We start from the raw sequence: 51,275 nt of genomic DNA, 5'->3' as shown, positions 1-51,275 counted from the left end.
ACCCCCCCGGGGGGGGGCGCCCTCGCGCCGTTAAACCCCGGGGGGGTTTTGGGGGGGGGGGGGGCCGCCCCCCCCGCGGCGGGGGTTTTTTTTGGGGGGGCCCCCCCCCCCCCCCCGCCACCCGACAAAACAGACCGCAGAAAACTAAACCAGACTCTTCAGCCGATAAATCCACTCCAGCGCCTGTCGCGGCGTCAGGGAATCCGGGTCGAGGTTCTCCAGCGCTTCCACCGCCGGCGATGTCTCTTCCGCAGGTGCCAGCAGCGACATCTGCGTACCGTCAATCTGCGTCGCGGCCGCATTCGGCGACAGGCTTTCCAGCTCGCGCAGTTTCTGACGCGCGCGCTTGATCACCTCTTTAGGAACACCCGCCAGCGCCGCGACGGCCAGACCATAGCTCTTGCTCGCCGCGCCATCCTGCACCGTGTGCATGAAGGCAATGGTATCGCCGTGTTCCAGCGCATCAAGATGGACGTTAGCCACCCCTTCCATTTTTTCCGGTAGCTGCGTCAGCTCGAAATAGTGGGTGGCGAACAGCGTCATGGCCTTGATTTTATTCGCGAGGCTTTCGGCACATGCCCAGGCCAGCGACAGGCCATCATAGGTTGACGTACCGCGTCCGACTTCGTCCATCAGCACCAGGCTATGCTCCGTCGCGTTATGCAGAATGTTAGCCGTTTCGGTCATTTCGACCATAAAGGTTGAGCGGCCGCTTGCCAGATCGTCCGCAGCTCCGACGCGGGTAAAGATACGGTCGATAGGGCCAATCTCCACTTTTTGCGCCGGGACGTAGCTGCCGATATACGCGAGCAGGGCGATCAGCGCCGTCTGACGCATATAGGTACTTTTACCGCCCATGTTCGGACCGGTAATGATCAACATTCTTCTCTGCGGTGACAGGCTCAGTGGGTTGGCAATGAACGGTTCGTTCAGCACCTGCTCAACCACCGGGTGACGGCCTTCAGTGATGCGAATGCCGGGCTTGTCGGTAAAGGTCGGGCAGGTATAGTTCAGCGTTTCAGCGCGTTCTGCAAGATTCACCAGCACGTCCAGTTCCGCCAGCGCGCTGGCGCTCAGCTGCAGGTCGGCAAGATGCGGCATCAGCATGTCAAACAGCTCTTCATACAGCTGTTTTTCCAGCGCCAGCGCTTTGCCTTTCGAGGTGAGAACTTTGTCCTCGTACTCTTTCAGCTCGGGGATAATATAGCGTTCAGCATTTTTCAACGTCTGGCGACGCACGTAGTGAATCGGTGCCAGATGGCTCTGCCCGCGGCTGATCTGAATGTAATAACCGTGTACCGCGTTATAGCCCACTTTCAGGGTGTCCAGCCCAAGACGCTCACGCTCGCGGATTTCCAGTTTATCAAGGTAGTCCGTCGCGCCGTCGGCCAGCGCGCGCCACTCGTCCAGCTCCTCGTTGTAGCCTGGGGCAATCACTCCGCCATCACGCACCAGAACCGGAGGCGCATCGATAATGGCGCGTTCGAGCAGCTCGCGAAGCTCGGTAAATTCGCCCATGGTTTCGCGGAGTTTCTGTACCGGCGCGCTGTCAACGTCACTCAGCTGAGCACGGAGTTCCGGCAGTTGCTGGAAAGCATGACGCATCCTCGCGAGATCGCGTGGTCGCGCTGTTCGCAGAGCCAGACGGGCCAGGATACGCTCCATGTCGCCTACCTGGCGCAGCACCGGCTGCAGTTCGGTATAGCGGTCCTGCAAGGCGGCAATCGTCTGCTGACGGCAAACAAGCGTTTCGGTATCTCGAACCGGCATGTGCAGCCAGCGTTTCAGCATGCGGCTGCCCATTGGCGTTACCGTACTGTCGAGAACCGACGCGAGCGTATTTTCTACGCCCCCCGCCAGGTTCTGGGTTATCTCCAGGTTACGGCGCGTTGCTGCATCCATGATGATGCTGTCCTGCTGGCGCTCCATGGTGATAGAGCGGATATGCGGCAGGGCGGTGCGCTGGGTATCTTTTACGTACTGCAGGAGGCAACCTGCCGCACACAGCCCACGTGGGGCATTTTCCACACCAAAGCCAATCAGATCGCGGGTGCCAAACTGCAGATTCAACTGCTGGCGCGCGGTATCAATTTCGAATTCCCACAGCGGACGGCGGCGCAACCCGCGACGGCCTTCAATGAGCGCCGTCTCGGCGAAATCTTCGGCATAGAGCAATTCTGCCGGGTTGGTGCGCTGCAGTTCGGCTGCCATCGTTTCACGGTCAGCCGGTTCACTCAGACGAAAACGTCCGGAGCTGATGTCCAGCGTCGCGTAGCCAAACCCTTTCCCGTCCTGCCACAGCGCGGCCAGCAGGTTATCCTGGCGCTCCTGCAGCAGGGCTTCATCGCTGATGGTGCCGGGCGTGACGATGCGCACGACTTTACGTTCAACCGGACCTTTAGAGGTTGCCGGATCGCCGATCTGTTCGCAGATGGCGACGGACTCACCCTGATTCACCAGCTTCGCCAGGTAATTTTCTACCGCGTGATGCGGGATGCCAGCCATGGGAATGGGCTCGCCTGCCGATGCGCCACGTTTGGTCAGCGAGATGTCGAGCAGCTGCGATGCACGTTTGGCATCGTCATAAAACAGCTCGTAAAAATCGCCCATACGGTAAAACAGCAGAATTTCAGGATGCTGTGCTTTCAGCTTCAGATACTGCTGCATCATCGGCGTATGTGCGTCGAAATTGTCGATTGTGCTCATGGAGTTATGATGTCCATTTCTTTGAAAATAAACCGTTTTGAGCGGCTCAGTGGCCGTTTGTTCCCTCTATTGTCGCATGAAAAAAAGGTACGGCGCAGAAAAATGTCGTCGCTTTACGAGGTGCCTTCCGACATAAGCTCGATGATGATTTTACCGTGCTCCACGCCCACTCTGACCCGGGAATGAGTGGTAAACCCCGCCTGTTCAAGCCAGTCACCTTTTAAGCTCAGCGCCGCATGCACGCTATAACGCTTCGGTATCTTGGTATTGCGGTCTTCATGGCGCTTTCTAAAATATCCCACTTTTAAATGGCGATAGGGTTTGCTGATCGCTCTCTCTTGCATAGGGTCTCCCGACAACACGGACAAAGGTCATTTTGATGCCTGTATAAAATACCAGTGATTGTCGGGCGGTGCAGGGCAAAAACTGGAATCAGGCTTCAGAAAATGGCATGCAACAACTGAAATCCGGTGCTTAAAAATGTATTATTAATGCACTTTATTATTCGGTGAACCGTTATGTCAGGTAAACGCATATCACGAGAAAAAGAGACCATCGCGAAGATGATCGCGTTGTATGAAAAGCGCTGCCCGCAGGCTTCTCAGGACGAAGGGCATTATCAGGCGCTCAACGCGTATGCGGATAAGCGACTGGATAGATGCATTTTTGGCGAGGAAAAGCCGGCCTGCAAACAGTGTCCGGTACACTGCTACCAGCCTGCCAGACGTGAAGAGATGAAGCAGATTATGCGCTGGGCAGGCCCGCGTATGCTATGGCGTCATCCCATCCTGACCGTTCGTCATCTGATTGATGATCGTCGTCCCGTGCCGGAACTGCCGGAGAAGTACCGTCCGAAAAAGTGACCGCTTCAGCGTCTCAGCGGGCGGCAAATCACGTTTAGGGCCAGCGCGCTGCAGAGTGGGAAAAGGGCCAGCAGCAGCCAGGGGTATATCGCCTGCATTGAAGGCACCAGCGCGCGATCCAGCAGACTGCCAAACAACAAATTTCCGGCCAGTACCGCGATGCCTCCGGCGGTGGAGAGTGCGCCGTAGTGCGCCCCCAGCGTTGATTCCTCGGCGAAGCGCGGGATGAGATCTTTTGCCGATGGCACCAGCAGCATCTGTCCCAGCGTCAACAGCGTCACAAAACATACCGACGGCATAAGCCGCAGCCAGCCCTCCGGCGGTTCTGTCGCCGCAAACATCGCCACGCTCGCAAAGGCGGCGGAGAGCAGCAGGAAGCCTACCGGCAGAACTCTCACCGCCCCCACGCGTCGGGCAAAACGCGCCAGAGGAAGCTGCAAAGTGATGATCAGCACCGAGGCCAGCATAAACAGGGGGCCAAGATCTTTCTCGTTACCGCCAGAGCGCTGGATCTCCACCGGCAGCGCCAGATAGAGCTGGTTATAGCTTAACAGCCACGAGCTGTAGGCAATGATAAAGGCGACAAAGCGCGGCTGGCGGAACGTCGTCCACCAGGGCTGTATGTTTAGCGTCTGTGAACGGTGGGGGGAAGCAGGAAGAAAGAAGTAAAGCACCAGTAAGGCAATAATAAAGACCCCTGCACCCGCCAGCGCCACCTGGCGGAACCCAAGCCCCGTCAGCAGTGCTCCGGCAACCGGGCCCAGTACCGCGCCGAGTTCACCGCAGACGGCAAAGAGGGCAAACCATTCCGCCCGGCTGCGCTTTCCTTTCGCCTCGCTGTGCGTCCCTGCTTTTGCCAGGAGTGCCTCAATCGAGGGGGAGAACAATGCGCCGCCGATGCCGGTCAGGCACGCCCCAAGAATGATGGGCCAGAGTGTGTGCCCGAACGCCAGCAGCAGATAACCCGCGACGCGAATCATGCACCCGCTCAGGATAACGACTTTCGCGCCAAACCGGTCCGAGAGCGCACCGCCGATGATAAACATCCCCTGCTGGGAGAATGTGCGAAGGCCCAGGATCAGACCGATAAGCCCGCCGGAGAGCAGCATATCGTCGCGCAGGAATATCGCCAGGAAGGGGACAACGGCGTAAAAGCCAATGTTAAAAACAAACTGGCTACCCAGTAAAACGGGCGGCCAGAGCGTGGTGGCAGGGCGAAGGGGCATCGTCGTTCACTCGCCCCTAAACGATAAAGTGAATGTGCTTTTTGCCATGGAACGGCGAGATCTCAATTTTGGTTTTGACTCTGAAGACATCCCACAGCAACGACTCGGATAAAATGTCCTGCGGTGTTCCCGTCGCCACAATTTGCCCTTTCTGCATTACAATCAGCGAGTCACAGAACATTGAGGCGTGATTGAGATCGTGGATTGCCACAACGCTGGTGACCGGTAATTCGCTGATCAAATGCATCAGCTGCATCTGATGATGAATGTCCAGGTGGTTGGTCGGTTCATCCAGCAGGATTTCAGTCGGGGTCTGGGCCAGCGCGCGGGCAATGTGTACGCGCTGGCGTTCACCGCCTGAAAGGCTCAGCCAGCCCTGGTCACTTTTATCCAGCATATCAACGCGTTGCAGGGCCGCGGTGACGGTCTCGTCATCGTGCGTGCTCCAGTTGGAAAAAGGAGAGTGATGCGGAATACGCCCGAGCTTCACCACGTCACGCACGCGCATATTGGCGTCGGTCATCCCGTGCTGTTCAACGAAGGCGACCCGGCGGGCAAGCTGTTTTTTGGCGATGCGGGCGATGTCCTGCCCGTCCAGAGTGACGTTGCCGTTGTCCGGGCGACGCAGCCCCGCGAGGATACGTAAAAGCGAAGACTTACCGCAGCCGTTTGGGCCAAGCAATCCTACCGTTTCCCCCCGGGAAACCTTCAGCGAGACGTCATCAACGATGACTTTTTTACCCACCTTCCAGGTAATATTTTCAGCGCAGATACTCATCACTTATTCCTTGAGCGGTAGATAATCACGGCAAAGAAGGGCACGCCCACCAGCGCGGTCACCACGCCGACGGGCAGGCTTTGCGGGGCAATCAGCATGCGCGAGGCGATATCTGCCAGCACCATCAGGATCGCGCCTGCCAGCGCGCTGGCAACCAGCAACGTACGGTGCAGAGGGCCGAACAGGAAACGCATGACGTGCGGCACCACCAGTCCGACAAAGCCGATTGAGCCCGCCATGCTAACGATGGTCGCGGTAATCAGGGCGGTGGTGGTAAACAGCGCCAGACGCACCCAGGGGACGGCAATGCCCAGCGATGCCGCGGCGTCATCACCAAACGTAAAGGCATCCAGCGCCCGGGAATAGTAGAGGCAAACGGCTAAGCCAATCAGCACCACCACCAGCGCCAGCTGGAATTCAGGCCAGCGTACGCCGCTGAAACTGCCCAGCAGCCAGAACATCACGTCGCGCGCCTGTTGGGCGCTGGCGGAGGTGCTGATGGTATAGGCGGTAATGGCATTGAAAAGCTGGGAGGCAGCTACGCCTGCCAGAATAGTTCGTTCATTCCCTCCGCGTGCGCCGTTCGTCAGGAACGCGACAAACGCAAAGGCGGCGAACGCCCCGGCAAAAGCACCTGCGGAGAGCGACACTGCGCCGGTGCCGATCCCCAACACCACGACGGATACCGCCCCGGTCGAGGCACCTGCGGACACGCCAAGCACATACGGCTCCGCCAGGGCATTCTTCAGCAGGCTCTGCAATACGGCACCGCAGATGGCCAGCCCCGCACCACAGCAGGCTGCCACCAGCGCGCGGCTCAGGCGAAAGTCCCAGATAACGCTCTCATAGATGCGGTTGAGCGGAACCCCGGCGAACCCCATTTTATTACTGATGGCATAAAAGACATTCTGCAGCGGGATAGACAGTTCGCCGACGCTGACGCTCAGTGCGATAACCAGAAATAACAGGACAAAGGCGAGCAGGCACGAGCTCGTCAGAACCAGACTCTGCCGGGCCTGAAGAACAGCGGTTGTCATCAGTTCAGCCCCAGTTTTCTGAGCTGTTCGCCGACCTGCTCAGCTCCGTAAATCGTGCGGATCGTCGGGTTCATCGCCTGACCGTCCATCACCACGATATGGCCTTTTTTCACCGCGTCCAGCTGGCTGACAGCCGGATCGCTCTTCAGGAATTTGATTTTTTCTTCCGCGTTATCCAGCGCCCAGCGGTTGCGGTCGAGGCTGGATACCACGATGACATCCGGATTTGCGGCAATAATGCTTTCCCAACCTACGGTTGGCCATTCGGTCTCGGAGGTGATGGCGTTATGGCCGCCCATCAGGCTGGCGATAAATCCGGAGGGGCTATTTTTTCCGCCTACGTAGGCATCTGCAGAAGGGGATGAACTGGAGAACCAGAAGACAAACGAAAGGTCTTTTTTATTCTTGCTGAATTCCTTACGCAGGTCGGCCTCGCGTTTTTTGAAATCGGCAATAACGGCCTGACCGCGATCTTCAACGTTAAAGATTTTGGCAAAATCCTCAATCTCTTTATAGAGATACGTCATGTCCCACAGTTTCTGGCGGCTGCCGTACATATCGCCGGTGGCTTTTTTGGTCGCGCACATGCCCGGGGACACGTAGCTGTTCACGCCCAGAGTCATCAGATCGTCGCGTTTTGCGACCTTACTTTCAGGCCCCAGAAGCAGCGGGGACTGCGCGGGAACAAAGTCAGGATTTTGCGCAAGAACGGATTCAAGGGTCGGGATTTCAACCGTCAGGGTTTTGATTTTTGCATTCTGTTCCGCCAGCTGCGGCAGCACTTTGGTTGGCCAGAAGGCGCTGGCCTTCACCTTATCTTCCAGGCCCAGCAGGAGCAATATTTCGACGGTGTTCTGACCCAGGGCCACGACGCGTTCCGGCGCTTTGGTGAAAGTCTCTTTATAGCCACAGTTTTCAATCGTCAGGGGATATGTGGTTGCCAGAGCAGAACCGACCGACGCAATCGCCAGGCCTAACGCGCAGATGACCTTTTTCATTAAACACGACCCTTCATTAACATTATTGTTGTTGCAAATGAAACTCATTATTAAGGCGGAATTTTATACAGAGGAAACGATTTGGTGTCAATGAGGGACAATTGCGCAGGGTAACGAAAGGCGGTGTCAGAAAACACCGCCGGAATGAGGCCTAAACCAGGCTCTCTTTATCAATCCCAAGCCGCTTCATGCGCGACAGCAGGGTGGTGCGTTTTAACCCCAGGCGCTGGGCGGCACCTTTAGGCCCGGCGACCACGCCGTTGGTCTCTTTCAGCACGCGCATAATGAGCTGATATTCATCTTCTCCCTCTTTTGCTGTCTCGGCGGCGGGCGCGGTCACGTCAGGAAGCGTAACCTCAGGCAGGGAGAGTTGCAGCACGCTACCGCGCGTGAGCAGCACCGCGCGCTCAATGACGTTTTCCAGCTCGCGCACGTTGCCGGGCCATTCCATCGATGAAAGGGTGCGTAACGTCTCGGCAGGAATACTGTCGATGTTGCGCCCCATCCGGCGCGCAATCTTCGCGGTAAACGCTTTGACCAGCAGGGGGATATCTTCCGGGCGTTCGCGCAGCGGCGGCAGGAAGATCGGGAACACGTTCAGGCGATAGTAAAGATCGCTGCGAAACTCGCGGTCGGAGACCATTTTTTTCAGGTCGCGGTTGGTGGCGGCAATCAGCCGCACGTCGGTCTGGATAAGCTTGTTGCTGCCCAGGCGCTCAAACTCCTGCTCTTGCAGAACGCGCAGCAGTTTCGGCTGTAGCTCCAGCGGCATATCGCCCACTTCGTCGAGGAACAGCGAGCTTTTGTCCGCCAGTTCAAAACGGCCCAGCCGCTGGCTGCTGGCCCCGGTAAACGCGCCGCGCTCGTGGCCGAACAGGTCACTTTCCAGCAGACCCGCTGGCATCGCGGCGCAGTTCATCTTCACCATCCGGCGGCTGTTGCGGTTGCTCAGGTTGTGGATGGCGCGGGCAATCAGCTCTTTACCCGTGCCGGTTTCGCCCAGGATTAGCACCGTGCTGTCGCTTTGCGCCACCATCTCGACCTGCTTGAGCACGCTGTACATGGCATCGCTGCGCCCGATGATTTCACCAAACTCGCTGTCCACGTTGTTGAGCTGTTCGGTCAGGGCCAGGTTCTCATCCACCAGCCGCTCTTTCAGACGATGAATTTCCTGATAGGCGAGGGCGTTATCCAGGGCGATGGAAATGCGCTCGGCGATCTGGCGCAGCAGCTTCAGGTTGGCGGTGGTGAACACGCCTTCCTCGCACTGCGCCAGCTTCAGCACGCCCAGCATGGTATTGCCGGACATGAGCGGCAGCAGACACAGGGTCTGAATTTTGTTGCCCCAGGTGTTGAACAGCATCCGCTCATACGGCGCGACCGGGTCCTGCTCGTTCAGGTTGAGCAGGAGGATCTCTTTGCTTTTGAAGACCCGCTCAGAAAGGGTGCCCGCTTCATCCACTTCACTCTGCTCATGGGCAGGGTTGGCCTCATCAAGATAGTGGGTGGAGTAGATATTCAGCTTGCCCTTGCGATGACCCCGCAGCGCGATGCTGATAGCGTCAATTTTGAAATAGTGGTGGATCTCTTTTGAAACTTCGCTGACCAGCTCATCCATGTCGAGCCGTGACAGCACGGCGTTAGTGATGGCGACCAGTATGCGGAAGTTGTCGCGCTCGCGGCTCAGCAGGTCGTAATCGACGTTATTGGTGACGCGGCTTTGGATCTGTTCCGCGACGACGGCCACAATCTGGGTAAAAGTGTGCAGGCGTTCGTATTCCGCCTCGCTCCAGGGCTGGTCGGTGGTGCGGATAAATTCGCAGCCGCCAAAAATCTGGCCCTCTGCCGCCAGCGGCAACATGCAATAATGCCCGAAAGGCTGATAAAGGTTGCTCTCCGCCAGCCTCGGCCACGCCTGCCGGAACTCCTCAAAATTGCAGTGCAGCACTTCAGGCCGGGAGAGAATGCGGCGCACCGGGCCATGCGCCAGGTACGTTTCGTCTTCGTATTCAAACGTTTTGCCATTATCACGCGTTGAGTAGTAGCTCGCACGCTGCGTTCCGCTATGCCAGAGCACAATCGCGGCGCTGTCGGCCAGCGCCGATTGCCTGACCAGCCGCGTCAGGGCATCGCTTAGCGCGCCGAGATCGGGCTGCTGTAAAAGTGTGCGCGTGATGTCAAACAGGCCCTGCTGGCCAAGATCGCTCATCGGTGTATACGGCATATTGCTTTCCAATAGAAACTGGCAAAAAAGAGACATTCAATGCTGACCGCTTTTGGCGCGGTTCTAGCAAATACGGGGTAAGGGTTCAGCGTGCGGCAGATCCAGCGTTCGTTTCACGCCATAAAGCCCGGCCAGGCGCACCCCTTTGCGCTCAACCACTTCACCAATTATTGCCGCCTCGTGTCCTGACGGATGCGCCCGCAGCTGTTCAAGCACGGCTTGTGCCGCGGCGCGTTCAACACCAACCACCAGCTTGCCCTCGTTGGCAAAGTTGAGCGGATCAAGCCCCAGCAGTTCGCAAAGGCCGCGAACGGCGGGCTTCACGGGCAGGCTGCGCTCGGTGAGTTCAATCCCGCATCCGCAGCTTGCCGCAAACTCATGGACCACGGCATTTACGCCGCCTCGCGTGGCGTCACGCAGGGCTTTCACGCCGGGGATCGCGCGCAGCGTCTGAATCAGCGGGGTGAGTACCGCGCAGTCGCTGCGCAGTTCGCCGTCCAGCCCCAGACCTTCGCGCAGGTTCAGGATGGTCGCTCCGTGGCAGCCCAGCGTTCCGGTCACGATCAGCACGTCGCCCACGCTGAGGCGCTGCGCGCCCCAGTGAATATCGGCGGGGATCGCCCCCATGCCGGCGGTGTTGATAAACAGCTTGTCGGCCGCGCCGCGCTGTACCACTTTGGTATCGCCGGTGACGATAGCAATCCCTGCCTCGCGTGCGGTCTGCGCCATGCTGTTGACCACCGCCGTGAGCGTCTCCATCGGTAACCCCTCTTCGAGAATAAACCCGCAGGAGAGGTAGCGCGGAATGGCTCCGCTGACGGCGACGTCGTTTGCCGTGCCGCAGACGGCGAGCTTGCCGATGTCACCGCCCGGGAAGAACAGCGGGTCGATCACATAGCTGTCGGTGGAGAAGGCCAGCCTGTCACCCTGCGCGGTGAGGGTCGCGAGGTCAATGCGCGCCTGGTCTTCCTGCTCGGCGAGCCAGGGGTTGTTAAAGGCTTCCAAAAAGAGCTGGTTAATCAGCTGCTGCATCGCCTGGCCACCACTCCCGTGCGCCATTTCAACCGTCTTCATGCTTCACACTCCTGATTACGGAACTGGTACCACGCGGCGCACGCCCCTTCGGAGGAGACCATGAGCGCGCCAAACGCCGTTTGCGGGTTACAAATGTTGCCGTATAGCGGGCAATGATGAGGCTTGCATTTACCGGTGAGCACCTCGCCACAGCGGGCGCGCGGGTCGTCGAAAACCTGCTGCGGCTGCGGGCGAAAATGCGCTTCGGCGTCGAACGCGCGATAGGCCGGCGTCAGGCGTACGCCGGATTCGGCAATCAGCCCCAGGCCACGCCATTCGCTGTCGCCTTCAACGCTAAACACGTCTGCTATCGCCTGCTGTGCCCGTTCATTTCCCGCATCCGGTACCACGCGGCGATATTGGTTTTCCACTGCACTCAGGGCCGCTATTTTCTGCTCAACCAGCATGGTGACACCTTGCAGTAGATCAAGTGGTTCGAAACCAGCGACCACTAACGGACGATTGTACTGTTCAGCGATAAAACCGTAGGCATCTGTGCCAATCACCATGCTGACATGCCCCGGTGCCAGAAAGGCGTCAATTCCGTTTTGTGGCTCTTCCAGCAGGCTGCGCAACGTGGGGATGAGCGTAATATGCTGGCAGAAAAAGAAAAAGTTATCGACGCTGCGCGCTTTCGCCTGCTGCAGCGTGATGGCGGTGGCGGGCATGGTGGTTTCAAACCCCAGGCCAAAAAACACCACCTTGCGCGCAGGGTTATCCGCGGCCAGCGTCAGGGCATCCATCGGCGAATAGACGATCCGGATGTCGGCCCCGCGCGCTTTTGCCTGCAGCAGCGAGCCATTTTTCCCGGGCACGCGCATCGCGTCGCCAAAGGTGCAGAAAATAACGTCGGGCTGGCTGGCAATCTCAATACAGCTGTCGATGCGCCCCATCGGCAGAACGCAGACCGGGCAGCCGGGGCCGTGAATAAACTCGATGTTGTCCGGCAGCAGCTGGTCGAGGCCAAATTTGAAAATGGCGTGCGTGTGCCCGCCGCACACCTCCATGATCCGCAGCGGGTTTTCCGCCGTGTACTCCAGCAGCGCTGCGCGCGTTTTCAGATGCCCGATAAGCTGTAACACCTGCTCGGGCGCGCGGTATTCATCAACGTAACGCATATGCTACCGCTCCTCGCCGTACAGCAGCGCGCCCACGTCCGGCTCTACGTCGAACATATTCTGTAGCGCATCCAGTGTGTCGCGGGCTTCTGCTTCGTTAATCACGCTCATGGCGAACCCCACATGCACTAGCACCCACTGGCCAAGACGCGAGGCGCCGCTTTCATTGGTGCTGCCCACCAGCGTCAGGTCAACGTCGCGCAGGATACCGCAGACCTCGACTTTGGCCTGATTACCGTCGATGGAGTGAATCTGTCCCGGTACGCCTATGCACATCGTTCGTTCTCCAGCCAGTGTAGCCAGCTGTCCATGCCGTCGCCGCGCGTGGCGGAGACCAGCAGGATCTCAATCTCCGGATTCACCTCGCGGGCGTAGGCCAGACACTTATCCACGTCGAAATTCAGGTACGGCAGCAGGTCGACTTTGTTCAGCAGCATGATGGACGCGGCGGCAAACATATGCGGGTACTTCAGCGGCTTGTCTTCGCCTTCGGTCACCGAAAGCACCGCGACTTTATGCCGTTCACCCAGGTCGAAGCTCGCCGGGCAGACCAGGTTACCGACGTTTTCAATAAACAGGATGCCGTTATCCGCCAGCGGCAGACGCGGGGCGGCGTCGGCAATCATCTGCGCATCCAGGTGGCAGCCTTTGCCGGTGTTGACCTGAATCGCCGGGGTGCCGGTTTCGCGAATGCGCGCCGCGTCGTTAACGGTTTGCTGGTCGCCTTCGATCACCGCGCAGGAGACGCGTTCGTTCAGGCGTTTGAGCGTTTCCGTAAGCAGCGTGGTTTTGCCGGAACCGGGGCTGGAGACCAGGTTCAGCACCAGCTGCTTGCGGGTGGCAAAGCGGGCGCGGTTGCGGGCGGCGATCTGGTTATTTTTGTCCAGCACGTTGATTTCCACCTCCAGCATCTGGCGCTGGCTGATGCCCGGCGCGTGGGTACCCGCTTCGCCGTGGCCGTAGTGGAGATCGCCCGCAGCGGACTGTTGCACAGAGAAAGTGATCCCGGTCAGTGCCGCAGAAGGACGTGGGGCAGGTGAAAAGGGCGCGGAGCGAAACGCGGAGTGAGGACGGTGTTCATCCCCTTCTATATACAGGTTGCCTTCGGCGCAACCGCAGGTACTACACATACTTTACTCCTTCTCGATTTCGAGGCGTTGGATCTGCATGCCGTCATCCGCCACGATGCGCAGCCCGGTACTCTGGCACCGCGGACAGCGCTGAACCTTCGATGACAGCAGGGTGACGTACTGCTGGCACTGCTCGCACCAGCACTCCGCCTGCTGCTCTTCAATATGCAGTTCGCAACCTTCCGCCAGCGTGCCGCGGCACACCAGCTCAAAACAGAAATTCAGGGCGCTGGTCTCGACGCAGGAAAACGCCCCGACTTTCAGCCAGACGCCGGTGACGCGTTTCGCGTGGTTTTGCATTGCCTGCTGTTCGATAAGCTCCAGAGCCCGCTGGCAGAGGGTGATTTCGTGCATGACGCCTCCTCAATGAATTGCCCCGGTAATGCAATAACAGTGCCAGCTTGATTTTTGTTAAGGCGTGACGATGTCAACGCTGTCGAAATGACACGTCGACACCGCGGCGTTGACAGCGGTTTTGTAATTAAATCTCTTTAAAATCAGCAAAATAAAAACTGGCATGGAATCTGCTTAACAGCCGCTATCTCCATTAAACGGAAACCTTCTATGACTATTTGGGAAATCAGCGAAAAAGCGGATTACATCGCGCAGCGTCATCAGCAGTTACAGGATCAGTGGCACCTCTACTGCAACTCTCTGGTTCAGGGCATCACCCTCTCGAAAGCGCGTCTACACCACGCGATGAGCTGCGCGGCGCAGGGCGACATGCGCTTTGTCCTCTTTGGGCATTTCATCATCAACGTTACCCTGGCGGATAACTTCAACAGCCACACTATTGAGTACCTCCTCGAGACAAAAGACGGTGAAAAACAGTGTATTGCGAAGGCGCAGCTGATGGCCGATGGCATGGTGGACGGCCACGTCAGCAACCGCGATCGCCAGCAGGTGCTGGAGCACTATCTGGAAAAAATCGCGCCGGTTTATAACGGCCTGTACGCCGCCGTTGAGCACGATCTCCCGGTCAACCTGAAGCAGCTGATGGATGGAAATGCCTCAGCGAACGTGGCCTGACCCATGCGTGTCGAGAAGTGTCGACTAGACAGTTTTTCGTCAAAAATGACTATCACCAGAGGATGACCCGGTGAACCGTTTTGTAATTGCTGACTCGACGGTCTGCATTGGCTGTCGAACCTGTGAGGCGGCGTGTTCGGAAACGCATCGCCTGCATGGGCTGCAGTCCATGCCGCGTCTGCACGTCATGCGTGATGAAAAAGAGTCTGCCCCGCAGCTCTGCCATCACTGTGAAGATGCCCCCTGTGCGGGCGTCTGTCCTGTCAATGCCATCACCCGCGTTGATGGCGCTGTCCAGCTGAACGAAAGCCTGTGCGTAAGCTGCAAGCTGTGCGGCATTGCCTGCCCGTTCGGCGCGATTGAATTTTCCGGCAGCCGCCCGCTGCATATTCCGGCGAATGCCAACTCGCCAAAAGCCCCTCCCGCGCCGCCGGCGCCTGCACGCGTAAGCACGCTGCTGGACTGGGTGCCTGGCATCCGCGCCGTTGCGGTGAAGTGCGACCTGTGCAGCTTCGATGAGCAGGGACCGGCCTGCGTACGCACCTGCCCAACCAAAGCATTGATTCTGGTTAACATTCGCGACATCGCACGTACCAGCAAGCGTAAACGCGAGCTGACCATCAACAGTGATTTTGGTGACCTTTCTCTGCTACAGGCGCTTAACGAGGGGGCGAAATGAACGCGGCGATGATGATTACCAGCGCGGTTGCCTATTTTGCTGCCGCTGCTGTTCTGGCGCAGCTCTTCTCTTTCCATAAAGCCCTCAGCGGCTGGATCGCCGGGATCGGCGGGGCGGTAGGTAGCCTGATGACGCTGGCCGCTGGCGGTGTTGTTCTGCTCGGCGGGCAATCCGTTGACGCACTCATGCCGCTGATTCGCCACACCGTTGAGATCACGCCGTTGAACGCCATCTGGCTGGTGACGTTTGGCCTGTGCGGGCTGTTTATCAGCCTGTTCAATATTGACTGGCACCGCCACCCGCACGCTAAAGCCAACGGCCTGCTGGTCAACCTTTTAATGGCGACGGCGGTCTGCACCGTTATCGCCAGCAACCTCGGCGCGCTGGTGGTAATGGCTGAGATCATGGCGCTCTGCGCCGTGTTCCTGACGGGCTGCAGCGCCTCCGGCAAACTGTGGTTTGCGCTGGGACGCCTCGGGACGCTGCTGCTGGCGCTGGCCTGCTGGCTGGTGTGGCAACGCTTCGGCACGCTGGACTTCGCTGCGCTCAACGGCCATCCGCTGGGGAATGATGTCTGGCTGCTGAGCGTGATCGGCTTTGGCCTGCTCGCCGGAATCATCCCGCTGCACGGCTGGGTGCCGCAGGCGCATGCAAATGCCTCCGCGCCCGCCGCCGCGCTGTTTTCTGTGGTGGTCATGAAAGTGGGTCTGTTCGGGATTCTGGCGATTACGCTGACCGGCGGACAACCGCCGCTGTGGTGGGGCGTCGTGCTGCTGGTCGCCGGAATGATTACCGCGTTCGTCGGCGGCCTGTACGCGCTGATGGAGCACAATATCCAGCGTCTTCTGGCGTACCACACGCTGGAAAATATCGGCATCATTCTGCTCGGTATTGGCGCGGGCGTGACCGGGCTGGCGCTGAATCAACCGGCGCTGATTGCCGCCGGTTTTATCGGCGGTCTCTATCACCTCGTCAACCACAGCCTGTTTAAAAGTACCCTGTTCCTGGGCGCGGGAAGCGTCTGGTTCCGCACCGGCCATCGGGATATTGAAAAGCTCGGCGGGATTGGCAAAAAGATGCCGGTGATTTCACTGGCGATGCTGGTCGGGCTGATGGCGATGGCCGCGCTGCCGCCGCTGAACGGTTTTGCCGGGGAGTGGGTGATCTATCAGTCCTTCTTCGCGCTCGGCCAGAGCGACGCGTTTATCGCCCGTCTGCTGGGGCCGCTGCTGGCGGTCGGGCTGGCGATTACCGGGGCGCTGGCGGTGATGTGTATGGCGAAAGTCTACGGCGTCACCTTCCTCGGCGCGCCGCGCACCCGCGAAGCTGAAAATGCCTGCTGTGCACCGGTGTTGATGGGGGGGAGCGTGGTTGCGCTGGCGCTGTGCTGCATCGCGGGCGGCGTGGCTGCACCGTGGCTGCTGCCGCTGCTGGGAAGCGCTATTCCGCTGCCGCTGACCGTCGCGAATACCACCGTCTCTCAGCCCACGATCGCGCTGCTGCTGATTGGCGCACCGCTGCTGCCGCTCATCCTGATGCTGTTCTTCAAACGCGACCGGCTTACCTCCCGCTCGCGCGGTGCGGCGTGGGCCTGCGGCTACGAGCACGAACAGTCGATGGTCATCACCGCCCACGGTTTCGCCATGCCGGTGAAAGAGAACTTTGCCGCCGTGCTGAAGCTGCGCCACTGGCTGAACCCGGTGGCGTGGGTGCCGGGATGGCAGAGCGCCGCCGCGCCTGCGCTGTTCCGCCGTCTGGCGGTCTTCGAGCTGGCGGTGCTGGTAGTGATTGTGTTTTCACGAGGAGCCTGACATGAGTCTGTTACTGGCAATACTTCAGGCGCTGGTGCTGTTCGCCGTTGCGCCGCTGCTCTCCGGGGTGAGCCGCGTGGCGCGTGCCCGGATGCACAACCGTCGCGGGCCTGGCGTGCTTCAGGAGTACCGCGATCTCTTCAAACTGCTTTCTCGTCAGAGCGTGGCACCGGACGCCGCCGGCTGGGTCTTCCGCCTGACGCCGTTTGTGATGGTGGGCGTGATGCTGACCATCGCCACCGCGCTGCCGGTGGTGACGGTGGGCTCGCCGCTGCCGGCGCTCGGGGATCTGATTACGCTGATTTACCTCTTCGCCATTGCCCGTTTCTTCTTTGCTATTGCGGGCCTGGACACCGGGAGCCCGTTTACCGGTATCGGTGCCAGCCGCGAGGCGATGCTGGGCGTGCTGGTTGAGCCCATCCTGCTGCTGGGGCTGTGGGTTGCCGCGCAGGTCGCGGGCTCAACCCATATCAGCTTTATCACCCACACCGTTTACCACTGGCCGGTTGCCCGCTCCATTCCGCTGGTGCTGGCGCTGTGCGCCTGCGCGTTTGCCACGTTTATCGAGATGGGCAAACTGCCGTTTGACCTTGCTGAAGCCGAGCAGGAGCTGCAGGAAGGGCCGCTCACCGAATACAGCGGCTACGGCTTTGCGGTACTGAAGTGGGGCATCAGCCTCAAACAGCTGGTAGTACTGCAGATGTTTGTCGGCGTCTTTTTCCCGTGGGGGCAGATGACGCACTTCTCCGCTGGCGGTCTGGTGCTGGCCGTGGTGGTTGCCGCCCTCAAGCTGCTGGTCGGCGTGCTGGTGATTGCCCTGTTTGAAAACAGCATGGCGCGCCTGCGTTTTGTGGAAACGTCACGCATCACCTGGGCCGGTTTTGGTTTTGCATTTTTAGCGTTCGTCTCCTTGCTGGTGGCGTGATTAAAGAGAGTTTTTATGTCTGAAGAAAAGAAAGGTCAGCAGTATCTCGCCGCGTTGCATCAGGCTTTCCCCGGCGTGGTGCTGGAGGAGTCCTGGCAAACCAAAGACCAGATAACCGTCACCGTAAAGGTGAACTATCTGCCGGAAGTGGTGGAGTTTCTCTACTACCAGCAGGGTGGCTGGCTGTCGGTGCTGTTCGGTAACGACGAGCGCCAGTTGTGCGGCAATTACGCCGTGTACTACGTGATGTCGATGGAGCAGGGCGAGAAGTGCTGGCTCACCGTGCGCGTCGAAGTCGATCCGAATAAGCCGGAATACCCGTCCGTCACGCCGCGCGTGCCCGCCGCCGTCTGGGGCGAACGCGAAGTGCGCGACATGTACGGCCTGGTGCCGGTCGGCCTGCCGGACGAGCGCCGTCTGGTGCTGCCGGACGACTGGCCGGATGAACTCTACCCGCTGCGCAAAGACAGCATGGACTACCGTCAGCGCCCGGCACCGACCACCGACAGCGAAACCTACGAGTTCATCAACGAGCTGGGCAGCAAGAAGAACAACGTGGTGCCGATTGGCCCGCTGCACGTCACCTCCGACGAACCGGGCCACTTCCGCCTGTTCGTCGACGGCGAAAACATTATCGACGCCGACTACCGCCTGTTCTACGTCCATCGCGGCATGGAAAAGCTGGCGGAAACCCGCATGGGCTACAACGAAGTCACGTTTCTTTCCGATCGCGTGTGCGGCATCTGCGGCTTCGCCCACAGCACCGCCTACACCACCTCGGTGGAGAACGGCATGGGGATTGTGGTGCCGGAACGCGCGCAGATGATCCGCGCCATTCTGCTGGAGGTGGAACGCCTGCACTCGCACCTGCTGAACCTCGGCCTGGCCTGCCACTTCGTCGGTTTTGACTCCGGATTTATGCAGTTCTTCCGCGTGCGCGAAGCGTCGATGAAGATGGCGGAGATCCTCACCGGGGCGCGTAAAACCTACGGCCTGAACCTGATCGGCGGGATCCGCCGCGACCTGCTGAAAGACGACATGATCCAGACGCGTCAGCTTGCCCAGCAGATGCGCCGCGACGTGCAGGAGCTGGTGGACATGCTGCTCAGCACGCCAAACATCGAGCAGCGTACCGTAGGCATCGGCCGTCTTGACCCGCAAATTGCCCGCGACTTCAGCAATGTCGGCCCGATGGTGCGCGCCAGCGGCCACGCCCGCGATACCCGCGCCGATCATCCGTTCGTCGGCTACGGCCTGCTGCCGATGACCGTGCACAGCGAGCAGGGCTGCGACGTCATCTCTCGCCTGAAGGTGCGCATCAACGAGGTGTTCACCGCGCTGAATATGATCGACTTCGGTCTGGACAACCTGCCGGGCGGCCCGCTGATGGTGGAGGGCTTCACCTACATTCCGAACCGCTTCGCTCTCGGCTTTGCCGAAGCGCCGCGCGGGGACGATATCCACTGGAGCATGACCGGTGACAACCAGAAACTCTACCGCTGGCGCTGCCGTGCGGCCACTTACGCCAACTGGCCAACCCTGCGCTATATGCTGCGCGGCAACACCGTTTCTGACGCCCCGCTGATCATCGGCAGCCTTGACCCGTGCTACTCCTGCACCGACCGCATGACCGTCGTGGACGTTCGCAAGAAGAAAAGCCAGGTGGTGCCGTACAAAGAGCTTGAGCGCTACAGCATCGAGCGTAAGAACTCGCCGCTGAAATAAGGACTCGTCATGTTTACCTTTATCAAAAAAGTGATCAAAACCGGCACGCCCACCAGCCGCTATCCGCTGGAGCCGATGCCGGTCGATAAAAACTTTCGCGGCAAGCCGGAGCACAACCCGCAGCAGTGCATCGGCTGTGCGGCCTGCGTCAACGCCTGTCCGTCGAATGCGCTGACGGTGGAAACGGATCTCAAAACCGGCGAACTGGCCTGGCAGTTTAACCTCGGGCGCTGCATCTTCTGCGGCCGTTGCGAAGAGGTCTGCCCGACGGTCGCCATTCGCCTGTCTCAGGAGTACGAGCTGGCGGTGTGGAAAAAAGAGGATTTCCTCCAGCAGTCGCGCTTTGACCTGTGCAACTGCCGCGTCTGCCGGCGTCCGTTCGCGGTGCAAAAAGAGATCGACTACGCCATCGCCCTGCTGCAGCACAACGGTGACGCCCGCGCGGAACACCATCGTGAAAGCTTCGAAACCTGTCCGGAGTGCAAGCGTCAGAAGTGCCTGCTGCCGTCCGACCGTATTGATATTACCCGCCATATGAGAGAGGCCAGCTGATGGAAAACCTACTGGGCCCGCGCGACGCCAACGGCATTCCGGTGCCGATGACGGTAGACGAATCTATCGCCAGCATGAAGGCGTCGCTGCTGAAAAAAATCAAACGCTCGGCCTACGTCTACCGCGTGGACTGCGGCGGTTGCAACGGCTGCGAGATTGAGATCTTCGCCACGCTGTCGCCGCTGTTTGACGCCGAGCGCTTCGGCATCAAAGTGGTACCGTCACCGCGTCATGCGGATATCCTGCTGTTCACCGGGGCGATGACCCGCGCCATGCGCTCGCCGGCGCTGCGGGCCTGGCAGTCCGCACCCGACCCGAAAATCTGCATCTCCTACGGCGCCTGCGGCAACAGCGGCGGCATCTTCCACGACCTTTACTGCGTTTGGGGCGGCACCGACAAAATTGTGCCGGTGGATGTCTACATTCCGGGCTGTCCGCCGACGCCTGCCGCGACGCTGTATGGCTTTGCCATGGCGCTCGGCCTGCTGGAGCAGAAAATCCACGCCCGCGAGCCGGGCGAGCTCGACAACCAGCCTGCGGCCATCCTGCACCCGGACATGGTGCAGCCGCTGCGGGTGAAAGTGGACCGCACGGCGCGCAGGCTGGCAGGTTATCGCTATGGCCGCCAGATTGCCGACGATTATCTGCGCCTGCTGAGCCAGGGCGAGCATCAGGTGGCGCGCTGGCTGGAGGCGGAAAACGATCCGCGTCTCAATGAGATTGTGGCGAACCTGAACAGCGTAGTGGATGAGGCGCGTATCCGATGAGTGAAACGGTGGTGTTCAGCCAGCTGAGCCGTAAGTTTATTGATGAGAACGATGCCACGCCGGATGCGGCGCAGCAGGTGGTCTATTACAGCCTGGCGATTGGGCATCACCTCGGGGTGATTGACTGCCTGGAGGCGGCGCTGAGCTGCCCGTGGCCCGAGTACCTGGCGTGGATTGCCACGCTGGAGGAGGGCAGTACGGCGCGGCGCAAAATGGAGGGCGTGCCGAAGTACGGTGAGATCGTTATCGACGCCAACCACATTGCCATGCTCGCCAACGCCTTTGACGCGGCGCTGAGCAGGCAAACCCCCGAGCAGCAGGCGTGGAGCAAAACGCTGCTCGGCATGCTGCATGATATTCATCAGGAGAGCGCCATCTACCTGATGGTGAGGAGATTACGTGACTGACGTTTTACTGTGCGTGGGCAACAGCATGATGGGCGACGACGGCGCGGGCCCGCTGCTCGCAGAGATGTGCGCCGCGAACCCGCAGGGCAGCTGGGTAGTGATTGACGGCGGCAGCGCGCCGGAAAACGACGTGGTCGCCATTCGCGAGCTGCACCCGGAAAGACTGCTGATTGTCGATGCCACCGATATGGGGCTCAACCCCGGCGAGATCCGTCTGATTGACCCGGACGACATCGCCGAGATGTTTATGATGACCACCCACAATATGCCGCTCAACTACCTCGTGGATCAGATCAAGGACGACGTGGGTGAGGTGCTGTTTTTGGGCATTCAGCCGGACATTGTCGGGTTTTATTACCCGATGACGCCGCCGGTGAAAGAGGCAGTGGAGAGGGTGTATTCACGGCTTTCCGGGTGGGTTGGGGACGGGGGATTTTCCCGGCTCTGAACAGCGCCCGGTGGCGGCTTCGCCTTACCCGGCCTACCAAACCCATCTCCCTCTCCCAGTGGGAGAGGGCTGGGGTGAGGGCAACAGGCTACTCCAGATCCGCCCCGTTACTCGCAATCACCTTCTTATACCACCCGAACGATTTCTTGCGTTTGCGGTCCAGCGTGCCGTTGCCCGCGTCGTCGCGGTCAACGTAGACAAAGCCGTAGCGCTTGCTCATCTCCCCCGTTGAGGCTGCCACCAGGTCGATACAGCCCCAGGTGGTGTAGCCCATCAGCGGCACGCCGTCCTCGATGGCGTCGCCCATCGCGCGGATATGCTCGCGCAGATAGCTGATGCGATAGTCGTCGTTAATCTCGCCGTTTTCATCAATGACATCTTTCGCCCCGAGGCCGTTTTCCACCAGGAACAGCGGCTTCTGGTAGCGGTCGTACATCATGTTCATGGTGATGCGCAGGCCGAGCGGGTCAATGCCCCAGCCCCACTCGCTCACCTGTATGTGCGGGTTACGCAGGGATTTCACAATGTTCGCCGCGCTGGTGTTGCCCGCGTTCATGTCCGCCGACGCGCAGCGCGAGGCGTAGTAGCTGAACGAAACGAAATCGACGGTGTTTTTAAGCAGTTCGTCATCGCCCGGGTCTTTGACAATCACCACCCCTTTCTCGCGGAACACGCGGGCAGAGTAGGCCGGATAGCGGCCGCGGGCCTGCACGTCGATAAAGAACAGGTTCTCGCGGTCTTTCTCCAGCGCCATCCACACGTCTTCCGGCTTGCAGGAGTACGGGTAGAAATTGCCGCCCGCCAGCATGCAGCCCACCTGGTTTTCCGGGTTCACCTCGTGGGCGATTTTGGTTGCCAGCGCGCTTGCCACCAGTTCGTGGTGCGCGGCCTGGTACTTCACCTGATCTTCATTTTCACCTTCCTCAAACACCAGCCCCGCGCCGGAGAACGGGCTGTGCAGCATGATGTTGATTTCGTTGAAGGTCAGCCAGTATTTCACCAGCCCGTTAAATTCCTCAAAGCAGGTGCGGGCGTAGCGGGCGAAGAAGTCGACCATCTTGCGGTTGCGCCAGGAGCCGTACTCCGTCACCAGATGCATCGGGACGTCGAAGTGGCAGAGCGTGACCAGCGGCTCGATGTTGTACTTTCTGCACTCTTCAAATACCGCGCGGTAGAAGGCAATGCCCTCTTTATTCGGCAGCGGTTCGTCGCCGTTCGGGTAGAGGCGGCTCCAGGCAATCGAGGTGCGGAACACCGTAAAGCCCATCTCCGCCATCAGGGCGATGTCTTCTTTATAGCGATGGTAAAAATCAATCGCCTCGTGGCTTGGGTAGAACTCGTCGTCACGCAGCGAAAAACGCTTTTCCTTACCGAGCTTCACCGCCAGGCGATTCGCCCCGTGAGGGATCATATCGACCGTGGTTAGCCCTTTGCCGCCTTCACGGTAAGCCCCTTCACTCTGGTTGGCGGCAAGCGCGCCGCCCCATAAAAATCCTTGTGGAAAAACAGACATTCTTACCTCGCTTTCAATTTATGCTTGTGCCGCTTTGCTCTGGGCAGGAGCGGTCTGCAGGGCGCGCGCTTTTTCGGCGTCGTCTTCGACCGGGATATCCTCAAAGCCGAGTATCAGGGTCAGAACAAACGACAGCACCACTGCCAGCCCCATCACGCCAAACACCCAGACGATGGTCATTGGATTGGCAGGGTCGAAGAACTGCACGCTGGTAAACAGCCCCGGCGCCGCCATTGAGTGGCTGGCAAGGCCCGCGATGCCGGCCACCGCGCCGCAGATAAAGCCGCTGATCAGGCTCGCAATCAGCGGACGCTTCAGGCGTACCGCCACGCCGTACAGCGCCGGTTCAGAGATCCCCGCCATAATGGCGGAGGCCGCTGCCGCCAGCGCCGTCTGACGCAGCTCCGGGTTTTTGGTTTTCCACGCCACCGCCAGCGACGAGCCGCCGAGCGACAGGTTGGCGCCGATTTCCGACGGCATCACCATCCCCTCTTTGCCCGTTTCGGCAATGGTCTGAATGATGGTTGGCGTAAACACGCGGTGCATCCCGGTCATGACCAGCAGCGGCCACAGCGCGCCCATGATGGCGACGGAGAGCCAGCCCAGATAGCCGTGAATGGTGTACACCAGCGCGGAGATGGCGCTACCGATCCAGATGCCCAGCGGGCCAATCAGCACGATGGCAAGCGGGGCGGCAATCAGCACGATCAGCATTGGCTTGAGGAAGTTTTTCGTCACTGCCGGGGTAATGCGATCGACCCAGCGTTCGATGTAAGACAGGCACCAGGTCATCACCAGCGCGGGGATGACGGTGTAGGTGTATTTCACCGCCGTCACCGGGATAAAGGCGAACTCAACGTGCTCGCCCTGCGCGGCTTTCGCCATCAGCTCGATAAAGCTCGGGTGGACCAGCACGCCCGCAATGGCTATCGCCAGCGACATGTTGGTTTTGAATTTCACCGCCGCCGAGGCCGCCACCATCAGCGGCAGGAAGAAGAACGCGCCGTCGCCGATGACGGTCAAAATGGTGAGCGTCGGCGCGCCTTTTGGCAGCACGCCGGTCATCTCAAGGATCATCGCCAGCAGCTTGACCATCGAGCCGCCGATGATCGCCGGGATCAGCGGCGACATGGTGCCGATCAGCGCATCGAGGATCCCGGCGCCAATGCGGCGTAACGTCATCTTCTGCGGCCCTTCCGGCACCGCGGGCTGCAGGTCCGTGGGCAGCAGGCTCACCACTTCGCGGTACGCCTGAGAAACGGTGTTGCCAATAATCACCTGGCACTGGTTGTCGTTGCGCACCACGCCGAGCACGCCGCTGATGCTTTTCAGGCGTGCAGCGTCGGTAAGGCTTTCGTCTTTCAGAACGAAGCGTAAACGCGTCATGCAGTGGGTGACGGCGACGATGTTCTCTTTGCCGCCCAGCGCGCTGACAACGTCGTTCGCCAGCGCGGCGTAATTTTTGGCCATCGGATGTGATCCTGTTATCGTTGTGAGAAATGTAGGAAACCGGTTCCACATAATCATCATGAGTTTCTTTGAATGAAACAAGATCGCTTTTTAACCATTTTTTCGTTTCGTGATGCAGATCGCAATGGGGCACCAAAAGCGTGATTTCGCCGCTACGACAATTTCCCTGCGGTGCAGTACACTGCGCTCCATCAGATTCAGACGGAATAACAACATGACCACGATGCTTGAAGTGGCGAAGCGGGCAGGCGTTTCGAAAGCCACGGTGTCCCGGGTGCTGTCGGGAAATGGCTATGTCAGCCAGGAGACCAAAGACCGGGTGTTTCAGGCCATTGAAGAGAGCGGCTATCGCCCGAATTTACTGGCGCGCAACCTGGCGACCAAACGTACCCAGACGCTGGGGCTGGTGGTGACGAACACCCTTTATCACGGCGTTTACTTTAGCGAACTGCTGTTTCACGCCGCGCGCATGACCGAAGAGAAAGGGCGGCAGCTGATCCTCGCGGACGGCAAGCACAGCGCGGATGAAGAGCGCGAAGCGATCCAGTATCTGCTCGATATGCGCTGCGACGCGGTGATCATCTATCCGCGTTTCCTGAGCGTGGAAGAGATGGATGAGATCGTCGAGAAGTGCGAGCAGCCCATTATGGTGCTCAACCGCCGCCTGCGGAAAAACAGCAGCCACAGCGTCTGGTCCGATCATAAAGCCTCCAGCCAGGACGCGGTGGCACAGCTGATTGCGAAAGGGCACCGGGAGATCGCGTTTATTACCGGCTCGCTGGATTCCCCCACCGGGGTTGAGCGTCTCTCCGGCTACAAAGACGCGCTGGCACAGCACGGTATTCCGCTGCGCGAGGAGCTGATTGCGCAGGGGAAGTGGAACCCCGCCAGCGGTGCGGCGGCGGTGTCCGAACTGCTTGCTCGCGGTGAACGCTTTACGGCGCTGGTGGCGAGTAATGACGACATGGCAATCGGCGCCATGAAGCAGCTGCACGACAGCGGCGTTGCCACTCCTGACGCGGTATCGGTGATCGGTTTCGACGACGTGGCCATCGCGCCTTATATCGTGCCGTCGCTCTCCAGCGTTCGCATCCCGGTGACGGAGATGATCAAAGAAACCATCAGCCGCCTGATCTTCATGCTCGACGGCGGTGAGTTTAAATATCAGCAAACCTTCTCAGGCGAGCTTATCCTGCGCGACTCGGTTATTGACGGCCCGCACCGCTGATGTCGACAGCTGTCATCGTCATAAGTGACGATGACAGCGCCAGTGTGATTTATAAAATATCATTAAATCAACAGGTTAATAATTGGCACGGTTTATGAATATCTCCGCGCATAACTGTAATGCTGGAGAAGCAGATGAACCGTTTTATTATGGCCGATGCCAGTAAGTGTATTGGTTGCCGTACCTGTGAAGTAGCGTGCGTGGTTTCCCATCAGGCGGAGCAGGATTGCGCGTCGCTTACCCCTGACACCTTCCTGCCGCGGATTCACGTCATCAAAGGCGTGAATATTTCCACCGCCGCTATCTGTCGTCAGTGCGAAGACGCCCCGTGCGCGAACGTCTGCCCGAACGGGGCGATCAAACGCGAGAAAGGCTTTGTGCACGTGATGCAGGAGCGCTGCATTGGCTGCAAAACCTGCGTGGTCGCCTGCCCGTACGGCGCGATGGAGGTGGTGGTCCGTCCGGTGGTCCGCAACAGCGGAATGGGGCTGAGCGTGCGCGCGGACAAAGCCGAAGCTAACAAATGCGACCTCTGCTACCACCGCGACGCCGGCCCGGCCTGCATGGAAGCTTGTCCGACGCACGCGCTGGTCTGCGTGGATCGCGACAAGCTGGAACAGATGAGCGCCGAAAAGCGCCGTCGCGCGGCATTCGACACCTCCTCATCGCTGCTGTTCTGAGCCGTCATGTGCAGTAACGGCATACAGTTGCGCGTGCGCGGTAAAGTGCAGGGCGTGGGGTTTCGTCCCTTCGTCTGGCAGCTGGCGCAGGCGCTTCAGTTGACCGGTGACGTCTGCAATGACGGAGAGGGCGTGCTGGTGCGCCTCGCGGGTAATGGGGGGGCCTTTACCGCGAGGCTGTGCCAGGACTGTCCACCGCTGGCGCGTATTGACGCCATCGACGCGCAGCCCTTCACCTGGACGCGTGTGCCGACGGAGTTTACCATCCGCCACAGCGCGGGCGGGGCGATGGACACCCAGATTGTGCCGGATGCCGCGACCTGTCCGGCGTGTCTGGCTGAAATGCGCGATCCGCGCGAGCGTCGCTATCGCTACCCGTTTATCAACTGCACCCACTGCGGGCCGCGGTTTACCATTATTCGCGCCATGCCCTATGACCGCCCGGCGACGTCGATGGCGGCATTCCCGCTCTGCGCGCCGTGTGAAGCGGAGTACCGCAATCCTGCCGACCGACGTTTTCACGCCCAGCCGGTGGCCTGCCCGGACTGCGGGCCCGCGCTTGAGTGGCGGGCGGGCGATGTTACTGCTGCCCGCGAGGCTGCGCTGAGCGCGGCGGTGAAGGCGCTGAAAAACGGCGGTATTGTTGCCATCAAAGGGCTGGGGGGCTTTCACCTCACCTGTGATGCACTGAATCCCCAGGCTGTCGCGACGCTTCGCTCACGCAAGCTGCGTCCGGGTAAACCGCTGGCGGTGATGATCCCAAATGCCGACGCGTTACCCGAGTCGATCCAGAGGCTGCTCGGCTCACCCGCCGCACCCATCGTGCTCATGCCGAAAGCGTGGCTGCCTGACTTCCCTGAGGCTATCGCACCGGGTCTGGATAGCGTGGGCATCATGCTGCCCGCCAATCCGCTGCAGCATCTTCTGATGATGGACTGCCAGCGCCCGCTGGTGATGACCTCCGGCAACCTCAGCGGCAGACCGCCTGCCATCAGTAATCAACAGGCGCTGGATGAACTTGGCGACATTGCGGACGGCTTCCTGCTGCACAACCGCGACATCCTGCAGAGAATGGATGATTCGGTGATGGATCGGGATGGGGCAGTATTGCGCCGCGCGCGCGGTTTTGTGCCCGATGCCATCACGTTGCCTGCGGGTTTTGACAATATCCCCGCCATATTGTCTACCGGTGCCGAAATGAAGAATACATTTTGTCTGGTGCGGGGGAACCTGGCGGTGCTGAGCCAGCATTTTGGCGATCTCAGTGACGAAGGTGTCGAAGCGCAGTGGTGCGGTGCGCTCTCGACGATGCAGGACATCTACGCCTTTCAGCCGGAGCGTGTGGTGTGCGATGCCCATCCGGGCTATCACACACAACAATGGGCGCAAGCGCAGGCGCTGCCGGTCGAAACCGTACTGCACCATCACGCCCACGCGGCGGCGTGCCTGGCGGAAAACGGCTGGCCGCGTGAGGGCGGAGACGTTATCGCCCTCACGCTGGACGGGATCGGCATGGGCGAGAACGGCGCGCTGTGGGGTGGGGAGTGCCTGCGGGTGAACTATCTCGAGTGCGAACGTCTGGGAGGGCTGCCAGCCGTTGCGCTGCCGGGGGGCGATCTCGCGGCGCGGCAGCCGTGGCGCAATCTGCTCGCCCACTGTCTGGAGTTTGTCCCTGACTGGCAGCGATACCCGGAAACGCGAGCGGTACAGCGCCAGAACTGGCCGCTGCTGGCGACGGCTATCCAGCGCGGCGTCAACGCGCCGCGGGCCTCCTCGTGCGGTCGCCTGTTTGATGCGGTCGCCTGTGCGCTGGGTATCGACTCGCAAACCTGGGAAGGTGAAGCGGCCTGCCGGCTGGAAGCGCTGGCGGCACAGTGCAACGGAGTGGAACACCCGGTTACGCTTGCGGTGGATAACCTCGCGCGCTTCTGGCAGCAGTGGCTGAACTGGCAGGCGGAGCCGCGCGAGCGCGCGTGGGCGTTTCACGATGCGCTGGCAAAAGGGCTGGCGGATCTCGCCGCGTTCCATGCCCGACGCTTGTCGCTATCGACAATCTGCCTCAGCGGCGGCGTGTTGCACAACCGTTTGCTGCGCGCGCGCCTGCGTCATTATCTTTCTGACTTTACGCTTCTTTTTCCTTCGCGCTTGCCTGCAGGCGACGGAGCGATCTCCTTCGGGCAGGCGGCGATCGCCGCCGCCCGGTCATGTTCACAAAGGACTTAAAATGTTACGACTCTTACGCAATGAACCTCGCGCCGCGCTTCTGCTGCTGGCTCTGGTAATGGCAAACCTGCTGGCCTGGGGATGGGCATGGCACACCTTCAGCGACAGCACGGCGCTGATGGCGGCCAGCCTGCTGGCCTGGTGCTACGGGCTGCGTCATGCGGTGGATGCCGACCACATTGCAGCCATTGATACCGTGACGCGTAAGATGATGCAGCAGGGGAAACGCCCGTCCGGCGTGGGGGCGTGGTTCTCGCTGGGGCACTCTACCATCGTGGTGCTGGCCTCGATTGCCATCGCTGCGACCGCCACGGCGTTTCAGAAAAACATGGAATGGTTCCACGAAACCGGCAGCCTGATCGGCACGGCGGTGTCGGCGACCTTCCTGCTGGCGATGGCGCTGGTGAATATGGTGATCCTGCGCGGCGTCTGGCGCAGTTTCCAGGCGCTGAAAAACGGCAGGCCGGTGCAGGGGGACGTCACGCTCCCGGCGCAGGGCGGGGTGATGAACTGGCTGTTTGGCGCGACGTTCCGCCTGGTGAATAAAAGCTGGCAGATGTACCTGGTCGGTTTTCTGTTTGGCCTGGGGTTTGATACCGCGACCGAAATTGGCGTGTTGGGCATTTCTGCCGCCAGCGCCTCTCACGGGATGTCGGTCTGGGCAATCATGATCTTCCCGGCGCTCTTCGCGAGCGGCATGGCACTGGTGGATACCCTCGACAATTTGCTGATGGTGGGCGCCTACGGCTGGGCGTTTGACAAGCCGCAGCGCAAGCTCTACTACAACATGACCATTACCGGCACCTCCGTGGTGGTGGCGCTGTTTATCGGCGGGCTGGAAGCGCTGGGTCTGCTGATGGATAAATTCGCCCTCAGCGGCGGCGTCTGGGATGTGATTGGCGCGGTAAACGACAACCTGGGCAACGCCGGGTTTGTGGTGGTCGGGCTGTTTGTTGCCTGCTGGCTGATCTCCATGGTCAACTACCGCTGGCGCGGCTACGACGCGCTGGTGGTACGTTCCTGAGCGGGCGGCAGCCAGGCGCGGGTAAAATCAAGCCAGCCGCTGGCGGTCAGCACAATGCCCTGCACGTTTTCCAGGGTATTAAGACGATAGCGGTAGTGGAACAGCGGCGTGCAGGCGCCGCTTTCGAGCAGGCGCTGAAAGAAGATGGGGAGATGCGTTTGCAGGCTTTCTTCGCTTTCGCAATAGGTCATCAGCGTCTGCTTCGCCTTTTGCCACGGGACCTGCCCCAGCGCGGTGGCCCACGCGGGCTCCTCCGTAAACCACTCTGCCAGCGCAAACTCCGGCACCTCGCCCGCCAGATAATCCCCCAGTAAGATATCCGCCTGCGCCAGCGCGTCGGGGGCATGCCACGCCTCACGGTCTTTCCAGCGGATGGTGACGTCGCAGCCGCGCTTTTTCAGGCGCGTTTGCAGCATGCTGGCCAGATCGCACAGTCCCGGCGCGCGGTAGCAGACCAGCGACAGGGTAGCGGGAAGGGGGACGTCGGACGTCTCCGCAAACGCGGGCGTCGCGATGCCGGGCAAAATTTCCGTACGGGTGTCGATATCATCCCGGCGGATGTACTCCTGATTAATATGCTGAATTTCCTGACGCAGCCAGGCAGCCAGCGGCTGTGGTAGCCCGGCATTCAGCATCAGCCAGGCGAATCCTCCGCTGGTGGAGGTGACGGACTCCCGGGCGTTTTCTCCTTTACCTACGGTTATCCACGCAGGTTTTTCCGTCTCGCTGCGGGTTCGCCAGAACTCTATTGCATGCAGCAGCGGGTGCGCCGCAAAGTACCACGGCTGGCGCTCAAGGCGCAGGTAGTGCGAGTGGTGATGGGCGATAGCAAAAGGACCTGCGCCAATAGTCGGCTGCTGCGGATGCGGCAGGCGACAGGCGTGATGCGCGAGACGATGCGCCAGCATAGCATCGGGGGCGTTGAGTGCGATCTCCAGACACCAGGGGGCGACAAGCGACACCTGCTGAACGTGCGCGAGCCCCGCGTTGCGCGCCGGGTCGGCCAGCAGCTGGTGCAGCGCGGCGAGAATATCTTCATCGCTGATGGCTTGCCCGTTGTGCCAGTGCGCGCCGCTGCGCAGATAAAAACGCCAGCAGCGCATGTCGTCGCGGGTATCCCAGTGATGGGCTAAATCCGCAACCGGCTGCGGGTTGCCTGGCGCGTAGCGCGTCAGCCCCGCGTGGACCGCGCAGATAATATGCTGTTCGGCGCGGCGGCGCTGGAGCGCCGGATGCAGCGACGTGAGCGGGCGATACCACGGAATGCGCAGCGTCGGCTGGTGTTTAAGCCATTTACCGCCTAAAAACGGGGTGATGATGTGGTGCAGGCTGGCGGGGTCGCCATCGGCCAGCTGCAGCGCGCTCTGGTAATCTCCTTTCTCCAGGCAGGCGTGCATCAGCGGCGCGCTCAGCTCGCTGGTGGTCGTCAGGCAGTGCAGGATGGCGCGATGCCCGCGTCCCGGCTGCGCGTTCCAGCTCAGCCAGCCGCTTTGCGCGAGCTGGCGCAACAGGGTGCGCGCATGGCGTTCGCTGCACAGCGCAACCTCCGCGACTTCCGCGATGGTCGTGGGCATTGGCACAGCGCCGTAGTGCTGATAAAGCCGTTGATACTGACGGATTTTCTGAAGCTGACGCATAGCGGCATACCGAAAAAGAAAGATGCTGAGAGTGTAGGGCTTTTTGCGGAATAAATAAGGCCGGGATGAATAAAGTGTTCCGGTTTTTTGCCCGGCAGCGCTACGCTTGCGCGGGCCTACGGGCTTTGTAGGCAGGGTAAGCGTAGCGCCACCCGGCAATTACTGCTCAGGTTTACTTACTGGTTCTATCAACTCGCGCAGACGCTCAATGCGGGCTTCCGGGCTCAGATAAAGCCAGCGGAATAAAATATGTTCCGCATTCTTCGTTTGCTGAAAATAACGAGAAAGATAATTGAGTTCTTTATTAAAAGTCGCCATGATTCGCCTCCGGCTGATTAATACCTTTTCAGCGTAAGCCGGATGCGAATAATAAAACAGGGTGATGTTTTTCAGCTGTTCCGCATTTAAGTATTAATGGAAATAATAAATTAGGGATGAATAGCGATGATTTATCTGTTTTGTATTTATTTGGTGAATAGAATGCGCAAAAAAAAGCCCCGGGACAGCGGGGCGGCGGACAATAAAATCCAAAGGTTAAGTAAGCGTGGCCGTGCTGTAGGCCCGGTAAACGAAGCGTCACCCGGCAAAGCGAGGGTTAAGAAGGTAACAATTTCAGCAGAGCGAAAGCCTCCTTCATCCGGTCTTCACTGACGACAAAGGCGCGCATCTGGCCCTCGTTATCCGCGCCTCGCGCGACCATTCCTTCTGGCTCGAGGGTTATTTGCCAGTTCAGATCCTGACGCTGTGTTTCACCGGCAAGATGCAGCGGTAATTCCGGCGTTTTGACTTTAACCAGCATGGCGGGTAATTTCAGCGGCGCGCTGCCGCCGAGCAGGTTTTTCGCCAGATACATCGCACTTAATTGAATTGGCTGTAAAAAGGGCAGCACCTGACCGTTAATTTCAGCGCAGTCGCCTAACGCGTAAACATCGGGCTGCGTGGTTTGCAGGTAGCTATCTACCTTCACGCCGCGCTGTGTTTCCGCGCCGGCACGGTGAGCCAGCCCGGTTTCCGGGCGTAGTCCCGTCGCGGCAACCACGACATCCACCTCAACGCTGCGGCCGCCGTCAAGCGATGCGCGAATGCCGCCTTCGGTTTTAGTGAGGCCCTGCAGCTGCGATTTGAGCAGCAGATGGACGCCCATGTCGGTCAAACGATGCTGTAAGCGGCTGCTAACCTCTGCGGGCATCAGCGCCGACAGAATGCTCGCCGCGTGGTCAACCAGGGTAACGGCTTTACCTGCCCGGCAGAAATCCATCGCCAGTTCGGTGCCAATCAGGCCGCCGCCGACAATCATTACGCGCTTCGCGTCGCGAAGCCCCGTTTCGCTGGCCTGATACTCCTGCTGGCTGTTGAGCGTGATCATCAGCTCGCGGCCTGCAACCGGCGGTACGAAAGCAGAGGCCCCCGTGGCCAGCACCAGCTTGTCGTACTGCCAGGTTTTCTCTTTCGCTTTCACTACGTGGGCATCGGCGTCGATTTCGGTGACCCAGGTGTACGGAAACAGACGCAGGTTAAACTGCTCCGCGAACTCCCCCGCCGTCTGGCGGGTGAGGTCTTCGGCGCGCTGATTCTGGCTGATGACGTGGCTTAAATCAGGCTTGTTGTATTCATCCATGCTGTCGGCGGCAATCACCGTCAGCGGTACGTTAGCATCCTGTTTACGGATATTTTTCACCAGCTGGCGGGCGGCAAAGCCCGAGCCGATGATGACGATGCCGTTGCTCATTTTGCCTCCGTACCCAGTTCATCAAAGACGTCTTTACCGAGGGAGCATTCCGGGCAGAGGAAGTTGTCCGGCACGTCACTCCACGGCGTGCCCGGTGCGACGTCCTGCAGCGGCTCGCCCAGCTCTGGATCGTAGATCCACTGGCAGACGCTGCACTGCATGCGTGGGCCGAGATCGGCGGCCGCGGCACAGGCCTCCTGCTGTTCGGTCGGTTTCGCAGCTTGTGGAAGCGGTGCGAGCGCCCACTGTCGGGCAATATCGCGGCCGTGCTGGCGGCAGATCTCCAGGGCATCGATATCCGGGCGCCACTTGGCCTTCAGGCTCATGGACATCTCAAAGCCCGCATCCTGTAAACGGGTGGAGAGACGGTCTACCGCGCCGCCGCTCCAGCCGTGGGAGCCAAAGGCGCTGGCGCGTTTGTTACGAAAGCGCAGGCCGGTCATCTCTTCCACAAGGCCGGCAATTTTCGGCATCATTACGTTGTTCATGGTGGAGGTACCCACCAGCACGCCTTTAGAGCGGAAGACGTTAGTGAGGATGTCGTTTTTATCGCTGCGCGCCACGTTGAAGATCTTCACCGCCACGTTCGGATCCACCTCGTTAATGCCCTGTGCAATGGCGTCCGCCATCATGCGGGTGTTGTTGGACATGGTGTCGTAGAAAATCGTGATGCGGTCTTCCTGATAATCCGCCGCCCATTTCAGGTACAGCTCCACAATCTGGGTTGGGTTTTCACGCCACACCACGCCGTGGGAGGTGGCAATCATATCCACCGGCAGGTTAAAGCCGAGGATCTCGGTGATTTTTGGCGTGACCAGACGGCTGAACGGGGTCAGGATGTTGGCGTAGTAGCGCTGGCACTGCTCGAACAGTTCGGTCTGATCCACTTCGTCGTTGAACAGGCGCTCGTCACAGTAGTGCTGGCCGAAGGCGTCGTTGCTGAACAGCACCGCGTCGCCGGTCATGTAGGTCATCATGCTGTCCGGCCAGTGCAGCATCGGGGTTTCTACGAAGATCAGCTGTTTGCCGTTACCGATATCCAGGGTGTCACCGGTTTTCACGGTGTGGAAATTCCACTCAGGATGGTGGTGGTGACCGTTGATCGAGTCGATAGCGTTGGTGGTGCAGTAGATCGGGGTGTTCGGAATGTAAGACATCAGCTCGGTCAGCGCGCCGGCGTGGTCCTCTTCCGCGTGGTTGATGATGATGTAGTCGATGGCGTCGAGATCGATTTCGCTGCGCAGGTTCTGCACGAACTCGCGGCTGAATTTGTGATCGACGGTATCGATCAGCACGTTTTTACCTTCCCGGATGAGATAGCTGTTGTAGCTGCTGCCGCGCAGCGTTTTGTACTCCGTCCCGTGGAAATCGCGCACTTCCCAGTCACGTTGCCCCACCCAATGAATGTTATTTTTAACCAGAATAGACATAGCAACCTCAGCGTAATATCGCGTTTTTCAAATAAGATGGCTTGCTTATATCAAGTTGCGTGCCAACTTTTATTCTATTGATTTTAATAGGTTATTATTTTCATGACTCTTAATGGGTAGTCATTATGACTATCAAGATTGCGGTCAATATGACAATATGGATTGTCAAAATGACAGCGAGGTAGACATGAGCTTTTCCGTAGAGGTGCTGGCGAAGATCGCCATTGAACTGCAAACCGGTATTGGGCATCAGGACCGCTTTCAGCGGCTGATCTCCACGCTGCGCCACGTGCTGGCGTGCGATGCCTCGGCGCTGCTGCGCTACGAGGGGCGGCAGTTTATTCCGCTGGCTATCGACGGGCTGTCCAGGGACGTTCTCGGGCGGCGTTTTACTCTTGAAGGTCATCCGCGGCTGGAGACCATCGCCCGGGCGGGTGACGTGGTGCGTTTCCCGGCGGACAGCGATCTGCCCGACCCGTACGACGGCCTCATTCCAGGCCAGGAGAGCCTGAAGGTGCACGCCTGCATCGGCCTGCCGCTGTTTGCCGGGCAAAACCTGATTGGGGCACTGACGCTCGACGGTATGTCGCCGGACCAGTTCGATACCTTCAGCGACGAAGAGCTGCGCCTGATTGCCGCGCTGGCCGCCGGGGCGCTGAACAACGCCCTGCTGATTGAACAGCTTGAGAGCCAGAACATTCTTCCCGGCAGCCCGGCGGCGTTTGAGCAGGTGGCGCACACGGAGATGATCGGCCTTTCGCCGGGCATGACGCAGCTCAAAAAGGAGATTGAGATTGTCGCCGCCTCCGATTTGAACGTGCTGATCTTCGGGGAAACGGGTACCGGTAAAGAGCTGGTGGCGAAATCCATTCACGAAGCCTCGCCGCGCGCGGTGAACCCGCTGGTGTACCTCAACTGCGCCGCGCTGCCGGAGAGCGTGGCGGAAAGCGAGCTGTTTGGTCACGTCAAAGGGGCGTTTACCGGGGCCATCAGCAACCGCAGCGGCAAGTTTGAAATGGCTGATAACGGCACGCTATTTCTGGATGAAATTGGTGAGCTCTCCCTGTCGTTACAGGCCAAACTCCTGCGCGTGTTGCAGTACGGCGATATCCAGCGCGTGGGGGATGACCGCAGCCACAGAGTGGACGTGCGCGTGCTGGCGGCGACGAACCGCGACCTGCGTGAAGCGGTGCTGGCCGGGAACTTCCGCGCTGACCTGTTCCACCGCCTGAGCGTGTTCCCGCTAACCGTGCCGCCGCTGCGCGAACGCGGGGACGACGTGCTGCTGCTGGCGGGCTTTTTCTGCGAGCAGTGCCGTCTAAGGATGGGGTTGTCTCGCGTGGTGCTAAGCCCGGGGGCGAGAGCGCATCTTCTGAGCTACGGCTGGCCGGGCAACGTGCGCGAGCTGGAGCATGCGTTTCACCGTGCGGTGGTGCTGGCGCGGGCGGCGCGTTCGGGTGATGAGGTGGTGATCCACGCGCGTCATTTTGCGTTGCACGATGACGCCGTACAGACGGTGGCCCAGCGTGTGCCAGAGAGTGTAAATGAGAACCTGCGCGAGGCGACGGAAGCGTTCCAGCGCCAAATGATTACCCGCGCGCTGGAGCAGAACAACCGCAGCTGGGCGGCGTGCGCGCGGGCGCTGGAGATGGACGTCGCCAACCTGCACCGGCTGGCGAAGCGTCTCGGACTGAAGGGTTAGATAATCCCGGCCTGGTAGAAATCCTGCAGGTTAATGGCACCGCACAGCCTGCCGGTGTCATCCACCACCGGCGCGGCGGTGATCTTGCGCTTCATCAGCACCTCTTTGGCCTCAATGGCGCGGCTCTCGGCGCTCAGCGTCAGCCCGCCCTGGGTCATCGCTTCCGAAACCCGCGCTTCCAGCCTGCCGCCGCCCACCAGCCAGCGGCGGAGGTCTCCATCGGTAAAGACGCCCTTCACGAAGCCGTCATTGTCACATACCGCCACCAGGCCCAGGCCGGTGCGGCTGAGCTCCAGCATCGCGTCCATGACGCTGGTATCGAGTTTGACCTGCGGAATGGCATCGTCAGTTCGCATCAGGTGGTGAACCCTATTGAGCAGGCGTGCCCCAAGCGCTCCGGCCGGATGCGAACGGGCAAAATCTTCTTCGTTAAAGCCGCGCGCCTGCATCACCGCCATCGCCAGCGCGTCGCCCATCATCAGCGTGTTGACGGTGCTGGAGGTGGGGGCGAGGTGCATCGGACAGGCTTCGCGCTCAACGGAAATATCCAGCGTCGCTTTGGCGGCCAGCGCAAGGGGCGAGCGGGACTTCCCGGTCATCGCCAGCAGAGCGACCGACTTTTCCTGCAGACGTGGAATAATGAGATCCAGCTCTTTAGCCGAACCGGAGTAGGAGATAAACAGCATCACGTCGCGGCTTTCGATCATCCCCAGATCGCCGTGCAGCGCTTCTGCCGGATGCACGAAGAAAGCGGGCGTCCCGGTGCTGGCCAGCGTCGCGGCAATCTTTTTGCCGATATGGCCGGATTTCCCGATGCCCGCCACAATCACTTTACCCTCGCAGTGGATAATGGTGTTGGCGGCGCGGACAAAATCCTCGCCCAGACGTTCCGGCAGGCGGCTGGCTTCCTGCAGCTCCAGCATCAGCGTCTGGCGGCCCGTTTCTAACAGAAAATCACTCATCTCTCTCTCCGGTTACGATCACGTCGATGCCTTTCTCTTCCAGCGCTTTTTTGAACGCCGGGTCGATACCCGCGTCGGTAATCAGTTTGTCGACGCTTTCCAGGCTACAGACAATGTTGGGGCTTTTGCGGCCAAACTTCGAGGAGTCTGCCATCAGGATCACTTCCCGCGCGGCGTTGCACATCGCTTTACTGACGCTGAACACCTCGTTGAAGGTGGTGACGCCCGCGCTCAGGTCGATGCCGTCGGTGCCCATAAACAGTTTATCAAAGCTAAAGTGGTCAAAGGCGTTCTCGGCCAGCTGACCGTGAAACGACGCGGATTTTTTACGGAAGGTGCCGCCGGGCATCAGGATAGTTTGCTCGCTGTCGAATTCCGACAGGGCGTTGACGATGTGCAGGCTGTTGGTCATCACCGTGATGTTATTAAAGCGGTTGAGCAGGGGGATCATCTGCAGGACGGTGCTGCCAGCGTCGAGGATAATGGAGTCGCCATCGTGGATAAATTTCACCGCCGCTTCGGCGATCAGCGCCTTCTGGTGGGTGTTGATCAGCGTTTTGTGATCGATAGGCGGGTCCGCTTCGTCCTTATTGAGCACCACGCCGCCGTAGGTTCGAATAACGGCGCCAGAGTTTTCGAGCAATACCAGGTCCTTGCGTATTGTCGTGCCGGTGGTGTCAAAGTAGTGGGCCAGATCCTCTACCGAGCATTTTCCCTGCTTTTGCAGATGCTCGAGAATGGCCGCCTGCCGCTGACGAGGTTTCATAGGCGCTTCGTTCCTTAGGTTGCGAAATGATAATTTCGCAAGTCTATAGCTTTCACAACGAAATTATCCATGTTTCAGATTAAGCGCTAATGATAGTGCATTCTGACAGAGTAGATCATGGGGAAAGATCACATCAGGCCGCAATTCCTGCAACGAAATGCCTTTGATTGCCTGGATTTTCACCGGTCTGGCGAAGACGGTCATGCCGCGCATGATCAGGGAATCGCAGACGTTATTGTTTTCATCCAGCGCAACAGCAACGACGACCCGCGGTTTGAAGCGTCCGCCGGAACGTCCGACGCCCACGCGGCCTTTCTGGCAGAGGGCGTCAAACGCGCGGTTAAACTGGTGGATCTGCCAGCCGCCAAACGCCATCTGGCAGATCCAGGCGAGGGCGGCGACGGTGATGAGTGCGGTTACCATATCGGCTCCTTAACTGCCGGGTGGCGGCTGCGCCTTACCCGGCCTACGGGGATTGTAGCCCCGGTAAGCGCAGCGCCACCGGGGAATGAACTCAGAACATCACCTGCCCGCCGGTGACGTTAATCGACTGCCCGGTGCAGTACGAGGCTTTCGGGCTGGCGTAAAACAGCAGCATGTTCAGCACGTCCTGATAGTCGCACCCGCGCTTCAGCGGCACTTTATCGATGTAGTACTGCTCCACCTCTTCTGCTTTGATGCCAAGCTTGGTGGCGTACTGCGGCAGCAGAGACTGGAACATCGGCGATTTCAGCAGGTTGCCCAGCATCAGCGAGTGAACGGTAATGCCGTATTCAGCCAGATCCAGCGCCAGAGACTGCGTCAGCCCCACGCCGCCAAACTTTGCCGCGCTGTAGCCGGAGTTGTGCTTGCTGCCTACCTTCCCTGATTTTGAATTGATCTGAATGATGCGCCCCTGAATGCCGTCGCGGATCATCAGACGGGAAAACTCGCGGGCGCAGAGGAAATAGCCCACCAGGTTCACCTGCAGCGAGCGGTCAAAATCCCCCAGCTCGAAATCGCTGATAAAGGCCGCTTTCGCAATTCCCGCGCTGTAGACCAGCAGGTCGGTACGTCCAAAAATTTCGTCCACGCCGCGAGCCAACGCCATCACGCTCTGCTCGCTGGTGGCGTCGGCACCAAAGCCGTACGCCATCCCTTCACCAAACTCGGTGTTGATGGTATCCGCCACGCGGGCGGCTTTTTCACTTTGAATGTCCACTACCGCCACGCGGTAACCCTCTGCGGCAAGCCCACGGCAGAGGAACTCGCCTAAGGTTTGTCCCCCACCAATGACAACGGCAACCTGACTCATGTGATTCTCCTTAAATTACGCAACAAATTTTAACGTGCAGCCTGGGATGACAGCCTGCGGAACCGGGCCCGCCACGTGAACCGTACCGGGATACTCCGCCTGCGGCTGGCCGTCAAAACGCAGGGTGATATGGCCCAGCTCGCGCAGGTTTTGCTCGGCCACGTCGCCAACGGCGGTCACGGCATAGCGCGCCTCGCCCAGCTCCAGCTGGCTACCGGCCTTCAGCTCGCCTTTCAGCTCGCCGTGGCAGTGGATAAAACAAAACTCTTCAATATCCGCCGGGGCGCCTTCCCGGAAGGTGATCAGCATCTGGTCGCTCAGCGCGTCGGCGGCGCTCTGGCCGATGCGGGTAATGGTGGTCTGGTAAATCACGGTCATGGCTGGAACCTCTTATTGATAAATAAAGCCGGAGACAAACCAGGCAATCAGCACCGTCGGTGCGCCCGTCAGGAAGCGGCTGACCAGTACGGACGGGACGCCCACGCGCACGGTGTCCTGGCGCGCTTCAGCCAGCGACAGCCCAACGGGGATGAAGTCGCACGCCGCCTGGGCGTTAATGGCAAACAGGGCGGGCAGGGCGAGGTGCGGGGGAATATTGCCCAGGCCAATCTGCACGCCAATCAGCACGCCGATGACCTGGGCAATGACCGCGCCCGGGCCGAGGAACGGCGACAGCAGCGGGAAGGAGCAGATCAGCGCCAGCGTCACCAGCCCGAGCGGGTGGCTGGCGAGAGGGGCGAGGCCGTGGGCAATCCAGTCACCCAGGCCGGACGCCATGATGATGCCGATGAGTGCCGAGACGAACGCCATAAACGGCAGGATAGTTTTCAGCACCGTGTCGATGGTGTCGCGCCCGGACTGGAACAGCACCGCCACGGCGGAACCCATGCCCATCCCGACCTTCGCCAGTAGCCCGTCGCTCTGCTCGGTGATCTTCTTGCTGGTGTCGTACTCGCGCGGGGCCGCTTTTTGCGGCGCGGGAGTGCCATTCACCAGAGTGATGTTGTCCTCTTTCACCCCAGACACATAAATGTCTTCAAGGATGTACTGCGCCAGCGGGCCTGATTTTCCGGTGGAGTGAATATTCACCGTTGGAATGCGACGCTTCGGATAGATGCCGCAGCGCAGGGTGCCGCCGCAGTCGATGACCGCCACGCCGATTTCCGCTTCCGGCGGTTCGCCTTCTTTGAAGCCGTCGACCGCTTCCCAGCCGGTCAGCTCGCGCAGCTTATCGACGATCGCCGGGCGCGTACCCGCGGTGATATAGACGATCTTTTTGCCTTCGGTGGCGTCGAACTCTAGCGGGCCGCCCCAGCCGCCCGTGCCTTTCTCAATGCGGATCCGGTTCATGCTGTGGCTCCTGAAAGATGGACTTTCTGTTCAAGCTGGATGCCCATTTTTTTCTCGAAAATGGCGGTGGTGAGGTCCGTCACCCAGCCGCGGAAGAAGTTGGTCACCAGACCAACCAGCAGATAGCTCACCGCCAGCGGGCCGAGCGGCAGGCCAAGGGTGGTGAGGCCACTGGCGATCCCGAGGTAGACAAACAGCTCGCCTGGGTTGATGTGCGGGAATAGGCCGTTCATGGAATGGCAGCTGTAGGAGGCGGCGGCGTAATAACTCGGCTTGTACTTTTCTGGCATGAAGCGACCAAGGCTTAAGGTCATCGGGTTGCAGAACACGAAGGTGCCGATGAAGGGTAAAACCAGGTAGCGGGACAGCGGGTTCCCGGCGCAGCGCTGGGCGAAGCGTTCGATGCGCTGCTGGCCGATAAAGTTAATCAGCGCGTTCATGATCACCAGCAGGCTGATCAGCAGGGGCAGGATCCCGGTCACCATGCCGGTGAACACTTCTCCGCCTTTCTGAAACAGCCCGATGAACCACTCGGCGCCGTGGGTGATGGTTTCTATCATTCTTCTCTCCTGTGGGGCTTTTTTGTTTTTGTCTGACTGCGGTTAATAATAATCACTTTGAAAGGTTTTAAAGTGTTAGTTAGATCTCACAATGAAAGAAAAATGGATTATTTTGAAAGTTTATTGATGGGGTGAATGGTTTTCGGTGGAAAAAAGGGCGGATTTGCGTTGGGTAGGTGCGTACCGCTTCCTTGAGGTGTTGCGGATGCTTTACCATACTGGGTTCTTATCGAACCCGTTAAATGGATGTCTCATGTTCAAGCGTCGTTATGCAGCGCTGTTGCCTGCGCTTATTCTGCTGTCTGCCTGTAGTAGCAAACCTAAGACCGAAGCCGTTCAGCAAACGGCGGGCGCGCCTTCCGGGGGATTCCTGCTGGAGCCGCAGCACAATATGATGCAGATGGGCGGCGACTTCGCCAATAACCCGGCGGCCGAGCAGTTCATCGATAAAATGGTGAGCAAACACGGCTTTGACAGACAGCAGTTGCACGAAATTTTGTCGCAGGCCAAGCGTCTGGACTACGTGTTGCGCCTGATGGACAGGCAGGCGCCGACGGCTCAGGTGCCGAGCGGGCCGAACGGTGCGTGGCTGCGCTATCGCAAACAGTTTATTACCCCGGACAACGTGCAAAACGGCGTGGCGTTCTGGAATCAGTATGAAGATGCGCTTAACCGCGCGTGGCAGGTGTACGGCGTACCGCCGGAAATCATCGTCGGGATTATCGGCGTGGAAACCCGCTGGGGCCGCGTGATGGGGAAAACCCGCATCCTTGACGCGCTGGCGACGCTCTCCTTTAACTATCCACGCCGTGCGGAGTATTTCTCTTCCGAGCTGGAAACCTTCCTGCTGATGGCGCGAAGCGAACAGGACGACCCGCTCGATCTGAAAGGGTCGTTTGCCGGTGCGATGGGCTACGGCCAGTTTATGCCGTCCTCCTATAAAGAATATGCCGTCGACTTTAACGGGGATGGTCATATCAACCTGTGGGATCCGGTGGATGCCATCGGCAGCGTGGCAAACTACTTTAAAGCGCACGGCTGGACGCCGGGCGGACAGGTGGCGGTGCAGGCTAACGGCGAGGCGTTTGGTCTGGATAACGGCTTCAAAACTAAGTACAGCGTCGCACAGCTGACGGCGGCGGGCTTAACGCCAACCCAGCCGCTGGGCAATGTTGATCAGGTGAGCCTGCTGCGTCTGGACGTAGGAACCGGCTATCAGTACTGGTACGGCATGCCGAACTTCTACACCATCACCCGTTATAACCACAGCACCCACTACGCAATGGCGGTGTGGCAGCTGGGGCTGGCGGTATCGCAGGCCCGCGTGCCGGCAGCGTCGCCGTTTAGTCAGTAAGTCGTCTTATTCCTCCCTCTCCCTGTGGGAGAGGGCTGGGGTGAGGGCACCCCGCGCCCGTCCTGGTTTTCTCAGAAACATTTCGCCACACTCCCTTTTCAACGCGCCATTTACATCTCAATCGCCTTTCATTATTGTTATGTTATAACATTTAATGTGGTATCGAGATGTCAACGTCCCTTTTTTCTCTCTCTGCGCTGGTTCGGCTTTTGCTGGCGCTGGTACTTGTTGTTTTCATCGGGCTGGCCGTGCGCTGGGCGGTGGCACTGCCATGATTGTGATGAATGCGCTCACGACGGGTTATGACCGAGGATCCGTTACGCGTCCTCTTTCGGGTGTGATTGAACGGGGAAGCATGACCGCCATTATCGGCGCTAACGGCTGCGGGAAATCCACGCTGCTGAAAACGCTGGCAGGGTTTATTCCTCCCGTGAGCGGCGGTTTCCACTGGCAGGGAAAGCGCCCGGTGATTGGCTGGCTGGCGCAGCGTCACGCGCTGGAGGCGCAGTTTCCGCTGACCGTACAGGACGTCGTAAGTATGGGCTGCTGGCCGGGTATTTCGCTTTTTTCCGGGTTTCGTCGGGAAACGCGGTTGCGCATCAGGAGCGCGCTGGAGCGCGTCGGGCTGGAATCCATGGCGTTATCCACCATCGATGAACTTTCCGGCGGTCAGTTTCAGCGCATGCTGTTTGCACGCGTCCTGGTGCAGCAGGCGCCGCTGGTGATGCTTGATGAGCCCTTTACCGGAGTCGATGAAGCCACCTGCAACGTGCTGATGGATTTGATGCTGGAAATGTATATGCAGGGGCAAACGCTGCTCGCGGTACTCCACGACAGCGAGCGCGTGTCGCGCCACTTCCCGCAGACGTTACGGCTGGACGCTGACATTCCCCAATGGAAAACCGAACGGGTGAGGGTGGCATGATCTGGCATCTCTTTTTTCAGCCGTTTATTGAGTACGGCTTTATGCGTCGCGCGCTGGTGGTTTGCCTGGCGCTTTCTGTCAGCACCACCGCACTCGGCGTGTTTCTTCAGCTGCGTCGCATGAGCCTGATGGGCGACGCGCTTTCTCACGCCATTTTGCCGGGTGTCGCCGTGGGATACCTGCTCAGCGGCATGTCGCTGTTGGCGATGAGTATTGGCGGTTTTATCGCGGGAATTACCGTAGCGCTGATGGCCGGTCTGGTCAGCCGACGCACGCCGCTTAAAGAGGATGCCAGCTTTGCCGGGTTTTATCTTGGCTCACTGGCGCTGGGCGTCACGCTGGTGTCGCTTCGCGGGTCGAATGTCGATCTGCTGCATCTGCTGTTTGGATCCATCCTCGCCGTGGACAATGACGCCGCGCTGTTCGTCACGGGCGTTTGCATGTTCACCCTTATCACGCTGGCGATTTTCTATCGCGGGCTGGTCACGGAAGCGTTTGATACCGCCTGGCTACAGGTGAACGCCCGCTGGCTGCCTGGCCTGCTGCACGGGCTGTTTCTGGCGCTGCTGGTCCTTAACCTGGTGGCGGGTTTTCAGGTCCTCGGTACGCTGATGGCCGTCGGGCTGATGATGCTGCCAGCCGTGGCGGCCCGCTGCTGGGTGCGCACGCTGCCAGGGTTACTCCTGATGGCGGGCATCAGCGGTATTTTCTGCGCATGGCTGGGGTTGAGCCTCTCCTGGGCGATGAGTTTACCTGCCGGGCCATCCATCGTGCTCACCGCCAGCGCGCTGTTCTTTATTTCCATTTTATTGGGTACGCGAAGCAGGCTCGCTGGCAGTCTGCGCGCGCTTTTTTAACGCAAGGGGAAACGATGAAACGTACAGGATTAATTATGGCGCTCGCGCTGGGGATGATGTCGCACGGCGTGATGGCGAAAACGCTGAATGTGGTCACCAGCTTTTCGATACTGGGGGACATCACGCAGGAGGTGGGCGGTGACCATGTCAACGTGACGACGCTGGTTGGGCCTGACGGCGATCCGCATACCTTCGAACCGTCACCGAAAGACAGCGCGGCGCTCAGCAAGGCTGATGTGGTGGTGGTGAACGGTCTGGGTCTGGAGGGCTGGCTCGACCGTCTGGTGAAGGCCTCCGGATTTAAAGGACAGCTTGTGGTGGCATCGACCGGGGTGAAAACGCACACCCTGGAAGAAGAGGGCAAAACCGTGACCGATCCGCACGCGTGGAACAGCGCGGCGAACGGGGCGCTGTATGCACAAAATATTCTGAACGGGCTGGTGAAAGCCGATCCGCAAGATAAAGCCGCGCTGGAAGCCTCCGGAAAAGCGTATATCGCGCAGCTTAACCAGCTGGATAGCTGGGCTAAAACGCGCTTCAGCCAGATCCCGCAGGCGAAGCGTAATGTGCTGACCAGCCATGACGCGTTCGGCTATTTTAGCCGTGCCTATGGCGTGACCTTTATGGCGCCGCAGGGGCTCTCGTCTGAGAGCGAGGCCAGCGCGGCGCAGGTCGCAGAGATTATCAATCAGATTAAAGCCGACGGTGTGAAAACCTGGTTTATGGAAAACCAGCTCGATCCGCGTCTGGTGAAACAGATTGCGTCGGCGACAGGCGCACAGCCGGGGGGCGAACTTTACCCGGAAGCGCTGTCGGCAAAAGGTGGAGTGGCAGACACCTACGTTAAGGCGTTTCGCCACAATGTGAACACCCTCGCAGACAGCATGAAATAACCTTCTTGCTGGCCGGTGCGCCCGCACCGGCTTTTTTCTGAAGCCCCCTCGTAAAACCTGAAGCGTATCCCCATATCTGACGAGAAAGTGCTATCTTGTGCAGCACGTTTTTCTGATGCCTGGAGCGAGAATGACTGACCATGAATTGATGCAGCTGAGCGAGATAGTTGGCCTTGCGCTTAAGCAGCGTGGCGCGACAATCACCACAGCGGAATCCTGCACCGGCGGCTGGGTGGCGAAAGCGATTACCGATATTGCCGGCAGTTCCGCCTGGTTTGAACGCGGTTTTGTGACCTACAGTAACGAAGCTAAAGCACAGATGATTGGCGTACGTGAATCCACGCTGGAACAGCATGGCGCGGTCAGCGAACCGGTGGTGATCGAGATGGCCATTGGTGCGCTCAAAGAGGCTCGGGCAGATTACGCGATTTCCATAAGCGGCATCGCAGGCCCGGACGGCGGCAGCGACGTAAAGCCTGTCGGCACCGTGTGGTTTGGGTTTGCCACCGCCAAAGGGGAGGGGATCACCCGCCGGGAGTGCTTTAGCGGCGATCGCGAAAGCGTGCGTCGTCAGGCCACCGTTTATGCGTTAAAAACGCTCTGGCAACAATTTCTACAAAACACTTGATACTGTATGACCATACAGTATAATTGCACCAACAGAACAGAAATCCACGGTGAAGCACAGTCGCTTCTCCCGGCATGACAGGAGTAATAATGGCTATCGACGAAAACAAACAGAAAGCGTTGGCGGCAGCACTGGGCCAGATCGAAAAGCAATTCGGTAAAGGCTCCATCATGCGCCTGGGTGAAGACCGTTCCATGGATGTGGAAACCATCTCCACCGGTTCGCTTTCTCTGGATATCGCGCTGGGCGCTGGCGGTCTGCCTATGGGCCGTATCGTAGAAATCTACGGGCCAGAGTCCTCCGGTAAAACCACCCTGACGCTGCAGGTGATTGCCGCGGCACAGCGCGAAGGTAAAACCTGTGCGTTTATCGATGCCGAGCACGCGCTGGATCCTGTTTATGCCCGTAAGCTGGGTGTAGATATCGACAACCTGCTGTGTTCTCAGCCGGACACCGGTGAGCAGGCGCTGGAAATTTGTGATGCGCTGGCGCGTTCTGGTGCCGTTGACGTTATCGTAGTCGACTCCGTTGCTGCGCTGACGCCAAAAGCCGAAATCGAAGGTGAAATCGGTGACTCTCACATGGGCCTCGCGGCACGTATGATGAGCCAGGCGATGCGTAAGCTGGCGGGTAACCTGAAGCAGTCCAACACGCTGCTGATCTTCATCAACCAGATCCGTATGAAAATTGGGGTGATGTTCGGTAACCCAGAAACCACGACCGGTGGTAACGCACTGAAATTCTACGCCTCTGTCCGTCTGGATATCCGCCGTATCGGCGCGGTGAAAGAGGGCGAGAACGTCGTCGGTAGCGAAACCCGCGTCAAGGTTGTGAAGAACAAAATCGCTGCGCCGTTCAAACAGGCTGAATTCCAGATCCTCTACGGCGAAGGGATCAACTTCCTCGGCGAGCTGGTTGACCTCGGCGTGAAAGAGAAGCTGATTGAAAAAGCGGGCGCCTGGTACAGCTACAACGGTGACAAAATTGGTCAGGGTAAAGCGAATGCGATCTCCTGGCTGAAAGATAACCCGGCTGCGGCGAAAGAGATTGAGAAGAAAGTGCGTGAGCTTCTGCTGAACAACCAGGACTCCAAACCTGATTTCGTGGTGGATGCCGCGGATGCTGAAGAAACTAACGAAGACTTTTAATTCTCTCGTTTAACGATGAAGGGCTGCTGATGCGGCCCTTTTTGCATTTCTGAATCAGCAGGTTTTTTATGAGTGAACCTACATCACGTCGACCGGCATACTCACGCTTACTGGATCGTGCGGTACGTATTCTTGCCGTCCGTGACCACAGTGAACAGGAGCTACGGCGAAAACTGTCGGCTCCGGTGATGAGTAAAAACGGGCCGGAAGAGATTGATGCCACCGCGGAAGATTATGACCGCGTAATTGCCTGGTGCTACGAGCATCACTATCTCGATGACGAGCGTTTCGCCTCACGGTTTCTCGCCAGCCGCGGCCGCAAAGGATATGGACCCGCGCGCATCCGCCAGGAGCTGAACCAGAAAGGGGTGGCCCGGGAGGCCATCGAAAAAGCGATGCGCGAATGCGACATTGAGTGGTGCGCGCTGGCAAAAGAACAGGCCATGCGTAAATACGGTGAACCGCTGCCGCGTGAATTTTCAGAAAAAGTCAAAATCCAGCGCTTTTTGCTCTACCGCGGCTTTCTGATGGAAGATATTCAGGATATCTGGCGTAATTTTGCCGATTGAACGCATGCGGGATTTTACTTCCCTCCAAAGAAAACTTATCTTATTCCCACTTTTTCCAGTAGCTGGTCTGTCCAACGGTTTACCGATACAGGCTGGCTACGACATTTCGTTAGCTTGATTTCAGGATAATTATGAGCAAGAGCACCGCTGAGATCCGTCAGGCGTTTCTCGATTTTTTCCATAGTAAGGGACACCAGGTTGTTGCCAGCAGCTCCCTGGTACCGAACAACGATCCGACTCTGCTGTTTACCAACGCCGGGATGAACCAGTTCAAGGATGTGTTCCTTGGTCTCGACAAGCGTAATTATTCCCGCGCCACAACCTCACAGCGTTGCGTGCGTGCGGGCGGTAAACACAACGACCTGGAAAACGTCGGTTACACCGCGCGTCACCACACGTTTTTCGAAATGCTGGGTAACTTCAGCTTCGGCGACTACTTCAAACACGATGCCATTCAATATGCGTGGGAACTGCTGACCGGTGAAAACTGGTTCAACCTGCCGAAAGAGCGTCTGTGGGTTACCGTTTATGAAACCGATGACGAAGCCTACGAAATCTGGGAAAAAGAAGTCGGGATCCCGCGCGAGCGTATTATTCGCATCGGTGATAACAAAGGCGCGCCATACGCGTCTGACAACTTCTGGCAGATGGGTGACACCGGCCCTTGCGGTCCGTGCACCGAGATCTTCTACGATCACGGCGACCACATCTGGGGTGGCCCTCCTGGCAGCCCGGAAGAAGACGGCGATCGCTATATTGAGATCTGGAACATCGTCTTCATGCAGTTCAACCGTCAGGCCGACGGTACGATGGAACCGCTGCCGAAGCCTTCCGTTGATACCGGTATGGGTCTGGAGCGTATTGCCGCGGTTCTGCAGCACGTTAACTCCAACTACGAGATTGACCTGTTCAGCACCCTGATCAAAGCCGTTGCGGAAGTCACCGGCGCGACCGACCTGAACAACAAATCGCTGCGCGTTATCGCGGACCATATTCGTTCCTGTGCGTTCCTGATTGCCGACGGCGTTATCCCGTCGAATGAAAACCGTGGCTACGTGCTGCGTCGTATCATTCGTCGTGCAATCCGTCACGGCAACATGCTGGGCGCGAAGGACACCTTCTTCTATAAACTCGTTGGGCCATTGATTGGTGTGATGGGTGCTGCCGGTGATGAGCTGAAACGCCAGCAGGCGCAGGTAGAGCAGGTTCTGAAAACCGAAGAAGAACAGTTTGCGCGTACGCTGGAGCGCGGTCTGGCACTGCTGGATGAAGAACTGGCGAAACTGAAAGGCGACACGCTGGATGGCGAAACCGCTTTCCGCCTGTATGACACCTACGGTTTTCCGGTTGACCTGACGGCGGACGTTTGCCGCGAGCGCAACATTAAAGTTGACGAAGCGGGCTTCGAAGCCGCGATGGAAGAGCAGCGTCGTCGTGCGCGTGAATCCAGCGGTTTCGGTGCGGACTACAACGCGATGATCCGCGTTGATGGCGCGTCAGAATTTAAAGGTTATGAAGCGCTGGAACTGACCGGCAAAGTGACCGCCCTGTTTGTTGACGGTAAAGCCGTGGACAGCATCAGCGCAGGTCAGGATGCCGTTGTTATTCTGGACAAAACGCCGTTCTATGCGGAATCCGGCGGTCAGGTTGGCGATAAAGGCGAACTGAAAGGCAATGGCTTCAGCTTCAGCGTCAGCGACACCCAGAAATACGGTCAGGCGATTGGTCATCAGGGCAAACTGGTTTCCGGTTCTCTGAAAGTGGGCGAGGGCGTACAGGCTAACGTTGATGAAGCTCGCCGTGCACGCATCCGTCTGAACCACTCTGCAACCCACCTGATGCATGCAGCCCTGCGCGACGTGCTGGGTAATCATGTTGCACAGAAAGGTTCTCTGGTTAACGACAAAGTGCTGCGTTTCGACTTCTCGCATTTTGAAGCGATGAAACCGTCTGAAATCCGTGCGGTGGAAGATCTGGTGAACGCGCAGATTCGTCGTAACCTGCCAATCGAAACCCATATCATGGATCTCGAGGCGGCGAAGAAGAAAGGTGCAATGGCGCTGTTTGGTGAGAAATATGACGAACGTGTTCGCGTACTGAGCATGGGCGACTTCTCTACCGAACTGTGCGGCGGTACTCACGCATCCCGCACCGGTGACATCGGCCTGTTCCGCATTGTTTCCGAGTCGGGTACGGCGGCTGGTGTGCGTCGTATTGAAGCGGTGACCGGTGAAGGTGCTATTGCCAGCCTGCATGCGCAGAGCGATCAGCTGCACGACATCGCACAGCTGCTTAAAGGCGATAGCCAGAACCTGGGCGAGAAAGTGCGCGTTGCACTGGATCGCACGCGTCAGCTGGAAAAAGAGCTGCAGCAGCTGAAAGAGCAGGCTGCGGCGCAGGAGAGTGCAAACCTCTCCAGCAAGGCTGTAGACATTAAGGGCGTCAAACTGCTGGTCAGCGATCTGGCGGGCGTTGAGCCTAAGATGCTGCGTACTATGGTCGACGATCTCAAGAACCAGCTTGGTTCTACCGTTATCGTGCTGGCGACAGTGGCAGAAGGTAAGGTTTCTCTGATTGCGGGCGTCTCTAAGGATGTGACCGACCGCGTAAAAGCAGGGGAACTGATTGGTATGGTCGCTCAGCAGGTGGGCGGCAAGGGGGGCGGTCGTCCGGACATGGCGCAAGCCGGTGGTACGGATGCGGCGGCACTCCCTGCAGCATTGGCCAGCGTTGAAAGCTGGGTAAGCGCGAAACTGTAATAACTACAAAGCGCAAGCAGACGCCATAGCGGTAACGTTATGGCGTCTTGTTCACTGTGCTATCGATAACGATAAAGTCAGGTTGAGTTTGTGTATATCGGCTAAACTTACGTTTAACAGAATGTGATGCCGTGACTGCTTACACTTTACGTGTTTGTCATCGCTTACTTTTTGGCGTTATATGATGGATAATGCCGGGATACAAGAGACCCGACTCTTTTAATCTTTCAAGGAGCAAAGAATGCTGATTCTGACTCGTCGAGTTGGTGAGACCCTCATGATTGGGGATGAGGTCACCGTGACAGTTTTAGGGGTAAAGGGTAACCAGGTACGTATTGGTGTTAACGCTCCTAAAGAAGTATCTGTCCACCGTGAAGAGATCTACCAGCGTATCCAGGCTGAAAAATCCCAGCAGTCCAGTTACTGATATTGTCGCGTCTCGCTGTCGGGCGAGACGCAACCCTCCTGTCATTTTTCCTGCTCAAAGTTACCGTTTAATTTCAATCGCTCTCTTTTTAACCACTCCGTTAGCCTTAACTCGTCTCAACACCGCCATTTCTGCACAGGTTTTCTGTGAAGATGCCTGCAAAATCCGCTTATAAAACACCCTCTTTGCGGCTTTTACATGCGAATTGCGTGTGATTTGTGCAAACGATAAAAGCTTTTGGAAAATTGTTTGACTTATAAGTCCCAGAAAGTAATATATGCGCCACGCAGCGACGAGAAGCTCTTAACGAGTTACTCGAAGCACTCGAAAGAGGCGTTGTGTGGTGAGGTGGCCGAGAGGCTGAAGGCGCTCCCCTGCTAAGGGAGTATGCGGTCAAAAGCTGCATCCGGGGTTCGAATCCCCGCCTCACCGCCATTTTGCATCCGTAGCTCAGCTGGATAGAGTACTCGGCTACGAACCGAGCGGTCGGAGGTTCGAATCCTCCCGGATGCACCATCTATTACTTCATATTGCTTTAGAAGTGATATGAATATCGAGCAGTACAGTAGTAAATCCCGATGCATCCGTAGCTCAGCTGGATAGAGTACTCGGCTACGAACCGAGCGGTCGGAGGTTCGAATCCTCCCGGA

49 protein-coding genes and 2 tRNA genes are annotated in these 51,275 nt (G+C 58.9%); 26 read left to right on the top strand and 25 right to left on the bottom strand.

Going from position 1 to position 51,275, the window contains the following annotated elements; translation table 11 throughout:
* Positions 1 to 144 precede the first annotated feature (144 nt).
* Complete coding sequence (gene mutS, locus E3U32_RS17455) at positions 145 to 2,706, bottom strand: DNA mismatch repair protein MutS (RefSeq protein ID WP_134349787.1); 2,562 nt, start codon at positions 2,704 to 2,706, stop codon at positions 145 to 147.
* Positions 2,707 to 2,819: 113 nt separating this feature from the next.
* Positions 2,820 to 3,050 (bottom strand): SymE family type I addiction module toxin, encoded by a 231-nt coding sequence (locus E3U32_RS17450; RefSeq protein WP_109082219.1) that lies wholly within the window; start codon positions 3,048 to 3,050, stop codon positions 2,820 to 2,822.
* Positions 3,051 to 3,224: 174 nt separating this feature from the next.
* On the opposite strand from E3U32_RS17450, the gene E3U32_RS17445 reads away from it, so the two are divergent.
* Entirely contained in the window at positions 3,225 to 3,569 is a 345-nt protein-coding gene (locus E3U32_RS17445) for a nitrous oxide-stimulated promoter family protein (protein ID WP_134349786.1), read from the top strand.
* Between the two features lie 5 nt (positions 3,570 to 3,574).
* Here the strand turns inward: E3U32_RS17445 and E3U32_RS17440 are convergent, their stop codons facing one another.
* From E3U32_RS17440 to hypA, 10 genes are all read right to left on the bottom strand, one after another.
* Entirely contained in the window at positions 3,575 to 4,795 is a 1,221-nt protein-coding gene (locus E3U32_RS17440) for an MDR family MFS transporter (RefSeq protein ID WP_134349785.1), read from the bottom strand.
* A gap of 16 nt (positions 4,796 to 4,811) precedes the next feature.
* The gene (locus E3U32_RS17435; protein ID WP_134349784.1) at positions 4,812 to 5,573 is read right to left on the bottom strand and encodes an ABC transporter ATP-binding protein; all 762 of its coding nucleotides are present in this window, start codon (positions 5,571 to 5,573) and stop codon (positions 4,812 to 4,814) included.
* Positions 5,573 to 6,610, bottom strand: a complete 1,038-nt coding sequence (locus E3U32_RS17430) for a FecCD family ABC transporter permease (RefSeq protein ID WP_134349783.1) — start codon at positions 6,608 to 6,610, stop codon at positions 5,573 to 5,575. Before E3U32_RS17430 ends, E3U32_RS17435 begins: the two co-directional genes overlap by 1 nt.
* A complete protein-coding gene (locus E3U32_RS17425; protein ID WP_134349782.1) occupies positions 6,610 to 7,608 on the bottom strand; it encodes an ABC transporter substrate-binding protein in 999 nt (332 codons plus the stop codon). Before E3U32_RS17425 ends, E3U32_RS17430 begins: the two co-directional genes overlap by 1 nt.
* Positions 7,609 to 7,759: 151 nt before the next feature.
* Positions 7,760 to 9,832, bottom strand: coding sequence for a formate hydrogenlyase transcriptional activator FlhA (gene flhA, locus E3U32_RS17420; protein WP_134349781.1), 2,073 nt, complete (start codon positions 9,830 to 9,832; stop codon positions 7,760 to 7,762).
* A 63-nt stretch (positions 9,833 to 9,895) separates the two neighbouring features.
* The gene (gene hypE, locus E3U32_RS17415; RefSeq protein WP_134349780.1) at positions 9,896 to 10,906 is read right to left on the bottom strand and encodes a hydrogenase expression/formation protein HypE; all 1,011 of its coding nucleotides are present in this window, start codon (positions 10,904 to 10,906) and stop codon (positions 9,896 to 9,898) included.
* Positions 10,903 to 12,024: a hydrogenase formation protein HypD gene (gene hypD, locus E3U32_RS17410; protein WP_134349779.1), complete on the bottom strand. Its 1,122-nt coding sequence runs from the start codon at positions 12,022 to 12,024 to the stop codon at positions 10,903 to 10,905. Before hypD ends, hypE begins: the two co-directional genes overlap by 4 nt.
* 3 nt (positions 12,025 to 12,027) lie before the next feature.
* A complete protein-coding gene (locus E3U32_RS17405; RefSeq protein ID WP_134349778.1) occupies positions 12,028 to 12,300 on the bottom strand; it encodes a HypC/HybG/HupF family hydrogenase formation chaperone in 273 nt (90 codons plus the stop codon).
* On the bottom strand, positions 12,291 to 13,154 hold the full coding sequence (gene hypB, locus E3U32_RS17400) for a hydrogenase nickel incorporation protein HypB (protein ID WP_134349777.1): 864 nt from the start codon (positions 13,152 to 13,154) through the stop codon (positions 12,291 to 12,293). Before hypB ends, E3U32_RS17405 begins: the two co-directional genes overlap by 10 nt.
* Positions 13,155 to 13,157: 3 nt before the next feature.
* The gene (hypA, locus tag E3U32_RS17395) at positions 13,158 to 13,508 is read right to left on the bottom strand and encodes a hydrogenase maturation nickel metallochaperone HypA (RefSeq protein WP_134349776.1); all 351 of its coding nucleotides are present in this window, start codon (positions 13,506 to 13,508) and stop codon (positions 13,158 to 13,160) included.
* A gap of 210 nt (positions 13,509 to 13,718) precedes the next feature.
* Between hypA and hycA the strand changes: the two genes are divergently transcribed.
* From hycA to hycI, 9 genes are all read left to right on the top strand, one after another.
* Positions 13,719 to 14,183, top strand: coding sequence for a formate hydrogenlyase regulator HycA (hycA, locus tag E3U32_RS17385; RefSeq protein WP_134349775.1), 465 nt, complete (start codon positions 13,719 to 13,721; stop codon positions 14,181 to 14,183).
* 70 nt (positions 14,184 to 14,253) lie between these two features.
* Entirely contained in the window at positions 14,254 to 14,862 is a 609-nt protein-coding gene (locus tag E3U32_RS17380) for a 4Fe-4S dicluster domain-containing protein (RefSeq protein WP_134349774.1), read from the top strand.
* Complete coding sequence (gene hycC / locus E3U32_RS17375) at positions 14,859 to 16,673, top strand: formate hydrogenlyase subunit 3 (RefSeq protein ID WP_134349773.1); 1,815 nt, start codon at positions 14,859 to 14,861, stop codon at positions 16,671 to 16,673. The genes E3U32_RS17380 and hycC overlap by 4 nt, the downstream gene beginning before the upstream one ends.
* 1 nt (position 16,674) lies before the next feature.
* Positions 16,675 to 17,598: a respiratory chain complex I subunit 1 family protein gene (locus E3U32_RS17370; protein WP_134349772.1), complete on the top strand. Its 924-nt coding sequence runs from the start codon at positions 16,675 to 16,677 to the stop codon at positions 17,596 to 17,598.
* Positions 17,599 to 17,613: 15 nt separating this feature from the next.
* Positions 17,614 to 19,323 carry a formate hydrogenlyase subunit HycE gene (gene hycE, locus E3U32_RS17365; protein WP_134349771.1) on the top strand — a complete coding sequence of 570 codons (1,710 nt, stop codon included), beginning with the start codon at positions 17,614 to 17,616 and terminating at the stop codon, positions 19,321 to 19,323.
* 9 nt (positions 19,324 to 19,332) lie between these two features.
* Positions 19,333 to 19,875, top strand: coding sequence for a formate hydrogenlyase complex iron-sulfur subunit (locus tag E3U32_RS17360; protein ID WP_134349770.1), 543 nt, complete (start codon positions 19,333 to 19,335; stop codon positions 19,873 to 19,875).
* Positions 19,875 to 20,642: a formate hydrogenlyase subunit HycG gene (hycG, locus tag E3U32_RS17355; RefSeq protein WP_134349769.1), complete on the top strand. Its 768-nt coding sequence runs from the start codon at positions 19,875 to 19,877 to the stop codon at positions 20,640 to 20,642. The genes E3U32_RS17360 and hycG overlap by 1 nt, the downstream gene beginning before the upstream one ends.
* On the top strand, positions 20,639 to 21,049 hold the full coding sequence (locus tag E3U32_RS17350) for a formate hydrogenlyase maturation HycH family protein (protein WP_032660335.1): 411 nt from the start codon (positions 20,639 to 20,641) through the stop codon (positions 21,047 to 21,049). Before hycG ends, E3U32_RS17350 begins: the two co-directional genes overlap by 4 nt.
* The gene (hycI, locus tag E3U32_RS17345) at positions 21,042 to 21,497 is read left to right on the top strand and encodes a hydrogenase maturation peptidase HycI (protein ID WP_134349768.1); all 456 of its coding nucleotides are present in this window, start codon (positions 21,042 to 21,044) and stop codon (positions 21,495 to 21,497) included. Before E3U32_RS17350 ends, hycI begins: the two co-directional genes overlap by 8 nt.
* 88 nt (positions 21,498 to 21,585) lie before the next feature.
* On the opposite strand, the gene E3U32_RS17340 is transcribed toward hycI, so the two are convergent.
* Both E3U32_RS17340 and ascF read right to left on the bottom strand, forming a co-directional pair.
* On the bottom strand, positions 21,586 to 23,010 hold the full coding sequence (locus tag E3U32_RS17340; protein WP_134349767.1) for a 6-phospho-beta-glucosidase: 1,425 nt from the start codon (positions 23,008 to 23,010) through the stop codon (positions 21,586 to 21,588).
* Between the two features lie 18 nt (positions 23,011 to 23,028).
* The gene (gene ascF, locus E3U32_RS17335; RefSeq protein ID WP_134349766.1) at positions 23,029 to 24,480 is read right to left on the bottom strand and encodes a PTS cellobiose/arbutin/salicin transporter subunit IIBC; all 1,452 of its coding nucleotides are present in this window, start codon (positions 24,478 to 24,480) and stop codon (positions 23,029 to 23,031) included.
* 214 nt (positions 24,481 to 24,694) lie between these two features.
* Here ascF and E3U32_RS17330 point away from each other — a divergent pair, with 214 nt between their 5' ends.
* From E3U32_RS17330 to E3U32_RS17315, 4 genes are all read left to right on the top strand, one after another.
* The gene (locus E3U32_RS17330; protein ID WP_134349765.1) at positions 24,695 to 25,708 is read left to right on the top strand and encodes a LacI family DNA-binding transcriptional regulator; all 1,014 of its coding nucleotides are present in this window, start codon (positions 24,695 to 24,697) and stop codon (positions 25,706 to 25,708) included.
* A gap of 134 nt (positions 25,709 to 25,842) precedes the next feature.
* Positions 25,843 to 26,388: an electron transport protein HydN gene (hydN, locus tag E3U32_RS17325; protein ID WP_029739520.1), complete on the top strand. Its 546-nt coding sequence runs from the start codon at positions 25,843 to 25,845 to the stop codon at positions 26,386 to 26,388.
* A 6-nt stretch (positions 26,389 to 26,394) separates the two neighbouring features.
* On the top strand, positions 26,395 to 28,611 hold the full coding sequence (gene hypF, locus E3U32_RS17320; RefSeq protein WP_134349764.1) for a carbamoyltransferase HypF: 2,217 nt from the start codon (positions 26,395 to 26,397) through the stop codon (positions 28,609 to 28,611).
* A gap of 1 nt (position 28,612) precedes the next feature.
* Positions 28,613 to 29,635 (top strand): HoxN/HupN/NixA family nickel/cobalt transporter, encoded by a 1,023-nt coding sequence (locus E3U32_RS17315; protein ID WP_134349763.1) that lies wholly within the window; start codon positions 28,613 to 28,615, stop codon positions 29,633 to 29,635.
* Here the strand turns inward: E3U32_RS17315 and E3U32_RS17310 are convergent.
* The 4 genes from E3U32_RS17310 to norV all read right to left on the bottom strand — a co-directional run bounded on the left by E3U32_RS17310 (position 29,608) and on the right by norV (position 34,431).
* Entirely contained in the window at positions 29,608 to 31,272 is a 1,665-nt protein-coding gene (locus E3U32_RS17310) for an SgrR family transcriptional regulator (RefSeq protein WP_134349762.1), read from the bottom strand. The two genes, E3U32_RS17315 and E3U32_RS17310, sit on opposite strands and share 28 nt — an antisense overlap.
* A gap of 159 nt (positions 31,273 to 31,431) precedes the next feature.
* Positions 31,432 to 31,590, bottom strand: coding sequence for a hypothetical protein (locus E3U32_RS23660; protein WP_166790956.1), 159 nt, complete (start codon positions 31,588 to 31,590; stop codon positions 31,432 to 31,434).
* Between the two features lie 277 nt (positions 31,591 to 31,867).
* Positions 31,868 to 33,001 (bottom strand): NADH:flavorubredoxin reductase NorW, encoded by a 1,134-nt coding sequence (gene norW, locus E3U32_RS17305; RefSeq protein WP_134349761.1) that lies wholly within the window; start codon positions 32,999 to 33,001, stop codon positions 31,868 to 31,870.
* On the bottom strand, positions 32,998 to 34,431 hold the full coding sequence (norV, locus tag E3U32_RS17300) for an anaerobic nitric oxide reductase flavorubredoxin (protein WP_134349760.1): 1,434 nt from the start codon (positions 34,429 to 34,431) through the stop codon (positions 32,998 to 33,000). The genes norW and norV overlap by 4 nt, the downstream gene beginning before the upstream one ends.
* A 187-nt stretch (positions 34,432 to 34,618) precedes the next feature.
* Between norV and norR the strand changes: the two genes are divergently transcribed.
* Positions 34,619 to 36,133 (top strand): nitric oxide reductase transcriptional regulator NorR, encoded by a 1,515-nt coding sequence (norR, locus tag E3U32_RS17295; RefSeq protein WP_134349759.1) that lies wholly within the window; start codon positions 34,619 to 34,621, stop codon positions 36,131 to 36,133.
* On the opposite strand, the gene gutQ is transcribed toward norR, so the two are convergent.
* From gutQ to srlA, 7 genes are all read right to left on the bottom strand, one after another.
* Positions 36,130 to 37,095, bottom strand: a complete 966-nt coding sequence (gutQ, locus tag E3U32_RS17290; RefSeq protein ID WP_134349758.1) for an arabinose-5-phosphate isomerase GutQ — start codon at positions 37,093 to 37,095, stop codon at positions 36,130 to 36,132. The two genes, norR and gutQ, sit on opposite strands and share 4 nt — an antisense overlap.
* Positions 37,088 to 37,861, bottom strand: coding sequence for a glucitol operon DNA-binding transcriptional repressor SrlR (srlR, locus tag E3U32_RS17285; protein ID WP_134349757.1), 774 nt, complete (start codon positions 37,859 to 37,861; stop codon positions 37,088 to 37,090). Before srlR ends, gutQ begins: the two co-directional genes overlap by 8 nt.
* Positions 37,862 to 37,924: 63 nt before the next feature.
* On the bottom strand, positions 37,925 to 38,284 hold the full coding sequence (gene gutM, locus E3U32_RS17280; protein ID WP_134349756.1) for a transcriptional regulator GutM: 360 nt from the start codon (positions 38,282 to 38,284) through the stop codon (positions 37,925 to 37,927).
* Positions 38,285 to 38,375: 91 nt separating this feature from the next.
* Positions 38,376 to 39,155: a sorbitol-6-phosphate dehydrogenase gene (gene srlD, locus E3U32_RS17275; protein WP_023294411.1), complete on the bottom strand. Its 780-nt coding sequence runs from the start codon at positions 39,153 to 39,155 to the stop codon at positions 38,376 to 38,378.
* A 15-nt stretch (positions 39,156 to 39,170) separates the two neighbouring features.
* Positions 39,171 to 39,533, bottom strand: a complete 363-nt coding sequence (srlB, locus tag E3U32_RS17270; protein WP_047173860.1) for a PTS glucitol/sorbitol transporter subunit IIA — start codon at positions 39,531 to 39,533, stop codon at positions 39,171 to 39,173.
* A gap of 12 nt (positions 39,534 to 39,545) precedes the next feature.
* The gene (gene srlE, locus E3U32_RS17265; protein ID WP_059312440.1) at positions 39,546 to 40,505 is read right to left on the bottom strand and encodes a PTS glucitol/sorbitol transporter subunit IIB; all 960 of its coding nucleotides are present in this window, start codon (positions 40,503 to 40,505) and stop codon (positions 39,546 to 39,548) included.
* Positions 40,502 to 41,065 carry a PTS glucitol/sorbitol transporter subunit IIC gene (srlA, locus tag E3U32_RS17260; RefSeq protein WP_023333189.1) on the bottom strand — a complete coding sequence of 188 codons (564 nt, stop codon included), beginning with the start codon at positions 41,063 to 41,065 and terminating at the stop codon, positions 40,502 to 40,504. Before srlA ends, srlE begins: the two co-directional genes overlap by 4 nt.
* Positions 41,066 to 41,318: 253 nt before the next feature.
* Here srlA and mltB point away from each other — a divergent pair, with 253 nt between their 5' ends.
* The 11 genes from mltB (at position 41,319) to E3U32_RS17205 (ending at position 51,141) form a co-directional block, all read left to right on the top strand.
* On the top strand, positions 41,319 to 42,419 hold the full coding sequence (gene mltB, locus E3U32_RS17255; protein WP_208527919.1) for a lytic murein transglycosylase B: 1,101 nt from the start codon (positions 41,319 to 41,321) through the stop codon (positions 42,417 to 42,419).
* Between the two features lie 271 nt (positions 42,420 to 42,690).
* The gene (locus E3U32_RS17250) at positions 42,691 to 43,344 is read left to right on the top strand and encodes a metal ABC transporter ATP-binding protein (RefSeq protein ID WP_134349754.1); all 654 of its coding nucleotides are present in this window, start codon (positions 42,691 to 42,693) and stop codon (positions 43,342 to 43,344) included.
* Entirely contained in the window at positions 43,341 to 44,201 is an 861-nt protein-coding gene (locus tag E3U32_RS17245) for a metal ABC transporter permease (protein ID WP_059312443.1), read from the top strand. The genes E3U32_RS17250 and E3U32_RS17245 overlap by 4 nt, the downstream gene beginning before the upstream one ends.
* Positions 44,202 to 44,215: 14 nt before the next feature.
* Positions 44,216 to 45,094, top strand: coding sequence for a metal ABC transporter substrate-binding protein (locus E3U32_RS17240; protein ID WP_134349753.1), 879 nt, complete (start codon positions 44,216 to 44,218; stop codon positions 45,092 to 45,094).
* 130 nt (positions 45,095 to 45,224) lie between these two features.
* Positions 45,225 to 45,722, top strand: a complete 498-nt coding sequence (gene pncC, locus E3U32_RS17235) for a nicotinamide-nucleotide amidase (RefSeq protein WP_109844694.1) — start codon at positions 45,225 to 45,227, stop codon at positions 45,720 to 45,722.
* 89 nt (positions 45,723 to 45,811) lie between these two features.
* Positions 45,812 to 46,870 carry a recombinase RecA gene (gene recA / locus E3U32_RS17230; protein ID WP_047646223.1) on the top strand — a complete coding sequence of 353 codons (1,059 nt, stop codon included), beginning with the start codon at positions 45,812 to 45,814 and terminating at the stop codon, positions 46,868 to 46,870.
* Between the two features lie 68 nt (positions 46,871 to 46,938).
* The gene (gene recX, locus E3U32_RS17225) at positions 46,939 to 47,439 is read left to right on the top strand and encodes a recombination regulator RecX (RefSeq protein ID WP_134349752.1); all 501 of its coding nucleotides are present in this window, start codon (positions 46,939 to 46,941) and stop codon (positions 47,437 to 47,439) included.
* A 131-nt stretch (positions 47,440 to 47,570) separates the two neighbouring features.
* Positions 47,571 to 50,198 (top strand): alanine--tRNA ligase, encoded by a 2,628-nt coding sequence (alaS, locus tag E3U32_RS17220; protein ID WP_134349751.1) that lies wholly within the window; start codon positions 47,571 to 47,573, stop codon positions 50,196 to 50,198.
* Between the two features lie 241 nt (positions 50,199 to 50,439).
* Complete coding sequence (gene csrA, locus E3U32_RS17215) at positions 50,440 to 50,625, top strand: carbon storage regulator CsrA (RefSeq protein ID WP_000906486.1); 186 nt, start codon at positions 50,440 to 50,442, stop codon at positions 50,623 to 50,625.
* 342 nt (positions 50,626 to 50,967) lie between these two features.
* A tRNA-Ser gene (locus E3U32_RS17210) sits at positions 50,968 to 51,060 on the top strand.
* 4 nt (positions 51,061 to 51,064) lie between these two features.
* Positions 51,065 to 51,141, top strand: a tRNA-Arg gene (locus E3U32_RS17205).
* Positions 51,142 to 51,275: the final 134 nt, after the last annotated feature.

This window comes from Lelliottia nimipressuralis, assembly GCF_004402045.1.
Lineage (GTDB): Bacteria > Pseudomonadota > Gammaproteobacteria > Enterobacterales > Enterobacteriaceae > Enterobacter > Enterobacter chinensis.
This window is presented reverse-complemented; position numbering and strand designations above follow the sequence as displayed.

Excerpts from the sequence above, each read along its gene's own strand:
- mltB (WP_208527919.1), top strand. The coding sequence starts at position 41,319 with ATGTTCAAGCGTCGTTATGCAGCGCTGTTGCCTGCGCTTATTCTGCTG.
- E3U32_RS17240 (WP_134349753.1), top strand. The coding sequence starts at position 44,216 with ATGAAACGTACAGGATTAATTATGGCGCTCGCGCTGGGGATGATGTCG.
- recA (WP_047646223.1), top strand. The coding sequence starts at position 45,812 with ATGGCTATCGACGAAAACAAACAGAAAGCGTTGGCGGCAGCACTGGGC.
- norR (WP_134349759.1), top strand. The coding sequence starts at position 34,619 with ATGAGCTTTTCCGTAGAGGTGCTGGCGAAGATCGCCATTGAACTGCAA.
- E3U32_RS17445 (WP_134349786.1), top strand. The coding sequence starts at position 3,225 with ATGTCAGGTAAACGCATATCACGAGAAAAAGAGACCATCGCGAAGATG.
- E3U32_RS17310 (WP_134349762.1), bottom strand. The coding sequence starts at position 31,272 with ATGCGTCAGCTTCAGAAAATCCGTCAGTATCAACGGCTTTATCAGCAC.
- ascF (WP_134349766.1), bottom strand. The coding sequence starts at position 24,480 with ATGGCCAAAAATTACGCCGCGCTGGCGAACGACGTTGTCAGCGCGCTG.
- flhA (WP_134349781.1), bottom strand. The coding sequence starts at position 9,832 with ATGCCGTATACACCGATGAGCGATCTTGGCCAGCAGGGCCTGTTTGAC.
- recX (WP_134349752.1), top strand. The coding sequence starts at position 46,939 with ATGAGTGAACCTACATCACGTCGACCGGCATACTCACGCTTACTGGAT.
- srlE (WP_059312440.1), bottom strand. The coding sequence starts at position 40,505 with ATGAACCGGATCCGCATTGAGAAAGGCACGGGCGGCTGGGGCGGCCCG.
- mutS (WP_134349787.1), bottom strand. The coding sequence starts at position 2,706 with ATGAGCACAATCGACAATTTCGACGCACATACGCCGATGATGCAGCAG.
- hypF (WP_134349764.1), top strand. The coding sequence starts at position 26,395 with ATGTGCAGTAACGGCATACAGTTGCGCGTGCGCGGTAAAGTGCAGGGC.
- hycA (WP_134349775.1), top strand. The coding sequence starts at position 13,719 with ATGACTATTTGGGAAATCAGCGAAAAAGCGGATTACATCGCGCAGCGT.
- E3U32_RS17435 (WP_134349784.1), bottom strand. The coding sequence starts at position 5,573 with ATGAGTATCTGCGCTGAAAATATTACCTGGAAGGTGGGTAAAAAAGTC.
- E3U32_RS17360 (WP_134349770.1), top strand. The coding sequence starts at position 19,333 with ATGTTTACCTTTATCAAAAAAGTGATCAAAACCGGCACGCCCACCAGC.
- norV (WP_134349760.1), bottom strand. The coding sequence starts at position 34,431 with ATGTCTATTCTGGTTAAAAATAACATTCATTGGGTGGGGCAACGTGAC.
- hypA (WP_134349776.1), bottom strand. The coding sequence starts at position 13,508 with ATGCACGAAATCACCCTCTGCCAGCGGGCTCTGGAGCTTATCGAACAG.
- hypE (WP_134349780.1), bottom strand. The coding sequence starts at position 10,906 with ATGAAGACGGTTGAAATGGCGCACGGGAGTGGTGGCCAGGCGATGCAG.
- pncC (WP_109844694.1), top strand. The coding sequence starts at position 45,225 with ATGACTGACCATGAATTGATGCAGCTGAGCGAGATAGTTGGCCTTGCG.
- hypD (WP_134349779.1), bottom strand. The coding sequence starts at position 12,024 with ATGCGTTACGTTGATGAATACCGCGCGCCCGAGCAGGTGTTACAGCTT.
- csrA (WP_000906486.1), top strand. The coding sequence starts at position 50,440 with ATGCTGATTCTGACTCGTCGAGTTGGTGAGACCCTCATGATTGGGGAT.
- E3U32_RS17245 (WP_059312443.1), top strand. The coding sequence starts at position 43,341 with ATGATCTGGCATCTCTTTTTTCAGCCGTTTATTGAGTACGGCTTTATG.
- alaS (WP_134349751.1), top strand. The coding sequence starts at position 47,571 with ATGAGCAAGAGCACCGCTGAGATCCGTCAGGCGTTTCTCGATTTTTTC.
- E3U32_RS17250 (WP_134349754.1), top strand. The coding sequence starts at position 42,691 with ATGATTGTGATGAATGCGCTCACGACGGGTTATGACCGAGGATCCGTT.
- E3U32_RS17440 (WP_134349785.1), bottom strand. The coding sequence starts at position 4,795 with ATGCCCCTTCGCCCTGCCACCACGCTCTGGCCGCCCGTTTTACTGGGT.
- srlB (WP_047173860.1), bottom strand. The coding sequence starts at position 39,533 with ATGACCGTGATTTACCAGACCACCATTACCCGCATCGGCCAGAGCGCC.
- E3U32_RS17450 (WP_109082219.1), bottom strand. The coding sequence starts at position 3,050 with ATGCAAGAGAGAGCGATCAGCAAACCCTATCGCCATTTAAAAGTGGGA.
- E3U32_RS17425 (WP_134349782.1), bottom strand. The coding sequence starts at position 7,608 with ATGAAAAAGGTCATCTGCGCGTTAGGCCTGGCGATTGCGTCGGTCGGT.
- hycG (WP_134349769.1), top strand. The coding sequence starts at position 19,875 with ATGGAAAACCTACTGGGCCCGCGCGACGCCAACGGCATTCCGGTGCCG.
- norW (WP_134349761.1), bottom strand. The coding sequence starts at position 33,001 with ATGAGCAACGGCATCGTCATCATCGGCTCGGGCTTTGCCGCCCGCCAG.
- srlA (WP_023333189.1), bottom strand. The coding sequence starts at position 41,065 with ATGATAGAAACCATCACCCACGGCGCCGAGTGGTTCATCGGGCTGTTT.
- gutQ (WP_134349758.1), bottom strand. The coding sequence starts at position 37,095 with ATGAGTGATTTTCTGTTAGAAACGGGCCGCCAGACGCTGATGCTGGAG.
- gutM (WP_134349756.1), bottom strand. The coding sequence starts at position 38,284 with ATGGTAACCGCACTCATCACCGTCGCCGCCCTCGCCTGGATCTGCCAG.
- E3U32_RS17330 (WP_134349765.1), top strand. The coding sequence starts at position 24,695 with ATGACCACGATGCTTGAAGTGGCGAAGCGGGCAGGCGTTTCGAAAGCC.
- E3U32_RS17350 (WP_032660335.1), top strand. The coding sequence starts at position 20,639 with ATGAGTGAAACGGTGGTGTTCAGCCAGCTGAGCCGTAAGTTTATTGAT.
- hycC (WP_134349773.1), top strand. The coding sequence starts at position 14,859 with ATGAACGCGGCGATGATGATTACCAGCGCGGTTGCCTATTTTGCTGCC.
- E3U32_RS17430 (WP_134349783.1), bottom strand. The coding sequence starts at position 6,610 with ATGACAACCGCTGTTCTTCAGGCCCGGCAGAGTCTGGTTCTGACGAGC.
- hydN (WP_029739520.1), top strand. The coding sequence starts at position 25,843 with ATGAACCGTTTTATTATGGCCGATGCCAGTAAGTGTATTGGTTGCCGT.
- E3U32_RS17370 (WP_134349772.1), top strand. The coding sequence starts at position 16,675 with ATGAGTCTGTTACTGGCAATACTTCAGGCGCTGGTGCTGTTCGCCGTT.
- E3U32_RS17405 (WP_134349778.1), bottom strand. The coding sequence starts at position 12,300 with ATGTGCATAGGCGTACCGGGACAGATTCACTCCATCGACGGTAATCAG.
- srlR (WP_134349757.1), bottom strand. The coding sequence starts at position 37,861 with ATGAAACCTCGTCAGCGGCAGGCGGCCATTCTCGAGCATCTGCAAAAG.
- E3U32_RS17315 (WP_134349763.1), top strand. The coding sequence starts at position 28,613 with ATGTTACGACTCTTACGCAATGAACCTCGCGCCGCGCTTCTGCTGCTG.
- hypB (WP_134349777.1), bottom strand. The coding sequence starts at position 13,154 with ATGTGTAGTACCTGCGGTTGCGCCGAAGGCAACCTGTATATAGAAGGG.
- E3U32_RS17340 (WP_134349767.1), bottom strand. The coding sequence starts at position 23,010 with ATGTCTGTTTTTCCACAAGGATTTTTATGGGGCGGCGCGCTTGCCGCC.
- srlD (WP_023294411.1), bottom strand. The coding sequence starts at position 39,155 with ATGAGTCAGGTTGCCGTTGTCATTGGTGGGGGACAAACCTTAGGCGAG.
- E3U32_RS23660 (WP_166790956.1), bottom strand. The coding sequence starts at position 31,590 with ATGGCGACTTTTAATAAAGAACTCAATTATCTTTCTCGTTATTTTCAG.
- hycE (WP_134349771.1), top strand. The coding sequence starts at position 17,614 with ATGTCTGAAGAAAAGAAAGGTCAGCAGTATCTCGCCGCGTTGCATCAG.